Source organism: Arthrobacter sp. NPDC058130, from assembly GCF_042884475.1.
Classification (GTDB): Bacteria; Actinomycetota; Actinomycetes; order Actinomycetales; family Micrococcaceae; genus Arthrobacter.
In genome coordinates, this window is the sequence record NZ_JBHVTV010000001.1 from 295,271 (window position 1) to 350,244 (window position 54,974).

Annotated in this window: 54 protein-coding genes and 1 pseudogene (1 of these 55 cut by a window edge); 23 read left to right on the top strand and 32 right to left on the bottom strand. The window is 67.5% G+C overall.

The genetic code is table 11. The features are described 5' to 3' along the window. Positions 1 to 211: 211 nt before the first annotated feature. Positions 212 to 712: a MarR family winged helix-turn-helix transcriptional regulator gene (locus ACFVTM_RS01370; RefSeq protein ID WP_390201532.1), complete on the bottom strand. Its 501-nt coding sequence runs from the start codon at positions 710 to 712 to the stop codon at positions 212 to 214. 81 nt (positions 713 to 793) lie between these two features. Here ACFVTM_RS01370 and ACFVTM_RS01375 point away from each other — a divergent pair, with 81 nt between their 5' ends. Then, positions 794 to 1,516 carry a hypothetical protein gene (locus ACFVTM_RS01375; RefSeq protein WP_390201533.1) on the top strand — a complete coding sequence of 241 codons (723 nt, stop codon included), beginning with the start codon at positions 794 to 796 and terminating at the stop codon, positions 1,514 to 1,516. A gap of 70 nt (positions 1,517 to 1,586) precedes the next feature. Here the strand turns inward: ACFVTM_RS01375 and ACFVTM_RS01380 are convergent, their stop codons facing one another. The 3 genes from ACFVTM_RS01380 to ACFVTM_RS01390 all read right to left on the bottom strand — a co-directional run bounded on the left by ACFVTM_RS01380 (position 1,587) and on the right by ACFVTM_RS01390 (position 2,732). Then, positions 1,587 to 1,841 carry a PhzF family phenazine biosynthesis protein gene (locus tag ACFVTM_RS01380; protein ID WP_390201534.1) on the bottom strand — a complete coding sequence of 85 codons (255 nt, stop codon included), beginning with the start codon at positions 1,839 to 1,841 and terminating at the stop codon, positions 1,587 to 1,589. Positions 1,842 to 1,951: 110 nt separating this feature from the next. Beyond that, complete coding sequence (locus ACFVTM_RS01385; protein WP_390201535.1) at positions 1,952 to 2,113, bottom strand: hypothetical protein; 162 nt, start codon at positions 2,111 to 2,113, stop codon at positions 1,952 to 1,954. Positions 2,114 to 2,246: 133 nt separating this feature from the next. Then, positions 2,247 to 2,732 (bottom strand): hypothetical protein, encoded by a 486-nt coding sequence (locus ACFVTM_RS01390; protein WP_390201536.1) that lies wholly within the window; start codon positions 2,730 to 2,732, stop codon positions 2,247 to 2,249. Positions 2,733 to 2,999: 267 nt separating this feature from the next. Here ACFVTM_RS01390 and ACFVTM_RS01395 point away from each other — a divergent pair, with 267 nt between their 5' ends. Beyond that, entirely contained in the window at positions 3,000 to 4,199 is a 1,200-nt protein-coding gene (locus ACFVTM_RS01395; RefSeq protein ID WP_390201537.1) for a S1C family serine protease, read from the top strand. A 9-nt stretch (positions 4,200 to 4,208) separates the two neighbouring features. On the opposite strand, the gene ACFVTM_RS01400 is transcribed toward ACFVTM_RS01395, so the two are convergent. Next, positions 4,209 to 4,847 (bottom strand): MerR family transcriptional regulator, encoded by a 639-nt coding sequence (locus ACFVTM_RS01400; RefSeq protein ID WP_390201538.1) that lies wholly within the window; start codon positions 4,845 to 4,847, stop codon positions 4,209 to 4,211. Between the two features lie 71 nt (positions 4,848 to 4,918). On the opposite strand from ACFVTM_RS01400, the gene ACFVTM_RS01405 reads away from it, so the two are divergent. After that, the gene (locus tag ACFVTM_RS01405) at positions 4,919 to 5,395 is read left to right on the top strand and encodes a DUF4188 domain-containing protein (protein ID WP_390201539.1); all 477 of its coding nucleotides are present in this window, start codon (positions 4,919 to 4,921) and stop codon (positions 5,393 to 5,395) included. Between the two features lie 20 nt (positions 5,396 to 5,415). Here the strand turns inward: ACFVTM_RS01405 and ACFVTM_RS01410 are convergent, their stop codons facing one another. The 7 genes from ACFVTM_RS01410 to ACFVTM_RS01440 form a co-directional block, all read right to left on the bottom strand. After that, on the bottom strand, positions 5,416 to 6,294 hold the full coding sequence (locus ACFVTM_RS01410) for a PhzF family phenazine biosynthesis protein (RefSeq protein WP_390201540.1): 879 nt from the start codon (positions 6,292 to 6,294) through the stop codon (positions 5,416 to 5,418). A gap of 73 nt (positions 6,295 to 6,367) precedes the next feature. Continuing rightward, a complete protein-coding gene (locus ACFVTM_RS01415; RefSeq protein WP_390201541.1) occupies positions 6,368 to 7,681 on the bottom strand; it encodes an ABC transporter permease in 1,314 nt (437 codons plus the stop codon). Between the two features lie 5 nt (positions 7,682 to 7,686). Then, positions 7,687 to 8,619: an ABC transporter ATP-binding protein gene (locus ACFVTM_RS01420; RefSeq protein WP_390201542.1), complete on the bottom strand. Its 933-nt coding sequence runs from the start codon at positions 8,617 to 8,619 to the stop codon at positions 7,687 to 7,689. 65 nt (positions 8,620 to 8,684) lie between these two features. Continuing rightward, on the bottom strand, positions 8,685 to 10,094 hold the full coding sequence (locus ACFVTM_RS01425) for an ABC transporter ATP-binding protein (RefSeq protein WP_390201543.1): 1,410 nt from the start codon (positions 10,092 to 10,094) through the stop codon (positions 8,685 to 8,687). Beyond that, positions 10,091 to 10,897: an ABC transporter permease gene (locus ACFVTM_RS01430; RefSeq protein WP_390201544.1), complete on the bottom strand. Its 807-nt coding sequence runs from the start codon at positions 10,895 to 10,897 to the stop codon at positions 10,091 to 10,093. The genes ACFVTM_RS01425 and ACFVTM_RS01430 overlap by 4 nt, the downstream gene beginning before the upstream one ends. After that, on the bottom strand, positions 10,894 to 11,883 hold the full coding sequence (locus ACFVTM_RS01435) for an ABC transporter permease (protein WP_390201545.1): 990 nt from the start codon (positions 11,881 to 11,883) through the stop codon (positions 10,894 to 10,896). The genes ACFVTM_RS01430 and ACFVTM_RS01435 overlap by 4 nt, the downstream gene beginning before the upstream one ends. A 15-nt stretch (positions 11,884 to 11,898) precedes the next feature. Beyond that, entirely contained in the window at positions 11,899 to 13,452 is a 1,554-nt protein-coding gene (locus tag ACFVTM_RS01440; RefSeq protein WP_390201546.1) for an ABC transporter substrate-binding protein, read from the bottom strand. Between the two features lie 137 nt (positions 13,453 to 13,589). On the opposite strand from ACFVTM_RS01440, the gene ACFVTM_RS01445 reads away from it, so the two are divergent. The 5 genes from ACFVTM_RS01445 to ACFVTM_RS01465 all read left to right on the top strand — a co-directional run bounded on the left by ACFVTM_RS01445 (position 13,590) and on the right by ACFVTM_RS01465 (position 17,266). Next, positions 13,590 to 14,717, top strand: a complete 1,128-nt coding sequence (locus ACFVTM_RS01445) for a GTP-binding protein (protein WP_390201547.1) — start codon at positions 13,590 to 13,592, stop codon at positions 14,715 to 14,717. Then, positions 14,714 to 14,836, top strand: a complete 123-nt coding sequence (gene ykgO, locus ACFVTM_RS01450) for a type B 50S ribosomal protein L36 (protein ID WP_078029447.1) — start codon at positions 14,714 to 14,716, stop codon at positions 14,834 to 14,836. Before ACFVTM_RS01445 ends, ykgO begins: the two co-directional genes overlap by 4 nt. A gap of 232 nt (positions 14,837 to 15,068) precedes the next feature. After that, positions 15,069 to 15,665, top strand: a complete 597-nt coding sequence (locus tag ACFVTM_RS01455) for a copper resistance protein CopC (RefSeq protein ID WP_390201548.1) — start codon at positions 15,069 to 15,071, stop codon at positions 15,663 to 15,665. 92 nt (positions 15,666 to 15,757) lie between these two features. Beyond that, positions 15,758 to 16,372 carry a hypothetical protein gene (locus tag ACFVTM_RS01460; RefSeq protein ID WP_390201549.1) on the top strand — a complete coding sequence of 205 codons (615 nt, stop codon included), beginning with the start codon at positions 15,758 to 15,760 and terminating at the stop codon, positions 16,370 to 16,372. 117 nt (positions 16,373 to 16,489) lie between these two features. Continuing rightward, positions 16,490 to 17,266 carry a YcnI family protein gene (locus ACFVTM_RS01465; protein ID WP_390201550.1) on the top strand — a complete coding sequence of 259 codons (777 nt, stop codon included), beginning with the start codon at positions 16,490 to 16,492 and terminating at the stop codon, positions 17,264 to 17,266. A 237-nt stretch (positions 17,267 to 17,503) separates the two neighbouring features. On the opposite strand, the gene ACFVTM_RS01470 is transcribed toward ACFVTM_RS01465, so the two are convergent. Then, the gene (locus ACFVTM_RS01470; RefSeq protein WP_390201551.1) at positions 17,504 to 18,013 is read right to left on the bottom strand and encodes a hypothetical protein; all 510 of its coding nucleotides are present in this window, start codon (positions 18,011 to 18,013) and stop codon (positions 17,504 to 17,506) included. Positions 18,014 to 18,490: 477 nt separating this feature from the next. Here ACFVTM_RS01470 and ACFVTM_RS01475 point away from each other — a divergent pair, with 477 nt between their 5' ends. Further along, on the top strand, positions 18,491 to 18,694 hold the full coding sequence (locus ACFVTM_RS01475) for a YegP family protein (RefSeq protein WP_390201552.1): 204 nt from the start codon (positions 18,491 to 18,493) through the stop codon (positions 18,692 to 18,694). 122 nt (positions 18,695 to 18,816) lie between these two features. Continuing rightward, positions 18,817 to 19,644 carry a VOC family protein gene (locus ACFVTM_RS01480; RefSeq protein ID WP_390201553.1) on the top strand — a complete coding sequence of 276 codons (828 nt, stop codon included), beginning with the start codon at positions 18,817 to 18,819 and terminating at the stop codon, positions 19,642 to 19,644. A gap of 61 nt (positions 19,645 to 19,705) precedes the next feature. Here ACFVTM_RS01480 and ACFVTM_RS01485 read toward each other — a convergent pair whose 3' ends face one another. Next, on the bottom strand, positions 19,706 to 20,491 hold the full coding sequence (locus tag ACFVTM_RS01485; protein WP_390201554.1) for an alpha/beta fold hydrolase: 786 nt from the start codon (positions 20,489 to 20,491) through the stop codon (positions 19,706 to 19,708). Positions 20,492 to 20,575: 84 nt separating this feature from the next. On the opposite strand from ACFVTM_RS01485, the gene ACFVTM_RS01490 reads away from it, so the two are divergent. Then, the gene (locus ACFVTM_RS01490; protein WP_390201555.1) at positions 20,576 to 21,268 is read left to right on the top strand and encodes a DUF998 domain-containing protein; all 693 of its coding nucleotides are present in this window, start codon (positions 20,576 to 20,578) and stop codon (positions 21,266 to 21,268) included. 351 nt (positions 21,269 to 21,619) lie between these two features. Here ACFVTM_RS01490 and ACFVTM_RS01495 read toward each other — a convergent pair whose 3' ends face one another. After that, positions 21,620 to 21,997: a MarR family winged helix-turn-helix transcriptional regulator gene (locus ACFVTM_RS01495; protein WP_390201556.1), complete on the bottom strand. Its 378-nt coding sequence runs from the start codon at positions 21,995 to 21,997 to the stop codon at positions 21,620 to 21,622. A gap of 84 nt (positions 21,998 to 22,081) precedes the next feature. On the opposite strand from ACFVTM_RS01495, the gene ACFVTM_RS01500 reads away from it, so the two are divergent. After that, on the top strand, positions 22,082 to 23,569 hold the full coding sequence (locus tag ACFVTM_RS01500) for an MFS transporter (RefSeq protein WP_390201557.1): 1,488 nt from the start codon (positions 22,082 to 22,084) through the stop codon (positions 23,567 to 23,569). A 260-nt stretch (positions 23,570 to 23,829) separates the two neighbouring features. On the opposite strand, the gene bioB is transcribed toward ACFVTM_RS01500, so the two are convergent. The 4 genes and pseudogenes from bioB to ACFVTM_RS01520 form a co-directional block, all read right to left on the bottom strand. Then, positions 23,830 to 24,855: a biotin synthase BioB gene (gene bioB / locus ACFVTM_RS01505; RefSeq protein ID WP_390201558.1), complete on the bottom strand. Its 1,026-nt coding sequence runs from the start codon at positions 24,853 to 24,855 to the stop codon at positions 23,830 to 23,832. A gap of 184 nt (positions 24,856 to 25,039) precedes the next feature. Beyond that, a complete protein-coding gene (locus tag ACFVTM_RS01510) occupies positions 25,040 to 25,270 on the bottom strand; it encodes a hypothetical protein (RefSeq protein WP_390202120.1) in 231 nt (76 codons plus the stop codon). Positions 25,271 to 25,300: 30 nt separating this feature from the next. Beyond that, positions 25,301 to 25,605 (bottom strand): annotated as a pseudogene (locus ACFVTM_RS01515) (diguanylate cyclase domain-containing protein); the annotation flags it as partial. Between the two features lie 56 nt (positions 25,606 to 25,661). Continuing rightward, positions 25,662 to 26,132, bottom strand: a complete 471-nt coding sequence (locus ACFVTM_RS01520; protein WP_390201559.1) for a DUF4383 domain-containing protein — start codon at positions 26,130 to 26,132, stop codon at positions 25,662 to 25,664. Positions 26,133 to 26,366: 234 nt separating this feature from the next. Between ACFVTM_RS01520 and ACFVTM_RS01525 the strand changes: the two genes are divergently transcribed. From ACFVTM_RS01525 to ACFVTM_RS01540, 4 genes are all read left to right on the top strand, one after another. Then, positions 26,367 to 27,350 (top strand): helix-turn-helix transcriptional regulator, encoded by a 984-nt coding sequence (locus tag ACFVTM_RS01525; protein ID WP_390201560.1) that lies wholly within the window; start codon positions 26,367 to 26,369, stop codon positions 27,348 to 27,350. Further along, positions 27,343 to 28,221, top strand: a complete 879-nt coding sequence (locus tag ACFVTM_RS01530; protein WP_390201561.1) for an SDR family oxidoreductase — start codon at positions 27,343 to 27,345, stop codon at positions 28,219 to 28,221. Before ACFVTM_RS01525 ends, ACFVTM_RS01530 begins: the two co-directional genes overlap by 8 nt. Positions 28,222 to 28,346: 125 nt before the next feature. Beyond that, the gene (locus ACFVTM_RS01535) at positions 28,347 to 29,111 is read left to right on the top strand and encodes an SDR family NAD(P)-dependent oxidoreductase (RefSeq protein WP_390201562.1); all 765 of its coding nucleotides are present in this window, start codon (positions 28,347 to 28,349) and stop codon (positions 29,109 to 29,111) included. An 80-nt stretch (positions 29,112 to 29,191) separates the two neighbouring features. Then, on the top strand, positions 29,192 to 30,472 hold the full coding sequence (locus ACFVTM_RS01540; protein ID WP_390201563.1) for an MFS transporter: 1,281 nt from the start codon (positions 29,192 to 29,194) through the stop codon (positions 30,470 to 30,472). Positions 30,473 to 30,516: 44 nt separating this feature from the next. On the opposite strand, the gene ACFVTM_RS01545 is transcribed toward ACFVTM_RS01540, so the two are convergent. Then, positions 30,517 to 30,978: a hypothetical protein gene (locus ACFVTM_RS01545; protein WP_390201564.1), complete on the bottom strand. Its 462-nt coding sequence runs from the start codon at positions 30,976 to 30,978 to the stop codon at positions 30,517 to 30,519. A gap of 459 nt (positions 30,979 to 31,437) precedes the next feature. Between ACFVTM_RS01545 and ACFVTM_RS01550 the strand changes: the two genes are divergently transcribed. Then, positions 31,438 to 32,340 (top strand): GAF domain-containing protein, encoded by a 903-nt coding sequence (locus ACFVTM_RS01550; RefSeq protein WP_390201565.1) that lies wholly within the window; start codon positions 31,438 to 31,440, stop codon positions 32,338 to 32,340. Here ACFVTM_RS01550 and ACFVTM_RS01555 read toward each other — a convergent pair. Continuing rightward, positions 32,337 to 32,930, bottom strand: a complete 594-nt coding sequence (locus ACFVTM_RS01555) for an NADPH-dependent FMN reductase (RefSeq protein ID WP_390201566.1) — start codon at positions 32,928 to 32,930, stop codon at positions 32,337 to 32,339. The genes ACFVTM_RS01550 and ACFVTM_RS01555 overlap by 4 nt on opposite strands. 119 nt (positions 32,931 to 33,049) lie before the next feature. Then, a complete protein-coding gene (locus tag ACFVTM_RS01560) occupies positions 33,050 to 34,075 on the bottom strand; it encodes an acetylxylan esterase (RefSeq protein ID WP_390201567.1) in 1,026 nt (341 codons plus the stop codon). Positions 34,076 to 34,329: 254 nt separating this feature from the next. Between ACFVTM_RS01560 and ACFVTM_RS01565 the strand changes: the two genes are divergently transcribed. From ACFVTM_RS01565 to ACFVTM_RS01575, 3 genes are all read left to right on the top strand, one after another. Further along, positions 34,330 to 37,218, top strand: a complete 2,889-nt coding sequence (locus ACFVTM_RS01565) for an exo-alpha-sialidase (RefSeq protein ID WP_390201568.1) — start codon at positions 34,330 to 34,332, stop codon at positions 37,216 to 37,218. Between the two features lie 208 nt (positions 37,219 to 37,426). Continuing rightward, positions 37,427 to 38,158, top strand: a complete 732-nt coding sequence (locus tag ACFVTM_RS01570) for a FadR/GntR family transcriptional regulator (RefSeq protein ID WP_390201569.1) — start codon at positions 37,427 to 37,429, stop codon at positions 38,156 to 38,158. A 59-nt stretch (positions 38,159 to 38,217) separates the two neighbouring features. Further along, positions 38,218 to 39,000 carry a glucosamine-6-phosphate deaminase gene (locus ACFVTM_RS01575; RefSeq protein WP_390201570.1) on the top strand — a complete coding sequence of 261 codons (783 nt, stop codon included), beginning with the start codon at positions 38,218 to 38,220 and terminating at the stop codon, positions 38,998 to 39,000. 105 nt (positions 39,001 to 39,105) lie between these two features. Here ACFVTM_RS01575 and ACFVTM_RS01580 read toward each other — a convergent pair whose 3' ends face one another. The 8 genes from ACFVTM_RS01580 to ACFVTM_RS01615 all read right to left on the bottom strand — a co-directional run bounded on the left by ACFVTM_RS01580 (position 39,106) and on the right by ACFVTM_RS01615 (position 48,729). Further along, on the bottom strand, positions 39,106 to 40,347 hold the full coding sequence (locus tag ACFVTM_RS01580; RefSeq protein ID WP_390201571.1) for an N-acetylglucosamine-6-phosphate deacetylase: 1,242 nt from the start codon (positions 40,345 to 40,347) through the stop codon (positions 39,106 to 39,108). Positions 40,348 to 40,358: 11 nt separating this feature from the next. Then, positions 40,359 to 41,045: an N-acetylmannosamine-6-phosphate 2-epimerase gene (locus tag ACFVTM_RS01585; RefSeq protein WP_390201572.1), complete on the bottom strand. Its 687-nt coding sequence runs from the start codon at positions 41,043 to 41,045 to the stop codon at positions 40,359 to 40,361. Between the two features lie 49 nt (positions 41,046 to 41,094). After that, on the bottom strand, positions 41,095 to 42,042 hold the full coding sequence (locus ACFVTM_RS01590; RefSeq protein WP_390201573.1) for an ROK family protein: 948 nt from the start codon (positions 42,040 to 42,042) through the stop codon (positions 41,095 to 41,097). Between the two features lie 42 nt (positions 42,043 to 42,084). Beyond that, positions 42,085 to 43,014 carry a dihydrodipicolinate synthase family protein gene (locus tag ACFVTM_RS01595; protein ID WP_390201574.1) on the bottom strand — a complete coding sequence of 310 codons (930 nt, stop codon included), beginning with the start codon at positions 43,012 to 43,014 and terminating at the stop codon, positions 42,085 to 42,087. Between the two features lie 46 nt (positions 43,015 to 43,060). Then, positions 43,061 to 43,867 (bottom strand): ATP-binding cassette domain-containing protein, encoded by an 807-nt coding sequence (locus ACFVTM_RS01600; RefSeq protein ID WP_390201575.1) that lies wholly within the window; start codon positions 43,865 to 43,867, stop codon positions 43,061 to 43,063. Beyond that, complete coding sequence (locus tag ACFVTM_RS01605) at positions 43,864 to 46,011, bottom strand: dipeptide/oligopeptide/nickel ABC transporter permease/ATP-binding protein (RefSeq protein ID WP_390201576.1); 2,148 nt, start codon at positions 46,009 to 46,011, stop codon at positions 43,864 to 43,866. Before ACFVTM_RS01605 ends, ACFVTM_RS01600 begins: the two co-directional genes overlap by 4 nt. A 3-nt stretch (positions 46,012 to 46,014) precedes the next feature. Next, entirely contained in the window at positions 46,015 to 46,971 is a 957-nt protein-coding gene (locus ACFVTM_RS01610) for an ABC transporter permease (protein WP_390201577.1), read from the bottom strand. Positions 46,972 to 47,082: 111 nt separating this feature from the next. Next, positions 47,083 to 48,729 (bottom strand): ABC transporter substrate-binding protein, encoded by a 1,647-nt coding sequence (locus ACFVTM_RS01615; RefSeq protein WP_390201578.1) that lies wholly within the window; start codon positions 48,727 to 48,729, stop codon positions 47,083 to 47,085. Positions 48,730 to 49,183: 454 nt separating this feature from the next. On the opposite strand from ACFVTM_RS01615, the gene ACFVTM_RS01620 reads away from it, so the two are divergent. From ACFVTM_RS01620 to ACFVTM_RS01630, 3 genes are all read left to right on the top strand, one after another. Beyond that, the gene (locus tag ACFVTM_RS01620; RefSeq protein WP_390201579.1) at positions 49,184 to 49,603 is read left to right on the top strand and encodes an FCD domain-containing protein; all 420 of its coding nucleotides are present in this window, start codon (positions 49,184 to 49,186) and stop codon (positions 49,601 to 49,603) included. A 448-nt stretch (positions 49,604 to 50,051) separates the two neighbouring features. Next, positions 50,052 to 50,621 (top strand): GNAT family N-acetyltransferase, encoded by a 570-nt coding sequence (locus ACFVTM_RS01625; protein WP_390201580.1) that lies wholly within the window; start codon positions 50,052 to 50,054, stop codon positions 50,619 to 50,621. Between the two features lie 155 nt (positions 50,622 to 50,776). Beyond that, positions 50,777 to 51,586 carry an IclR family transcriptional regulator gene (locus ACFVTM_RS01630; protein WP_390201582.1) on the top strand — a complete coding sequence of 270 codons (810 nt, stop codon included), beginning with the start codon at positions 50,777 to 50,779 and terminating at the stop codon, positions 51,584 to 51,586. A 7-nt stretch (positions 51,587 to 51,593) separates the two neighbouring features. Here ACFVTM_RS01630 and ACFVTM_RS01635 read toward each other — a convergent pair whose 3' ends face one another. Further along, entirely contained in the window at positions 51,594 to 52,751 is a 1,158-nt protein-coding gene (locus ACFVTM_RS01635) for a hypothetical protein (protein WP_390201583.1), read from the bottom strand. Between the two features lie 228 nt (positions 52,752 to 52,979). After that, positions 52,980 to 54,974, bottom strand: the 3' portion of a protein-coding gene (locus ACFVTM_RS01640; RefSeq protein WP_390201584.1) for an FdhF/YdeP family oxidoreductase. It continues 360 nt past the right edge of the window; the window shows 1,995 of its 2,355 coding nt (coding positions 361-2,355); its start codon lies off the right edge, out of view — the gene reads right to left on this strand; its stop codon occupies positions 52,980 to 52,982.

Genomic DNA, 54,974 nt, shown 5'->3' on the forward strand with positions numbered 1-54,974 from the left:
GGCACCGGGGGGGCTTGGCCCTGATTGGCTAACACCACCACTGGTTGTTCGACGTCGGGGCGGTCGGGGGGTTGGTTGCGCCCCCGCTCCAAAAATGTCGGGGGGCCGCCCCCGGGGGTGCGCGGCCGCCGTCGTCCGTCCTTCCCGAACCGCTCGCGGATGGGAGTTAATTCATTCATCGGTGCCGCGAAGTAGACCAGAGACGTTTCTCCTACTGCCGGCCAGGGCGCCCCGGTCTGGATTCGGTCCGGCTGGTCTCGCGGTGGAGGTCATTGTCGAGGCCGTGGGCGGCTGCCAGCTTGGTGAGCAGCGTCGCAAGCTGCGCTGACTGGTCGCCGGTGAGCGGGGCCAGGAGTTCGGCCTCGTGCTGCTCGGCAACCTCGCGCAATGATCCCAGCACCTCCGTGCCCTCGGCCGTCAGCCAGAGCTCGTAATTCCGCCGGTCGGTGTTGCTGCGCACCCGCACCACCAGCCCCCGCCGTTCCAGCGAGTCGATGAGTGCGACGACGCGGCTTGGTACGGCCCCCAGCCGGTCGGCCAGGGAACGCTGGCTCAGCCCCGGCGCGCGCCCCAGCAGGCGCAGCACGCCGGCATCGCCCGGTGTCAGGTCGAGCTCCCGGGTGCGCTCGGCAAAGCGTGAGGATGCCAGCGCCCCCAGCTGGGACAGCAGGAATGCGGCGCGCCGTGACCGCGGAGTATCTTGTGGATCCATACCGCAATATTACTCTCTTGACAGAATGATTCCACAAGTGAATGATTCGTGTTGTGACGTGATTATCGGAAAGGCGCGATCATGACTGAGCTATCTCCTCACCGCACATTCTCGACGGCCAGGTCTGGTGGGCCGCATCCGGGCATCCTGGCCGCCGTGAGTCTGGGACTCACCGCCGCGGGCCTGGTGTGCAGCGCAGTCCTCACGGGGGGACAGACCTTCGTCTCGCCGTTTGCTCCCGCCGGGCAGGTCGCGGAATTTTTTCACGGAAACCCTGATGCCGTGCGGCTCGCCAGCCTGTTCCAGTTCGGCTCAGCGGTTCCGCTGGGCATCTTCGCTGCCACCGTCTACGCTCGGCAGCTCCGGCTTGGCGTGCGCGTCCCCGGTCCGGCAATCGGCTTCTTTGGCGGCATAGCGGCCGCGGTTTTCCTCATGCTCTCGGCCTGCGTAGCGTGGGTCCTGAGCCGGCCGGAAATCACCATCGACCCCACGCTGACCCACGCGCTGTCGTTTCTCGCCTTCATCACCGGCGGCGTGGCCTATGTTGTCGGCCTGGGGCTTCTCGTCGCCGGAATCGCCGTCCCTGCCCTCATCCTGCGCTTCGTGCCGCGCTGGCTGGCCTGGGCCGGCCTCGTCATCGCCGCCCTGTCCGAGCTCAGCTTCCTCTCCATGGTGATCGAGCCACTGCAGATCCTGTTGCCGGTGGGGCGTTTCGGCGGCCTGCTCTGGCTCGTCGCGGTCGGATTCCTGTTGCCCCGAAACCGGGCTGCCGCGAATCGCCAAGATGCCCGGGCGGACGGCTGAGGACAATGGGGTCCGGGCCGGTGGCCTGCCAGTTGCCCGCCGAGCCCGTAGGCTCCGGGCTCCGGATGATTCATAGCCTGACCTGCCCGCTGATGACTGTGCGGCTGGTTCCGCCGACCCAGACCGCATCTGCTTCGCAGGTGATCGTGAGTCGTCCGCCGCGGCCGAGGACCGTTCCCTGCTGGACGGTGTAGTCCCCATGGACTGCCCCCTCGCTGCGCAGCCACTGGGCCAATCCGGCGTTGACGCTGCCGGTCACGGGATCCTCGTTCACTCCGTGGCCCGGCGCGAACGCCCGCCCCGCACTCCTGTAAGAGCCATCCAAGCGTCAGCTCAGGCCGGGCGAGTGAAAAGGAATCCAGAATGTCACTGATTTTGGCCAGTACCAAGGAGAGGGGCGGGCCCCTGGTTCGTGGGAGTAACCATGGGCCAATCCTATGGTCGGCCTACAGCGCGGCGGCTCTCCGACTCTCCTGATGATTCGTTCGGGACCTGCCACGTGGTGCCCAGCACGGCGGTCAAGGCCATCGCGGCCAGCGCGGAGATAAGTCCAGTGCGGCCGGTGGTCAGCGGGACGTTGGGGCGGTAGATGATCATCAGGGTCCTCCTTGAACGGGTGTTCCTGTAACCAATCTCCTGCACTGGAATTGTTGGGAACTTAGGGGGACCTTTGCCGTGGCTGTGCAGTCTGGTGCCTGCTTGGTGGCACCCGTGCAGCGGCGGACGCCCATCAGGGACTTGCGGTCCACTTCCAGTCCACGGCCGAGTCGGTCAGATTGACGCGGCAGAATTTCGTGGAGGTTTTGGCGTCGTCGTGTCCCACCTTGTAGGAGAATTTGATGCCGAGCTCGTAGCCGGAGGCTTTGTCCGGGAGCGGGATCTGCTTCATTTCGCCAAGATATTTGATGCTGACCAGCGTGACTTTCGGGGCGGCGCGCAGTTGTCCGGGCGCAGGGGTTGCATGGGAGGCCTGGGCCTGCAGGTCATTCGTGCACAGGTTCTTGACTCGCTGTTGTATGCCATCATCGACAGTTCCAGCGGAGGACGCAGGGGCAGTCGGGTTGCCCGCCGCGGTCGCATCCGCGGACGCGACCGCACCCGGCAAGACTGCCGCCGTCTCCGCTGGAGCGGGCCGCGTCTCCGGGGAGCCGCACGCTCCCAGGGCCAGGCTGGCAAACAGTGCCGCGCAGACCATGGCCTTGCCGGATCGATGCATTATGCCCTCCATTGATCGTCGCCGGATTCCGTCCAGCACCTCGTATTCTCCGGAAGGGCCCTTGAAGAAATCTGGACAGTTGAAAACTGGACAGAAGAAATTGGACTGAACCGTCGCAACCGGCATCACCCGGAATGACCGGCCGCCTGCATTGCTGCTTGAAATGCTCACAGTCCGTTCACAGCGGCCCGACAGACCGTCGACAGACCCGGGTTTGAGGATGGGGAGAGGTCAACACAGGCAACAACGACGAGATCAGGATGACCCATGAACGAGCATGAATTTCCCACCCGCAGCGAAAACACTGGAACCCGCGCACGCCTGAAGACCCGGAAACGCGTCGGCGCCGGGCTCTATGTTGCCTGCCTGGTGGCTGCTGGCGGCCTCGGCGGAGGCGTGGCGGCCTCGATGTGGAACACAGCAGCGCAGGCATCCGGCACCGCACAAACGACCGAATACACGCCGGTGATCGTCAACAACCCCGACAGTGTCAGTGCGGTGACAGCCGCCGCGCAGAAAGCCTCACCCAGCGTGGTTACCATCAGCGCCAGCTCCGGCACCTCAGGCGGTACCGGATCAGGCATCATTCTGGATACCTCCGGACACGTTCTGACCAACACGCATGTGGTCACCCTGGATGGGCAGGCCGCGAACGCTGTCATCGAGGTTCGGACCAGTGACGGCAGCGTCTACCCCGGGACGATCGTCGGAACGGATCCGCTCTCGGACCTCGCCATCGTCCAAATCACTGCCCCCGGGCTGGTGGCCGCGACCCTGGGCGACTCCGGCAAGGTCAACGTCGGAGACGCCGCCATTGCCATCGGGGCGCCCCTGGGTTTGAGCGGAACGGTCACTGACGGCATCGTTTCGGCAGCGAACCGCACCATCGACACCGCGTCCTCGGCCACGTCCGCCTTGCAGAACGGGGCATCCACCGCCGCGCAGGACACCATCAGCATCAATGTCATCCAAACGGATGCGGCCATTAACCCCGGAAACTCCGGCGGACCTCTAGTGAACGCGAACGGAGAGGTCATCGGAGTCAACGTGGCCATCGCCTCGGCCGGATCCACGTCCTCCTCCTCAACCCAGTCGGGGAACATCGGCGTCGGCTTCTCCATCCCGATCAACGACGCGAAACGCGTCGCCCAGGAGATCATCAGCACGGGCACGGCAACGCACGGCCAACTGGGCGTCTCGGTCCGGGACAAGGCCTCGGGAACGTCCTCGGAGTTCTCGGCTGGAGCGGAGGCAGCCGCGGTCACCCCGGGCTCCGCGGCGGACAAAGCCGGCCTGAAGGCCGGCGACGTGATCACCGGGCTGGGCGGCCGCAGCGTGAGCGATGCCTCCGAGCTGACGGCGGCGACGCGGGAACAGGCAGCCGGGGCCACCGTCAAGGTCACTTATGTCCGCGACGGCCAGGAGCAAAGCACGGACGTCACGCTCGGCGCAGCCACTGCCGGCTAACCGCCATTCCTATTCGGCGCCGGGCTTCCCGGCGGATCCTGGCCCAGCAAAGCGCTGGAAGGATGCGCTTTGCTGGGCCAGCCGGCGCATGGCCAGGAGCACCGGTTCCAGCAGGAGGGTCCCGAGCACCACATGCCGCATCGCGGCCTCGGCCGAATCCGTCGGAACACTTTCGACGTCGGCCTCCGCGATGTCCCGCATCGCCGCGGCGTACCTGTCCAAGAGCGGCGCCGGCGCGTCAAAGCCCGCATCTGAGAGCCCTTGGAGGGCCCGGACCAGGGCGGCCCGGGTATCACGGTCGCAGGCTTCTGCGCCCCAGCCCCAACGGTCCAGGAGCTGCTGCGCGGCGGAGAGGTCGACGTCGTCCGGAGCGGTCCGGGTGACCGCATGGTGCGCGATTCCGAGCAGATCGTGGCCGGACCCGGGCGGGTTCTCCAGGCCCAGCAGCACCTCGCGGGTGGCGCTGACGCTGAGCCCGGCCGTGCCGATGAGGGCCCGGATGAGCTTCAGCCGCCGTACATGCGAGTCGTCGTAGCGTGCCTGGGTTGCGGAAGTCAGCACGCCGTCGTGAAGCAGTTTCTCCCGAAGGTAGTACTTGATGGTGGCCACCGGAACGTCCGTGGCCGCGGCCAGCTGTGAGATGCGCAAAGATTCTCCTTGACTTAGATAGTGGCACTCGCCAATATTGGGGAGTAGCGGTATCTAGTGAGGAGAAAAGTATGGCACGCATCAATGCTGGACGTTTCACGCACCGCCATTCCGGTGATCTGGTGGTCTTCCTGATCGGCATGCGCATCAACCGTCCCTGGCGGCCGGATCTGTGGCTGCCGGCCTTCCTGGCAATGCCCCGGATGCTGACCGAACTCTTCAAAGAGCCGGGTTCAGGTCTCCTTGGTTGTCGATTCGCCCTGGGCGCCGGTGGGCCGGTGATCGTGCAGTACTGGGAGTCGGTGGAGAAGCTGTATGCCTACGCGAGTGCGCCTGAGTCCGAGCACAGGCCGGCCTGGACGGCCTTCAACCGCCGGGCAAGAAAGGCTCCCAATGCGGTCGGCATCTGGCACGAGACATTTCAGGTGAGCCGTGCCGAGAGCATGTACGTCTCGATGCCCACCGAAGGTCTCGCCCAGGCCACCGAACTTGTGGCGGTCGGCCCCGGAAGCCATCACGCGAAGGACCGGCTGGCCAGCCCGCGCTGACGCCGCGGCCCCGGATCCGATCAGCCGTGGTCCGTCGCGGCGGGGATCTGGACGGCTCTGCCGCTGACCACTATTCCGCCGCCGGCGGCGGGAATGTCCACGGTGAGCAGGCCCGGCCGGCCGACGTGCCGTCCCTGGTGGATCAGGATTCGCGACGGTGGTTCCACGAGGCCCAGGATGCGCAGGTAGGCGCCGACCGCCGCGGCGGCGGCCCCCGTTGCGGGGTCCTCCGTGATGGCGCCGACGGGAAACAGGTTCCGGGCTTCGAACTCCCCGTCTGCAATCGGGTACAGGACGGCCACTGTTGCCGCCCAGCCCTGGGCGTCCATGAGCCGGCGCATGGCGTCCGGATCGAAGCCGAAGGAGTCGAACAGGGTGCGGTCGGCGAGGACCAGCACCGGATGCCAGTTCCCCGAATATGCGATCCGCGGCGGGTAGGCCGGATTGAGGTCGGGCTGCCCCACGCCGAGCAATCCGAGGAGTTCCGCCAGGACGCCGTCGTCGAATGTGGCCAGCTGCGGCTCGACGGCGGTGAACGCTGCGGTGATGTCGGCGCCGTCGCCTGCCGTTTCGATGACGACGGGACCGACGGGGGTCTCGAAGGTGAAGGATCCCGCCCCGTCGCGTGCGCTCAGCGCAATGGCCAGCGCAATCGTGGCGTGGCCGCAGAAGGGCACCTCGGCGATCGGCGAGAAGTACCGGACCCGGCTCCGGCGCGGGTCCCCGTCGACGCCGTGCTCCGTCACGAAGGCCGTTTCGGCGTAGCCGACGGCGGCCGCCACCGCCAGCATCCCGGCATCATCGAGCTGGCGGGCATCCAAGACCAGGCCGGCAGGGTTGCCGCCGTCCGGCGTCGTGGAAAAGGCCGCGTAACGGAGGACCTCGGGGGTGGTTTCCATACCCCGATCCTCCCACGCCTGATCGGGTGGTCCCGCGGCGTCGGGGCACAGCTGCGGGACCCGCCAGCCGGAGTTACTTTCCGGCCTGGGCGTCCTTCTTGCGGAAGGTTCCGGCGATGGAGAGCTTGCTCGAGTACTGGATGGACCCGTACCGGAACAGGTGGACAGCCAGCCGGAGGATGAGGAACCCGGTGATGAAGAGTTCGGCGATGATGATGAAGGACTCGGCCGGGGTGAGCGTGCCGAATCCGTTGCGGAGCAGGGCGGTCACCGGGGCCGAGAGCGGGAAGTACGTAAAGACCTGGACAATGGGCGCGCGCGGGTCCGAAATGATCAGGCTGATCGCGTAGAACGGGACGAAGATCAGCCCCATCAGGGGCCCGAAGATCGTGCCGGCGTCTTTCGCGGTGGGCATGATCGCGCCGATCGCCACCAGGACGCCGGTGAAGACGATGAAGCCGCCCAGCAGCAGCAGCGCACCGACGAGCATCGTTCCGGGTTCGAAGCTCAGATTCGAGAGGTCCAGGTCGGGTATGGCCAGTTTGTCCCGGAAGAAGGCGTAGCCGGCGGCGATGGGGGTGAGGAAGACCAGGATCTGGACGAGGCCGACCATGAACAAGGCGATGACTTTGCCGATGATCAGCGTGGTCGGATTCAGGGTGGTGAGGATCATTTCGGTGACCCGGTTTTCCTTCTCCTCCAGGGTGCTGTTGAGCATCTGGTTGGAGAGCAGAATGATGGAAACGTAGAAGACCAGCAGGAACATCAGCGGCGGCACGGCGGAACCGACGCCCCCGCTCGGTGCACCGTCCTTGAACGTCTGGGACTCTGTCTTGACGTCGCCGCTGGCCGCGGCGGTCAGCTGCGGGGAGCCGATCTCGGCCTGGGCTGAGGCGGTGAGGAGGTGCTTGGCGACGGCGTCGTACTTCCCGTTTTCGAAGATCCCCTGGTCTGTGCCGTAGACCTTCACCGGCTGCGTGGCCGGCTCGGCCGGGTACGCGAAGTACGCCTCCGTCGTGCCGGTTTTGACGTCCTGCAGGGCCTGATCCGGGTCCGCGGCTTTCCGTCCGCCCATGGCCGTGGCGATGCCATCCGCGATCAGCCCGGAGTCGTCGGTGTAGGTGAAGGACATGGCCGCGGTCTTCTGGGCGTCTTCGCTCGCCGCGGTGGAGGTGTTGCTGAGGTAGACGAGCGCGAACACGATCGCCATCAGCACCGGAATCGCCAGGGTTGCGATCCAGAAGCGGCGTTTCTTGACGGTGCGGGTGAACTCGAAGCCGACCACTGTGCCCAGGTTGTGCCGGGCGAACGGGCGGCTCGGCGGTACCGGCGGCGTGGGCGGTGCCGGCGCGGGAGCGGCGGGCTGTGTTGACGTGTGCTGGGTCATCGGGTTCAGGCCTCCGCCATGTCGTGGGACTCGCCGTAGACCTTGATGAAGACCTCGTCCAGGGACGTCCTCGCGGTGGTGAAAGACCGGACGGCCACACCGCGGCCGACGAGCTCGCGCAGGACGGCCGCTTCATCCGTGCCAGGGCGGGGGGAGAGCTCGGCGTCGCCCCCGGCGTCGGTGACGATCTCGTACAGCTCCGAGTACGGCAGGACCCCGGCATAGGAGAGCCGGTAGACGGTTCCACCGAACTGTTCCTGGACCTCAGAGACGGTGCCGTAGGCGCGGGAGGTTCCGTCTTTGAGCAGGATCACGCGGTCGCAGAGCCGTTCGACTTCTTCCATCTGGTGGGTGACCATGATGACGGTTGCGCCGGCGAGTTTCTGCTCCTCGATGATATCCATCAGCAGGCGCCGGTTGACCGGGTCGAAGCCCTTGGTGGGCTCGTCCAGGATCAGCAGTTCGGGGTCGTTCATGATGGTCACGCCGAGCTGGATTTTCTGCTGCTGCCCGCCGGAGAGCTTGTCCAGGCGCATCGACGCCTTGTCAGCCAGGTCCACCCGGTCCAGATAGTCCCGGGACCACGCCTTCGCGCGGGCCTTGTCGAGGCCTTTGAGCCGGCCGAAGTAGACCATGACGTCCAGGACGGATTCCTTCTTGTACAGGCCGCGTTCCTCCGGCAGGTAACCCAGCCGGGCGCCGTCGCGCGGATCGAAGGCCTTGCCGCCGATGTGCAGTGTCCCGGCTGTGGGCTGGTAGATCCCCAGCAGCGCCCGGAGCGTGGTGGTCTTCCCGGATCCGTTGCTGCCCAGGAAACCAAACGTTTCCCCCGCCCGGACATCGAAGGACAGGTCCTTGATGACCGTGGTGTCCCCGAAGTCCATCCGGAAATCCTTGATATGTACCAGCGGCTCCGCGGCCGCGTCCCCCAACGTCATGGCACCACTGTAACCGGCTCATCGCCGCGGCGGCGGCAACCAGCTGATAGTGCAACGGGGGCGTTTTATGCCGCTCCGATACGTATCCGGCGGTGGGTAACAGCTCGGGCCAGGGCGTCGTCGTGGGTCACCAGAACCAGTGCACAGCCGTGGCGGTCCGCCTGGCCCATGAGGGAGTTCATGGTTTCCTGCTGGGTGATGAGGTCCAGGCGTGAGGTGGGTTCGTCGGCGAAGAGCAGGGCGGGTTCGAGCAGCATGGAGCGGATGATCGCGAGGCGCTGCAGTTCGCCGCCGGAGACCTGCCCGGGTTTGCGGTGGAGCAGTGCCGGGGCGAGACGGAGTGAGGCCATGAGTTCCTCGAGGCGCTCTGGCTTGAGCCGGTGACGGCGGAGGACGTCCCCGAAGGAGTCCCGGAGCAGGACGCGCGGCGGGAATGCCGCGGCGGGATCCTGGTAGAGCTTCTGCAGGCGGCCCGCGCGCAGCGTGCCGGCATGGTGTACGTGTCCGGTGTCCGGTGGCAGCAGGCGCAGCAGCACGTTGCCGAGGGTGGTTTTGCCGCTGCCGCTGGGGCCGCTGAACGCGATCCGTTCCCCTGCGCGGATGGTGACGGAGAGGTCCGAGAAGAGTTCCTGGCCGCCGAAGGCCTTGGCGAGCCCTTCTCCGGAGATGAGCGGGCCGCCCGTTGGGGCCCCGGCGCGGACTCCCGCGCAGCCCCAGGAGTTGGTCCAGTTTGCTGGTTCGGCTGCCAGCAGCCGGCGGGTGTACGCGTGCACGGGCTCGGTGAGCACGTCCCGGGCCGGGCCGTGTTCGAGGATGTGGGCGTCTCTCATCACCAGGACCTCGCCGCCGAGCCCGCGGGCCAGGTCCAGGTCGTGGGTGATGGTGAGGAGGATGCCGCCGCCGTCGAGGTGCCGTTTGAGCAGTTCTTCCAGGGCGGTCCGGGCCTGCTGGTCCAGGCCCTTGGACGGTTCGTCCGCTATGAGGACGGGGGCGTTTCCGATCGTGGCGGCGGCGAACGCGACCCGCTGGGCCATGCCGCCGGAGAGGGTGTGCGGGAACGCGGCGGAGGCCTGCCCCAGCCCGAGGGAAGCCAGCAGGGTTCCTGCCGTCCGCCGCGCGGCCCGTTTGTCCGTCGGAAAGGTCCGGGCCCCTTCGGCGACCTGCTCCCGTGCGCGCATGGTGGGGTCAAGGGCGAGTGCGGGTTCCTGGGGGAGCAGGGCCATCTGCCGCCCCCACAGCCGGCGCCGGTTCGCCCGGTCGGCCAGATCGTAGCTTTGGCCGTCCAGGGTGAGGCTCCCCCGGGCTGTGAGGTTCGCCGGGAGGGTGCCCATGATCGCGTGGGCGAGCAAGGACTTGCCGGAGCCGCTTTCGCCGACGATCGTCACCGGACATCCGGGCTCGAAGTCCAGGGCGGACACCTCTGCCAGGGTGGTGCCGGCATGGCTGACTGTCAGGTGGTTCAGGCGCATGCTCATGGGCGGTCTTCCTTGGTTCGCAGGCTCAGCAGCCCGATCAGGAGGGTGGTGAGGACCAGGACGGGGGCGAGGGACATCCAGGGTGCCTCGTGGTAGTAGGGGAACGCCTCGGTGATCAGCAGGCCCAGTTCCGGGGTGGGGGGACGGATGCCGACGCCGACGAATCCGAGGGTGGACAGGGCAAGGATGGAGGAACCGAGGCCGAAGGTTGCCATCGTGGCCAGCAGCGGGCCCAGCTCCGGCCAGAGGTGGCGGCGGAGGACGTGGGCGGGCCCCAGTTTCAGCATCCCGGCGGCCTCGACGGCCGGCCCGGCGAGCACCAGGCCGCTGCGGGCCCGGACCATGCGGAAGTACTCCACCCACTGCGCCATGGCCAGCCCCGCGTAGAGCGTCCACAGATCACCGCTGGCGAGGGCGGAGAACATCAGGACCACCAGCAGGGCCGGCAGGGCGATGAACGCCTCGGACAGGCCATGGAGGACGGTATCGAGCCAGCCCCCGCGCCAGGCCGCGGCGATCCCTGCCAGGGTTCCTGCCAGCAGTGCCGTGGCCACGCACAGCACAGCCATCAGTAGGGACAGCCGGGTGGCGTGGGCAAGCCGGGCGACGACGCTGCGGCCCAGGTGGTCACGGCCCAGCGGCTCGGCAAGGCTGGGCGCTTCGAGGAATCGTGACAGGTTCTGCACTGCGTGCTCCGGCCAGACCAGCGGGCCGGCGACTGCGAAGAGCACCAGCACGGCAAGCAGGACCGCCGCGGCCCGTTGGGCAGCCGCTCGGGAATGGCACAGACGTGCGGCGTTCACAGGACCGCCTCCCGGCGGCGCGGGCGCGGGTCCAGGGCGAGCGAGCCCAGGTCGACCACCGTGTTCAGCGCAACGACCATCAGCGCCAAGGCCAGCGCTGTCGCCTGGATCATGGGGATGTCCCGCCAGAAAATCGCGTGCACGAGGGCGTGGCCCAGGCCGGGCCAGGCGAAAAGGCTTTCGACGACGACGACGCCCTCGATGAGGATCAGCAGTTGCACCCCGACGTAGGCAATCAGTGTCACTCCGGTGTTCCTGAGCACGTGGCGCAGGACCACCAAACGTTCGCCCAGGCCTTTCGTGGCGGCGAAGCGGACATAGTCGGACCGCCGGATCTCGACGACGGTGTCCCGGGTTACCCGGGCGAACAGCCCGGACAGTCCGACGGCGAGAGTCGCCGCCGGGAGCACAATATTGCCGGCATCTCCGTGGCCTGCCGCGGGGAGCACCCCAAGATGGACAGAGAAGGCCAGGATCAGGGCAAGGCCGAGCAGGAAGGGCGGCAGCGCCCGGGCGGCGGAGACCCACAGCGTCAGGACCCTGTCCGGGAATCCGCCCGGTCTGGCCGCCGCGAGGATCCCTGCCGTTGCGCCGACGGCAAGGGCAAGGGCCAGGGCCGTCGCGGCGAGCTGCAGGCTGCTGGAAAAATGGAGGGCCAATTCGCCGGCGACGCTGCTTCCGGTCACCAGCGACGTGCCCAGGTCCAGGGCCGCCAGGTCACCGAGCCAGTCCAGGAGCTGCGCCCACGCCGGACGGTCAAGTCCCAGTTCGGAGCGGACAGAGTCCGCCGACCCAGAAGTCACCTGGTCATAGCCGTAGCGACCCGCAGCGATGCGGAAGGCGATGTCTCCGGGCAGGCTGTGCACGATGGCGAAGCACGCCGTGGAGACCAGCAGCACCACAGCGGCGGCCTGGCCGGTGCGCTGGCGGACTATCCGGAGAGCGGGACCGGCCAAAGCCGGGGACGTGGTAGTTGAGGAATCCATCAGAGAGTCCCTGCCCTACTTGGCCCAGGCCAGGTCCGTGAGCAGCCACGAGCGTTCCAGCGGGTCCAGGACGAACCCGTCCACGCGCTTGCTCACCACTGCGCTTTGCCGGTACCAGGCCACCGGGATAACGGGCAGTTCGCCCTGCAGGATCTCTGCCACGTGCCGCCGTCCACCCCTCAGGCCGTCCGGATCGGTGCCGCCGGCCATGGTGTCCAGCGCCGAGGTCAGGGCCGGGCTGTTCCAGCCCATGGCCCCGTAATCTGCCCCGTCGGGTCCGAAGTCATCGGCAAGCGTGACCAGGGCGTCTGGAACGAGGGCGTAGTTGCGGGCATAGAGGCCTAGTTCGAGGGAACCATCCTGGTGCCCGGCCGGAATATCGCTGGAGTTGCCGACCTTCACGTCCACTGCGATCCCCAGCTCCCGCAGCTTGGCTTGAATTGCTGTGGCCAGGACCGGAAGCTCCGGGCGGTCCGGGAAGGTGCGAAGCGTGAGGGAGAACTTGCGGCCCCCCTTGTCCAGCATGCCGTCGCTGCCGGGGCGCCAGCCGGCATCGGCGAGCAGCGCCCTGGCTCCCGAAGGGTCGTGTGACAGCGGCGTGACCGAGTCCTGATGCCATTCCGGAAGGGAAGGCGGGAACAGCTGCGTGGCGGCCATCTCGGGGTCCCGGAGCAACGCCGTCGCCATCGCCTCGCGGTCCAGGGCCATGCTCAGTGCCCGGCGGACCCGGACATCGCCCAGGATGTCGTGGCCCGCATTGACCTTCAGCAGGATCGTTCGGGGCAGGGTCACGGCGGCGATGCTCAGCCGGCCGGTCTGCTTCAGGCGCTGGAGGCTGGTCGGGTCCATGCCAAAGGTGACATCGGCGTGGCCGCTTTCGGCCATCAGGGCCCGGCTCTCGGCGCGCCCGATGGCCTGGTAGCTCACCTCGGTGATGGCGGGTTTCTTCCCCTGCCACTGTTCGAAGGCCGTCAGCTCGATGTTGGCCGGCTTTTCCAGCCGCCGGACCCGGTACGGGCCCGAACCCACCACCTCGGTGACAACCCGGTCGGGGCCGTAGGAGCTGGGGGCGAGAATTTGGGTGCTGGTGTGGGCCAGTACTGCGGCCAGCGGAGCGAACGGTTGGGTCAGGTCCACCCGCACCGCCCCGCCGTCGGCACTGATGGCTTTCACGGGAGCCGCAGCCAGCGGCATGCCGGCCTTGGCGCGGGCTGTATCCAGTGCCGCGGCGACAGCTTCTGCACTCACCGGCGTTCCGTCATGGAACAGTGCGCCGGGACGGAGCCGGAACAGCCAGGTCAGCCCCTCGGAGGAGACATCCCAGCCGGCTGCAAGCCCCGGTTGCAGCGAACCCTGCGTATCGGCGTCGACGAGCGTCTCGGCAACCTGCAGCCGGGTAAAGAACCCTCCGCTGGTGGACGGGTCCAGGCTGTGGAGCTCAAACTGTCCCACGACCTTCAGCGGCCGCTGCGTTGGCTGGCTGCTTTGCATCCCTTCCCCGGTGCACGCCGCCATCACGGCGGCGGCGGCGATCGACGCGCCAAACACTCTTATCCTGCGCAAAACCATGGGCTGTTCCTTGCCAATCGTTAGATATCTGTCGTCTGCCGGTCAGCCTAAATGCAAATGATTATCAATAACAATCATGAAGGCCGCGCCTCCGGCTGCCTTGTAATTGAGAATGATTCTCATGTAATGTGGCGGCCATGCACGTCACCGTTGTCACTTCGCTCGATGTTTTTTGCCGCCAGCAGGCCTGCGCAGCCCTGGCGGCGCAGTCGCCCGGCACGATTGTGGTCTTTCACGACCTCCTCGAAGCGGGAGTGGTGGTCCGGCGCATCTTCAAAGACGGCGGCCTCCTGGAGCGCAGCGAGTCAGCTCTTGAGCACGGCTGCCTCAGCTGCACGGTGCGCCTCGACGTCGTCCCCACGGTGAACCGCCTGGTGGAGGCAGGGCGCCGCGTCGTTATTGGCCTGCCCCCTGCCGTGGCAGCGTCGGCGGCCGTGCATGCCCTGCGCGCGGGCCTCGGGAGTGCCGCCACCGTCGAGTCGGCCATCCTCGCCTGCGCCCCGGAGGCAGTCGAGGACCACATCTGGGATCACCACACACTGTTCGAATCCGGCTTCACCCCTGTCCCGGAAGACGACCGCACCCCGGGGGAATTTCTAGTCGGCGAGCTCTCCTTTAGCGATACCGTCCTGCTCGCCGACCCGGCGCTGGTGCCTGTGGACCCGCTGCTGCGGGAACGGGGGGTGCAATTGATCAAGGAACTTGCCCCGCATGCCGTGGTCACGGAAGCCGAAGACCACATCCGGCCGGGGCGTCACAACCTGGCGGAAGCAACGGCCCGGACCCTGCCCGGCTCGGTCCACATCCCGGCGGGGTCCTCATCCCCGTTCGCCACGGTCCTCCAGCGGATCGAACGGCCGCTGCACCCGGAACGCTTCCGCCATGCCCTGGCCGCCCTCGCCGAGGGAAGCTGCTGGCTTCGCGGCCGGCTGTGGGTAGCATCTGCGCCGGAGTGCAGGATCGCCCTTCAAGGCATCGGTCCGCGGGTCTGGCTGGAGAACACCGGCCCCTGGCAAGCGGACAGGAAGCCCCTGCCCGCGGCTTCCGCAGTGAATGACCCGGATCCCGTCCTGGACTGGCACGCAACATTTGGCGACCGCGGAACAGTGCTGGCCATCACCGGGCCGGATGTCGACGCCGCCGAAGTCGCCGGCCTGCTCACAGCCTGCCAGTTGACCGACGAGGAAATGGCCTCACACACCGTGTTTCCCGACCCCTTCCGCCTGTTCGAGCCCCACGAAACACCACTAAGGAGCAACCCATGAAAGTAAGAAACTCGCTGCGAGCACTCAAGAAGATCCCGGGAGCCCAGATCGTCCGCCGCCGTGGACGCACCTTCGTCATCAACAAGAAAAACGCGCGGATGAAGGCCCGCCAAGGCTGATCCGCGGCACGGTATCACCGCAGTAGGCGAGATGCCGCCCCGAAATCTGGACGTCGCCGGCCCGCCGGCGGCGTCCAGATTTTCTTCGCAGCGGTCCAAGGTTTACTGCGGGTGCATGCGGATACTCTGTGGTCGGCGGCCGGGTGCCGGGTTTAACGTCCGGAACGTGTCACCGGGCGTACTTGGTTCCACTTTGGGGCCGGGACGTCGTTGACGACAGGGGGCGGTTGGCATGGGCGCTGGCTTCGCGGGTGCATTCATGCGGTCCGCTGCGGCCGCGGCACTCGTCGCGGCACTCGTCGCGGCCCTCGCGACAGGTCTTGCGTCGGCTTCTCCGGCTGCGGCCCACGATGTGCTCGAGGCTACCGAACCGGCCGCCGGATCCACTGTCGTGTCCGTTCCGCCAACCATCCGACTGACATTCATGCACACCCCGCTCGCCTTGGGTTCGCGGGTCCTGATCCGGGACGAGACGGGCGCGAGCCAGTCTGACGGGCCGGTCGCCGTCGTCGACAATCACGTCACGCAGACCGTGCGGGCCGGCGCCCCGGCCGGCCGCTACACCGTGGAGTGGCGGATAGTGTCCGCGGATTCTCATCCGATCGAAGGGACTTTCTCCTTTACCGCCGGTGCCGGCGGCGGAGCGGGACAGCCGGCTGCCTTGTCTGTCCAGGCGAAGCCGGCTCCCGCTCAGAACCCCGGGGGAACAGTGGCGCCGCTGTGGGGCCTGGCCGCCGGCGGCGCCGTGCTGGCCGCTGGACTGGCCGGGACAGCGCTCCACGTCCGCCGCCGGCTGGCCGTGAACGACGCCGACGGTCCAGAGTCGTGAACGTCCTGCGCCGTCGCCCCGACGTCGACCGGTCCCGAGAGTTTGTGGCGCATCCCAGCCCTGCCCCTGGATCCCGGAAAGGACTGCCCGCGATGACGCGCGCTCCCTTCCGGCTGTTCCGTACCGGGCTGATCGGATCCGTCATTGTGGCGCTGGCCGCCGGGGGTCACCTGGCCGGCGGCGGCGGCCGCCTGCCGGAGCCGGTGATCGTGGCGGCGCTGTGTGCCGTGGCGATGGTCCCGGTGGCGGTCCTGACCCGGTTCCGGCTGTCCTTTGCTGTCTTGGCCGGGCTGCTCGGCGCGGGGCAGTTGTGGCTGCACTGGTCCTTCGATGCGCTGTCCTCGGCTGCGCCCGTGAGGATTCCGGACCCGGGGGTGTATGGACACGCCGGCCATGCGGCCCAGGGCCTCGCCCCCGAGCTGGCCGGCCAAGCCATGCAGGCAACCTCTGTTGATATGGACGGGGCGATGGTGGCCGCCCACGCGGTGGCGACCCTGGTCACCGCGCTGCTGCTGGCCCGCGGCGAGCGGGCCCTGTCCACGCTGGCCGCCTGGCTGCGCCCCCTCGTGCAGCCGCACGAGCCTGTCGCCGTCGCAACGATCAGCGTCCTCGGGCCCCGCATAGCCAACCTGACGCTCCCCATGGACGGGGTTGGCCGGCGCCTGCCGACCCGTCGTGGACCTCCGCGGCTGGCACCCGCCGCCTGAGCGCAGCCCCTTTCGCACCGGATGGGGACAGCAGGCGGCCACCTGCTGCTTTGCCCGGACGGACACCGTTCCGGCCGGTCCCTGACCCGTTTTTCTTTGCGAAAGGCACGAATTGCCATGAAGACCTCGATCAGCCGTACCCTCAAGACCGCCGCGGCCGCCACGATGACCGCCGGCCTGCTCGCCGCCGGCGCCGCGGCCGCCTCCGCTCACGTCAGCGTCAATCCGGACGACCCGGCTGCGGGTGGCTACACGCACTTGACGTTCAACGTTCCGAACGAATCCGAGACGGCCAAGACCAGCGAGCTCGAAGTCACTCTCCCCACGGACACCCCGCTGACCTCCGTGTCGGTGAAGCCCATCGAGGGCTGGACCGCCGTGGTGACCACGAGTGACCTGCCGAAGCCGGTCACGGTCGCCGGCGCCACCGTCACCAAGGCCCCCAGTTCCGTGGTGTGGACCGCCGATGCCGCCCACCAGCTTGGACAGAACGAATACCAGGCCTTCTCCCTCTCCGTGGGTGTCCTGCCGGACGCGGGCACGACAGTGGTCCTGCCCGCGGCCCAGACCTACACCGACGGGACCGTGGTGAAGTGGGACGAGAAGACCGTCGAGGGACAGGCCGAGCCCGAGCACCCGGCACCCTCGTTCGTGACCACCGCCAAGGATGCCGAGACCGCCGCATCCGCCCCCACAGTCGCCCCTGCCGCAGTGGTGGAACCGGCAGTGTCCCAGGCGCCGGCCGGCGCCCCGGCAGCGACTGCGAGCACGCCCACTGATGCCGGCTCCACCGCCGGATGGTTCGGCCTGGCCGCTGGCCTGATCGGACTCGCCGCCGGCGTCACCGCCCTGGCCCGCACCCGCGCTGCCAACGGCAAAACAACAGGCAACTAGCCAAGGGCAAGTAAAACGGTCAGAACCTTTGCAGGACACCCGAAGACCCCGCCGCCGGCCCGCCAGCGACGGGGTCTTTCGGCCAATGCGCCCACCACTGTCTCAGAGGACAGCAGTGGGCTTCGCGCGTTCCAGCTGCGGATCACTTTTTCGCCGGCATCATCGCCTGGTGCGGGACACCCTCAGAGCTGAATTAACTCGGCAGACGCGCACCGAACCAGCCGGGCGCACCCGAGGCTAGTGTCTGTTCCGGGGAGCCGCCGGTGGAACCCCGGAGCCCGCGCGGTGAAGCAGGGCCAACGCCCTAGAAACCGACGTGTCCGTTTTGGCAACGAGCAGCGCAGTCAGCAGGGCAGCGGCGACGTGAGTATCCAGCATCAATTCCTGCCCGTGCCCATGCCCGGGCACACCCGAAAGCACCGCAGTCAACTGCCCGGGCTGCCAACCTGCCGTTGCGTGATGACCGGGCGGTAGAGGACCGGAAAACGACCCGGCGAACCGGTCGAACGCCAGGTGCAACACCTGCTGGGCCAGGCCGCAGAGGACCAGCAGCAACCAGCCAGGAATCCTTACACGGGCGGCCAGTGAAGCGCACATGCTCAGCAGGGCCATCAGCGCTACCAGAACCGGGACTGGAGGGGCGCCGCCACCCGAGAGGAGGTGGGCCGCCAGACCCAGCCCGACCGACACCGGACCCACTTCCCAGGCTGCGAAGCCGGGTCCGCGGACGAAGCTCAGCTCCTTCATGCCGGCACCTGGTTACGGCCCTGGATGGATTCCTCCATGTCACCCACAAGAATCGCCAACCCCTCAGGAGCGGAAAGGGAAAACGTGCGCCTGACCCACCTTCCCTCCATCGTGCCGCGCTTTCGCGCGCAAAGAAACACCTGCAACCTGCCGTACCCCCGTCCCCGGAAGGCGGGGGCCCTCCACAGGGGGCAAGCGCCGTGTATTCGCCAAGTCGACTGGAGCCCACCAGGGCGGGCCGGACGGCAAGATTCGCCGGTTCGGTTCATGGGCCGCCCGTGCAGCGCAGAAGTTAACATGATTTGGTGCGGATCCAAAGATGACAGATGATTCAACTGGATGACAAAAATAGTTGATTCAGATTCACCATTTTTGTCATTCGAATCAACTGGGCGACGCCCGTCGCACGACGACCCCGAGGTCCGAAAAAGCAGGCAGCGGGGAACGCCGTCGTCCTTGACTTGGGGGAGGCCAGGAATGGCTGGACTATTCGAACTCTTTCTTGACGCGCACTCACGGTACAGGTTCCAGTTGAAGGCTCCTGACGGGACGGTTATGGCGGTTTCGAAAGCCTTTGAGGACAAGCCGTCGGCGGTGTCAGGGATCGGACAGGTGCGTGACTACGCGGGGACGGGACTGGTCCGGGACTTATCGGCGGGCGAGCCGCCGACGTCGGGGTAAGTTCTCGGACGGTCCGGCCTGCCGACTCAGCCGGTCCGCGTCCTAATCCGTTCGCGGACGATGGGTGGGGTACCCGGCCGGATCGTGGCTGGCTAGGCTGTCTCCATGGACGGGAGCGAGACATGACCCAACGGACCTACCCGCAGGGCGTCCCGTGTTGGATCGACACCGAGCAGCCTAACCTCGAGGCGGCCGCCGAGTTCTACGCCGGAATCTTCGGCTGGACGTTCGAGGATGCGATGCCGGCGGGAGCTCCGGGCCGCTATTTGATTGCAAAGCTCGGCGGGCAGGACGTCGCTGGGATGGCCGGCACCCGGGAGGGCGCGGCGGCGTGGAGCACCTACGTAGCCGTCGAGGACGCGGATGCCGCCGTGCAGCGGCTCGTCGCTGCCGGCGCTACCGTGCGATCGGCGCCTGCCGATGCGGGAGAAGGCGGCCGCAGTGCGGTGCTGACCGATCCGGGAGGGGCCGAATTCCGCATCTGGCAGGCCAGGCGACGTTTGGGGGCACAAGTGGCCAATCAGCCGGGCGCCTGGAACTTCAGCGACCTCCACACGCCCAATCCCACTGCGGCCATTGCGTTCTACGAGGACGCCTTCGGCTGGCAGGTCGACGACCTCGGCTTCGCGATGATGATCCGCAGGCCCGGTTATGGTGATCACCTTGAGGCGACAGTCGATCCCGGCATCAGGGCGAGGCAGTCAGAGCTGGCCGCCCCACCTGGCTTCGAGGATGCGATCGCCTGGATCGCGACCACCGCCCCCGGCAAAATGCCGCGCTGGCACGTCTCGTTCACCGTTGTCGACCGGGACCAGACGGTGGCTGATGCTAAGCGACTCGGCGCCCAAGTCCTTAGCCAGAGCGACACTGAGTGGACGCGCACGGCACTGATCCGGGACCCCCAGGGAGCCGAGTTTACGGCGAGCCAGTTCACGCCGCCGTCGGGATAGCCGATCCTTCAACGGAGGCAGCAACGGACGGCAGCCACGGGCTGCTTCACGGCTGGCTGCTTCACGTCGTCGAGTGCTCGCGCACGCGCGCGAGCCATTCGACCACCAGGGCATGAGTAAGCGTGGATTGCTCGTGTAATAGGGCGTGGCCTGCGCGATCGAGGACAGCAAAGGTGGCGCGGGGGTAGTGCTCGATCAGCTCCCACGGGCCCGTGTATCCGGCGGTGGCGTCCTGTCGACCTGCCAGAATCAACACGGGATGAGGATAGATTTTCGCAGCTTCCGGGCGATCCCGCAGCTCCCACTGCGAAAAGATCCGCATCAGGCCTGGCTCGTCAACGAGTGGTGCTGCGGGTGCCACAGACTCCTGGAACCGGCCAAGGGTAACGGGTGTCTGCACGACGAAGTAGCTGCGGTAGGAAGCCTCGAGCTCCGGACCCAGTTCGCCGGTCAGATCGGCCGACGAAACAAGAACCCGGTGCTCTGGCACGGTGCTGGTATGCGCGCCAACCGGGCAGACTAACGCCAGTCCGACAACCTGCTCAGGTCTCCGATTGGCAACCGCACGGGCCAAGTACCCGCCGTACGACTGGCCCATGACGAGCAACGGTTCATCACCAATGGTGGCGTCGATGAGGCCGAGCAGAAGGTCCAGGACGTCATCGTTGCTCGTGATCGTCTCGGGCGCCGGTGTGCGGCCCATCCCTGGCAGGTCCGGATAGAGGCGCCGAAAGCCAGGAACGCTGGAGAGGATCGGTTCAAGAGCGCCGGCGATCTCGCGATGATCCACCCCAGCGCCGTGCAGAGCGAGAACCGGCGTGCCGCTGCCGTACTCGGCGTAATGCACGGGCACTCCGCTGACCGTAGCCTCCATCCAGACAGTGTAGATCGCGGCGGGGCAATGAGGCCTCGACGCACTAGGCTTCGGTTTGTGACTTCGAGTTCTGTCCCCGGCCGCGTGGCGGCCGGACGTCGACGCGTGGAACTGGCCGCTGTGTCGGGCATGGTGGGCGCAGTCCTCTTTGTCGCCGTTTTCACCGTCTTCGGGTGGCTGTGCCCGGGTTACTCCCCGACGAGCATGTTCGTCAGCGAATTGTCCCTTGGCCCCTACGGCTGGGTCCAGATGCTCAACTTCGTTCTGACCGGGGCCTTGATGGTGGTCTTCGGTCGCGGCCTCGCGGCCCACTTCAGCGCCGGGGCGGCTTCCCGGTCCGGGCCGGTGCTTGTGCAGTGCATGGGGGCCAGCCTGATGGTGTCCGGACTGTTCGCCACCGATCCGTCGGCGATGTTCGACCAGGCCAGTGCCCATGGTGTGGTGCATGGGATCTTCGGGGCGCTCTTCTTCACGCTCGCACCCGTTAGCTGTTTCGTTTTCTACCGGCGCTTCCGCAGCGACCTGCCCTGGCGCCCCATGGCGGGATGGACGCTGGCCGCCGGCATCGTCCTGACTCTCGGGATTGGCCTGCTCAAGTTCAGCCAACAGCCCGGGAGCGTTCTGTTCGACTGGAAGGGACTGCTCCAACGCATCATCCTGGTCACGTTCATGGCCTGGATGTTCGCGGTCGCGTGCGGGCTGCGCCGCCGCTATCGGGGCGAGGCGCCCAGCCCGCAAGTCCAGGCGTAGGAAGGTGCTCTTGCCAGCCGCGCCTTCTGGCCGGACGCGGTCCTTGGGCCATCCGGATTGCACCCAGTAGCGTGATGGGATGGCCGAGGACGAGCAGGAGCTGACGGGTGGAAATGCGTCCGAAAGTGATGTGCGCATTGGCGGGACCGTCAGAAAACCCTGGCTGGAAAACTCTTCCGCAGTACAGAGCTATCTAGGTGTCTTGCGGTCGTCCGGGGTGGATGTTCCTCGGCCCCTGGGCCGTGCAGTCGTTCGGCCTGCTGTTCGACGGGCGGCCGGTGGAAGACGCTGCCATGAGATTGCGTGCCGTTGACGTCCGATTCAGCGGCACGGAACACGACGGCGGAACGGTCAGGCCAGGTTTTCCTTGAGCAGGGCGCGGTGTTCGATGGCGGCTTCCCGGTGGAGTGCGCGGCCGGCGTCGGTGAGTTCGAGAAAAAGTGAGCGGCGATCATCTGCGCAGGAGTGGCGGGAGATGAGTCCGGCCTTGTCGAGCCGATCCACAACCTTGGACATGGCGCTTTGGGTCATGGGCGTCCGTTCGCCCAGTTGTTTCATCCGGCACGCGGCATCCGCGCTTTCGGCCACAAGATCCAGGATTTCGAACTCTGTCAGGCCGATGCTGAACCGCGCTTCCAGGGCACGGTCGATCGCGCCGGCGGTGCGGAAATAGGTGCTCTGGATGTTGCGCCATTGCTCAACCAGCTGTCGGTCCTGCGGTGTTGCCATGCTGCGATTCTAGTTGATGACGAATTAAAAGTCCACGTCATAATATTCCTTGTCATTCAATGACGCGTCATATAAGTTGGTGCCATGACTTCAACTTCCACCCTCGAAAGATCCGCAGGCGAACGGCTTGACCCCGTCCGCTGGACCCGTGCGCAGTGGATGCTGCTCATGGTCCTGTGCACCGTTCTGGCGCTTGACGCGCTGGACGTTTCCATGGTCGGCGTGGCACTGCCCTCGATCGGCACCGAACTCCACCTGGGAACCGAATCCCTCCAGTGGATCGTCTCCGCCTATGTGCTCGGTTACGGAAGTCTGCTCCTGCTGGGCGGCCGGATGGCGGACCTCCTGGGCCGGCGGCGCATCTTCCTGATTGCACTGAGCGTCTTCGCCGCCGCGTCCCTGCTCGGCGGCCTCGTGGATGACCCGGCCCTGCTGATCGCCACCCGGTTCGTCAAGGGACTGGCCGCGGCATTCACCGCCCCCGCCGGTTTCTCCATCATCACTACCAACTTCGCGGAAGGGCGCGAACGCAACCGAGCCGTATCCATCTTCACCACCTTCGGCGCAAGCGGCTTTTCACTCGGCCTGGTCGTCGGAGGGCTCATGACTGCCATGAGCTGGCGCTGGACCTTCCTGGTCTCCGTGCCGGTGGCAGTCGCCGTCGTGATCCTTGGCCTCAAGTACATCCCCCGGGACGGCGCCGAAGGCAAGGCCGCAGGCAGGGAATCTGACAGCGGCCATGACATCTGGGGCGCGGTGACACTCGCGGCCGGCATGCTGGGGCTCGTGTACACGCTTGTTTCGGCACCCGGAAACGGCTGGGGATCTGTGGCAACTATCGCCGGATTCGTGGCCTCCGCAGCGGTGCTGGCGGCCTTCGCGGTGATCGAGAACCGCGTCCGGCACCCGCTGATCAGGTTCAGCATCCTCAGGGAAGGCTGGGTGGCGCGGGCGAACCTCAGCGCCGTCGGGCTGTTCGGCTCATACCTGAGCTTCCAGTTCATCCTCACGCTCTACCTGCAGTCCGTTCTGGGATGGAGCCCCCTCGGCATGGCCCTGGCGTTGCTTCCCACGGGCCTGCTGGTGGCCTCGAGCGCTCCTTTCGCGGACCGGCTTATCGACAGGTTCGGCGCCCCGCGGCTGATCCTGACCGGCTTGGCCTCGCTGGCGCTCGGCTACCTGCTGTTCCTGCGCGTGGGCACCTCGCCCAACTACGTGACGGACATTCTGCCGTCCGTTCTGCTGCTGGGCGTCGGCTTCGCACTGGCTTTCCCGTCCATCAACGTCCAGGCCACCGCGGGCATCCGGAACGCTGAACAGGGTCTGGCGGCCGGCCTGATCCAGACCAGCACCCAGGTGGGGGCCGCCCTGGTTCTCGCCGTCACCACAGCCATGGTCAGCGGCCACAGCGGCGCGTCCGCCGGCGGCGCCGGCCCGAATGCGGCGGCAATGCTGGAACAGTACCGGCCGGGCCTGATCCTGAGCGCAGCCGTGGCGGTCGCAGCCCTGGCCATCGCCGCGATGCCCTCGCGCGGCAGGAAGCGGGCCGAAGCAGAGCTCCAAGCCGCCTGAGACGGTTCACGGGTGACCACAGACCCCGTGGCGGGAGCATTCGGCGCTCCAGCCCGTCGGGGTGACCTGGACCTTCATCCGCCTGCGGCACTGGGCGCAGTAGCGCGGCGGTTCCAGCACCAGCTGTTCCCGGCAGGGAAGGTGAGAGTCCGACGACGGCGCGGCGCCGCCGTCGTCGGGCTTCCCGCAGTGCCCGCAAAAAGTACCAGGGGCCGGATCCGCCGGCATGCCGGGGACGCGCGGTTTCTCCGTTGACGATGTCACAGCGACTTCTGGAACTCCTTGATGGGCATGTTCAGCTCGACCAGCAGGCTCAGGTCCGCGTCGGCGGGGCGGCCCAGCGTGGTGAGGTAATTGCCGACGATGACGGCGTTGATACCGCCGAGGAGGCCCTCCCTGGTGCCGAGGTCGCCGAGGGTCAGCTCCCGGCCGCCGGCGTAGCGCAGCACGGTCGTGGGCATGGCCAGGCGGAACGCGGCAATCGCGCGCAGGGCGTCTTTGCCGTCCATGATCCCCTGGTTTTCGAGCGGAGTCCCGGGCCGGGGGTTGAGGAAGTTCAGCGGGACCTCATGGGGTTCGAGGGCTGCGAGCTGGGCGGCGAGTTCGGCCCGCTGCTCGAGGGATTCGCCCATTCCGATCAGGGCTCCGCAGCAGAGTTCCATGCCGGCAGCCTTGACCATGGTGCAGGTCTCGAGGCGTTCCTCGTAGCTGTGGGTGGTGACCACCTCGGGGAAGTAGCTGCGGGCAGTTTCCAGGTTGTGGTTGTAGCGGTGCACGCCCCAGGCCGCGAGCTGGTCCACCTGGCGCCGGGTGAGCATGCCCAGCGAGCACGCGATGTTGATGTCCACCTCCTCGTTGATGCGGTCGATCGCGAACTTGATCTGGTTCATCAGTTTGATGTCGGGTCCGCGGACGGCCGCCACGATGCAGAACTCCGTGGCCCCTGTGGCCGCGGTTTCCTTGGCGGCCCTGACCAGTTGCGGGATGTCCAGCCACACGCCGCGGACGGGGGAGTCGAAGAGTCCTGACTGGCTGCAGAAGTGGCAGTCCTCCGGGCAGCCGCCGGTCTTGATGGAGATGATGCCCTCCACCTCGACGTCCTCGCCGCAGTGCCTGAGCCGCACCTCATGGGCCAGCTGCAGGGCCGCGGGAAGTGCCTCATCGGGAAGGCGCAGGACCTCAACCAGCTGCTCCTGCGTCAGACCCCGGCCTTCTTCCAAGACCTGGTGGCGGGCGGTTTCGAGAATCTCGTACCGGGTGGTTGCCGGATCTGTCTGCGTCGTCATTGATCATCCTTTGCGCTGGCTATGGTTCTCTCTCAACGCTGACGCTAGTTTCCGGGGGAGGGCAGGATTTTGTCGGGTAGCTACAAGCGGGCGGCTTGCGGATTGGTCGGCACCCCTGCAGGGAGCCCTGCTGGGAGCCGTGCCGGCGCCCGGGGAGCCCGCCTAGGGAGCGCGCGGGGCCCGCCTAGATGGCTGTCGAGCCGGGGTAGAGAATGGAAAACAGGCCCGTCTGGGGCGGGTGCTGGCGGCGGACAGCGAGCCAGGCGTCCAGTTCCGCAGCGGGGACCGGCCTGGACATGAAGAAGCCCTGCGCCGCGTCGTAGCCGTAGTCGCTGAGGGCGCGGAAGGCACCAGGACGTCCTCGGTGATCTCCAGGACGAGGACCGAGGGTGACAACGAATTCGTCGCCGCCCATTCGGGCCAGCAGGTCCGCGGGCCGCAGCTGATCGGACAGGCGCGCGGCGACCTGGATCAGGGGGCGTCGCCCACGTCGTGGCCGAGGCTGTCGTCAATCTCCTTGAACTTGTTGAGGTCCAGCAGCAGGACTGCACTGCGCCGCCGACCGTTTGAGGCAAGCCGCCTCGGCACATCTGTGTAGAGGGCCCGCCGGTTCGGTAGCCCGGTCAGCTCATCAGTCCGGGCCTGGCGCTGCGCGTCGGCAAGCCGGATCCGCTGCCGGAAGACGAGCGGCAGAGCCGCCAGCGCCAGGGTCACACTGGCCAGGACGACGGCGAGCACGGCCACGCGCACCTATGGGCGGCGCCGCCGGCACAGCCGACGGCGCCCGCTCCACGAACCCGGGGACACTATGTGGTGCTTGCCCCCGACTCAGCCTTGACGTCCCGGCCGAGCCAGACGCCCAAGCCAATCATGGCCACACCGAGCAACAGATGGAGCCAGTTGTCGGCTGTGTTAAACGGGACAAAGTTGGCGCTGGTGCTCGCGCCGATCACCAGGCCGTAGATCCACAGCACGAGGTACACAATGCCGCCGCCGAGCAGGAAAAGCCGGGCCAACCGGTCTTTGCGGGCCATCAGAATGCCTGCCACGCCGAACAGCATGTGGACGATGTTGTGGAGCACGGACACCTGGAATACGCCGAGCAGCAGGGCCCCTGACTCGGGTCCCGCGAAGCCCATTGCCACGTAATTGGTGGTGATGCCGGGAATGAACCCGAGGATTCCAACCAGAAGGAAAATCCCGCCAATTGCCAGGGTGGTGTTGTGAAGCGTCAGCCCCATCGCATGGTGCTGGGCTGGGTGTGAAGCGGTAGTCATGGCCTTCCCTTTCACGCAGAATACCGGCTCTTCGGGTGGAAAACCGGCCACTCGGCAGGGAGTCGCAGGAACCCTGCCGACGCCCACATTTTACTCCTGAAGCTGGCACGTGAGCACGGGAAGCATGGGAACCAACTGCGCTGTCCGAGGCAGCCGGCGGGCGGCGATTCATGCGGTTTGGGGGTGTCTGAGAGACACTGCCACCGGCCGCTTTGCCTGCGTAGCGTGATGGATGTGGACAGAAAAGACGAAATCCGAGAGTTCCTGATCTCGCGACGGGCGAAGATCAGCCCGGAGCAGGCCGGCATCCCCAGCTACGGGGAACTGCGCCGTGTGCCGGGCCTGCGCCGGGAGGAGGTGGCGCAACTCGCCGGGGTGAGCGCGGACTACTACACGCGGCTGGAACGCGGCAGCCTGCGCGGCGTCTCGGACGCCGTGCTCGAGGCTGTTGCCGCTGCACTTCAGCTTGACGACGCCGAGCGGGCACACCTGATGGACCTGGCACGGACGGCCAACACGCTGACGCGTCGGGCGCCCCGCCAGCCGCCGCAGCTGAGGGTTCGTCCCGGTGTGCTGCGTCTGCTGGACGGCATGAGCGGAGTGGTTGCCCTGGTACAGAACGGCCGTTCGGACGTGCTGGCAGCCAACCAGCTGGGCCACGCTCTGTACGGGCCCGTGTTCAACTCCGCCACACGCTCTGGGCCGGACACGCCGAGGCGGCTGCCGAACCAGGCGCGCTACCTCTTCCTCGATCCGGGCGCGGCGGACCTCTACCCGGATTGGCGGGCGATCGCGACCACCACAGTGGCGATGCTGCGCTCGGAAGCCGGAAGGAATCCGCACGACCGGGTGCTGAACGAGCTGGTCGGGGAGCTGACCACGCGCAGCAGCCTGTTCGCCGCACTATGGGCCGGGCACGACGTACGCATTCACACCACCGGGACCAAACGCTTCCACCACCCCGTCGCCGGAGACCTGTCCCTGCAGTACGAGACGCTCGACCTACCCGGCGACGAGGGACAGACCCTGTTCACCTTCACTGCGGAGCCCGGCTCCGCATCCGAAAACGCGCTGGCGTTCCTCGCCAGCTGGGTGGCATCGCCGCCCGACGCAACCATCGCCGGCGGTCCTGCCGGTGGATCCACCGTCCCTCAGACGCGCTCCCACGCGCAGCCGGGAACACCTAACCCAAGAAAGACGGAACCAACACATGACTGAACACTATGAATCCCTTCAGCACGAATCCGTGCAAGGGAAGAAGGTCTGGTTCATCACCGGCGCCGGCCGTGGAATGGGAACCGACATCGCGAAGGCGGCCCTGGCCGCCGGCCACGCCGTGGTTGCCACGGGCCGCAGCCCGGAAAAGGTCGTCCAAGCCGTGGGCCCGAGCGAGAACCTGCTGCCTGTGAAGCTCGACGTCACCGACCCCGCCGCGGCGGAAGCGGCCGTGCGGGCCGCCGTCGACCGGTTTGGCCGGATCGACGTCCTTGTGAACAACGCCGGCAATTTCTATGCCGGGTTCTTCGAGGAAATCACTCCGGAGGACTTCCGGGCACAGATCGAAACCACCATGTTCGGGCCCATGAACATCACCCGCGCGGCCCTGCCGGTGCTGCGTGCCCAGCGCTCGGGACTGGTGGTCACGATCTCCTCGACCGCCGGCATCGCGGGAGGGGAGTTCCTGTCTGCCTATGCCGCGGCGAAGTTCGGTGTTGAGGGCTGGGCGGAGTCCCTGGCCGCCGAGGTCGCCCCGTTCGGCATCCGCAGCATGATCGTGGAACCGGGGTTCTTCCGCACCGAGCTGCTCACGCCGGAATCCACACGCTACGCGGAAGCCACCATCGAGGACTACGCCGAGCGCACGCGCCAGACCGTCGCCGCCTGGCAAAGCATGAACGGACAGCAGGGTGGGGACCCGGCCAAGCTCGCCGACGCCCTCATCCAGCTGGCCGAACTGGACGAACCGCCGCTGCGCTTTGGCGCCGGCGCCGACGCCGTCGGAGTTTTCGAGACCCGGGCCAAGGCGCTCTATGAGCAGGCCGACGCGCACCGCGAACTCTCCAGCAACCTCGCCCTCGACAACGCCTGACAAAACGCAAACGGGCGACGGCGGGAGGTCCCGCCGTCGTCCACCACGCCCCACCACCGGTCAGCCGGCCACCGGGAGCTGCCCGCGGCCCAAAACCGGCCCATCGTTTTGAGGAGAACACACGCATGACATCAACACTGAACGGAACCGTCGCCCTCGTCACCGGGGCGAGCAGCGGCATCGGCGCGGCCACCGCCCGCCAACTCGCCGGCCTCGGCGCCTCCGTCGCGCTCGTGGCCCGCCGCCGGGACCGTCTGGAAGCCCTCGCCAGCGAGATCGAGAAGGCTGGCGGCACCGCGAGGGCCATCGAAGCCGACATCACCGACCGTGCCCAGGCGCAGGCCGCCGTGGACGAGACCGTAGAACGCTTCGGACAACTGGACATCCTGGTCAACAACGCCGGGCTGATGCTGCTGGGCCCGGTTGTTGGCGGCGACCCCGAAGAGTGGAACCGCATGATCGCCATCAACGTCCAGGGCTTGCTCCACGCCACCCACGCCGCCCTGCCGCACCTGCTCAAGGCCGCCGAGGACAGCCCGCGCCGGGTCGCCGACATCGTAAACATCAGCTCGATCGCCGGACGCGTCGCTTGGAGCGGCTACGGTGTTTACAACCTCACCAAGTTCGGCGTCAACGGATTCACCGAATCCCTCCGTCAGGAAGTCACCCAGCGGCACGTGCGCGTCGGCGTCCTGGAGCCCGGCGGCGTCGACACCGAACTCGGTTCCCACAACAAACCCGAGGTCCGGAGCCAAATGATCGACCCCTTCTATGAACGGACCGAAGTGCTCGCACCCGAGGACATCGCCGACGGCGTCGCCTACATGGTCACCCGCCCCGGACGCGCCTCCGTCGCCCAACTGTGTATCATGCCCTCCGACCAGGCCTGACGGCCGCGAACCGACCCCTGTCCTAAGCCAGCCGCCGCACCGCCCCCACCCACCTGGACACCAATGATGAAGACGCACCCTTGACGCCAGACCCTTCCATCGCCGCGACACCGGCGCCCGCCGCATCAGCACAGTCCGCATCCACGCCGTCGTCATCCACGCCGTCGAAGTTCCCGCGGGGAGGCCTCCTGATCCTTGCCGCAGCGGGTTTCACCGCCGTCACCACCGAACTCCTGCCGTCGGGGCTGCTGCCGCAGATCAGCCGCGACCTCGGCGTGGAGGAATCAGCCGTGGGCTCCCTGACAGCCGCTTACGCCGCCGTCATCGTGTTTACCGCACTTCCCCTGTCCAGGCTGCTCGGCGGCCGGGTACCCCGCAAGACCCTGCTGATCGCTACCGTGCTCGCGTTCGCGGTCAGCAACGTGCTTCTGGCCTGCAGCCCGGTCCTGGGCCTGGCCATTGCCGCGCGGCTACTCGGCGGCGTTGCCCACGGGATGCTGTGGTCAAGCATGGCCCCCTACGTGGCACGGATCGTTCCGGCGCACTCGGTTGGAAAGGCCATGGCCATTGTCTTCAGCGGCAACAGCATCGCCCTGGCCGTCGGCGCCCCGATGGGCACGGCGATGGGCACAGTGCTGACCTGGCGTGACTCTTTCCTTGTCCTCGCAGGAGTCGGGGCTATCCTCGCGTTGCTGGCCGTGTGGTTGCTTCCGGCCGCTCCGGACGGCGGCGGACACGTCACGCCGTCGCTGCGCGGAGCACTCAAATTGCCGGGAGTAATAGCCGTGGCCACCGCCTGGCCGCTCCTGCTCCTGGGCCACTTCACGCTCTTCACGTACATCGCCCCGTTCCTCCAATCCGCCGGACTGCCGGATGCCTTCACGGGCATTTCCCTGTCAGTGGTGGGGGTCGCCAGCCTCGTGGGGATATGGATTGCGGGGCTGACGGCGGATTCCCATCCGCGGCGCTCCCTGCTGTGTGCGGTTGCCCTGCTTGTGCTCGCCTTCGGACTGCTCCCCGTGCTGGGCGGCACGTGGGCTGGGGAGCTCGCGCTGGTGACGCTGTGGGGAGCCGCATTTGGGGCTGTGGGAATCTACAACCAGGCAGCGATCCTCCGGGCCGGTGGGGAACACAAAGACGCGGCCAACGGCCTGACCGTCGTGACGATTCAGCTGGGCATCGCCGTCGGCGCCGGGTACGGTGCCCTGGCCCTGACCACCGCCGGTGCCCAGCTGGTTCCCCTGGCGGCAGCGGTCCCGACGGCGCTCTCCCTCGTGATCATCCTGGCCAGCCGCCGCGCCGGCTACCCCGCCGGTCCCCGCGAGATACGGGCCGCGGCACGGCCGTCAAAAACCCCGTGAACCGGTGCCGGTCCGCGGCACGGCCGTCAGCCGGCACTTGAGGTCTAGCACTTGACCTCAGTCCGGAGGTCACGGATCGCGGCCTCGACGTTGGCGGCTTCGTCCCTTAGGGAATCGGTTGCCTGAGTCAATGTGGCGTTGTCAGGTACCGCGGCGACGGCGGCATTGAACTTGGCTTCGGCGGCCTTGACGGCGTCCGCCCGTTGCTGGGCGAGGTTCGCGGTTTCCTTTTCGAGATCCTCATAGGTCTTAGCGACTTGCTCTTGGGCCGCGCGGACCTGCTCGACGGTGGCGTCAGGCTTCAGTGTGTTCTTGAAATTTGCCAAGGCAGCGGCATGGGCATCCGCAGCCGCGCAGAGCTGCGACACACTCGCGGGCGGGCTCGACACGGCCACGGTGGGGCTGGACGTGCCCACCGGCGGGTTTGCGGGGCTGCATCCGGAGAGCAGCGCGACGGCGGCGCCAAGCGCGATTGTTCCTACGAGGACTGCATGCGGTCTGGACATTGGAAGTTCCTCTCCCAGCTGGGCTGGCCCCCGAGCATCCGAGCACCGGAGAGCATTTCCATCCTGTGCCCGGGCGCGGTCGCGGGGCCTCATCCGCCGGGGGTGAAATGAAGGGTGAAACCGGTGGACACCGAACGCCGGGCCGGCACGGGCCAAAGGGCTCTTTTGGGACCGGGCAAACGCGGGTATTAATGGTTGTGCCACGGCGGAAAGGTCCTCCGCGACTGGTGTTGGAGCCGGGGCGGGCGGTCCAGGGCGGGACATTGGAACTTCCCTGGACCGCTGCGGAGCTGATGGGTTGATGCAACCCTTGCGGGCGCCGTGGCGTTCCGGGGTCCCTGTGTCATTCGGCGGGACCTTGGGCTCTGAAAGATGAGTGGTGCCGCGGTTTCCGCCCGGACGTATGCTGTTTTCATCGGTTCAGCAGTGAGCTGCGTGCTTTGATCTCGAGCGTGGAACATGACCCTAGGAACTGCAAGAGACGGCCGGCCGGATCGCAGTGCCTCCTTCTGGGAGCTGCACTTCAACGACCCGGATATCGGTGCCTTCCTCAGCGATGCCGTGGGTGAGTTCGTCAGCGACATCGGCGGTCCCGGCCGGGGGATCAGCTGGGCGATCACGCTGCTCGGGTCCGGGGAGGCCCTCACCCTCACAGCAGGCAGCGCGCCGGCGCGGGCCGCGGACGAGGCGCAGCGATCCTTCGACGACGGCCCGGCCCGCACGGCTGTCCGCAGCGGCGAGTTTGTCTCGGTGGGCGACACTTCCCTCGATCGGCGCTGGCCCGGGTATGCCAGCGCCGCAGCAGCCTTCGGAGTCCGCTCGCTCCTGTCCGTGCCGCTGGTCCCCGAAGCGCTGTTCCAGGCATCGGTGAACCTGTATGCGCCGTGGCCGCATCTCTTCACCAGCGCAGATATCACGGCAGCGGCGCGGCTGGCCCGGCACGTGTCACGAGCACTGCGTTTGGTCCAGCAGCTGGCCCTGAGGTCCGGGAGCGGTGCCGACCTCTCCTCAGCGCAGCTATCCCGGGCCCTGGCAGGCCTGGCGTTGCGGACGCTGGTGCGGGAGTACGGATTCACTGAAGAGGGAGCCCTTGACTATCTTCGCAGCGTCGCGGGCGGCGCCACGCGGGAGGCGGCCGGCGGTTCCCGGGGGACAGTTGGCGCCACACGGGAGGCGGCCGGCGGTTCCCGGGCGACAGCTGGCGGCCTGCGGGAAGCAGCCAGCGGCACGGTCCATGTGCTTGTGCCCGATTCCGTCCAGGGCCCGAAAGAGCCCCAGCCCGGACCCTATGCCCCGGCACCACACGCCGCGGACGCGCCTCCCGCTCGTCGACGGCGGCGGAGGACGGAGACCCCGGCCTAGGCTGCGCTGGCGTCGTCTTTCCGGTGGGCGTGGTCCGGACGGAGGGTCTTCAAGGCCCCGGCCCACGCGACCACCTGGTCAAAGAGGATCTGCAGGTTCTGCTCCGCGGCCTCCGTCGGGACGAAGGCGCGGTAGTGAACGAATTCCGTGGCCAGGGGCAGGGCGACCTGCGCCCGGACGTCTGCCATCTGAAGCTCTGCGGCAACTCCGCGGAAGTGTTCGACGGCGCGGATCCCGCCGCTGCTTCCGTAGCTGACGAACCCCGCGGCCTTGTTGTTCCACTCCTTGTAGAGGTAGTCCACGGCGTTTTTCAACGCCCCGGGAATCGAGTGGTTGTACTCGCCGGTGACGAAGATGTAGCCATCGAATCCGTCGACTGCCTCGGACCAGGCCTTGGTGTGCGCGAGGCTGTACCGGCCCAGGGACGGCGGCAGTGGCTCGTCGAGAAGCGGTAAATCGAAATCGGCGACGTCGAGGACTTCAAAGGCGGCATCGCCGCGTTCTGATGCCCGGGACTGCACCCAGTCAGCGACGGGCTTTCCGAGGCGCCCGGGCCGGGTGCTCCCAAGCACGATAGCGATGCGGATCATGGCAGACTCCTTTCCGGATGTTATGTCTGCCCACAATCAGAACAACAATCCGGACGGCTCGAAACTTCCGCAACCGCCGCCAGCGCCCTGAATCTGAGGGCCGTCGCCCGGGCCTGCCTTCAGCGGCCCAGTTGGTCGGCCACGTAGCGAAGCTGCCTCACCCAGTGGTGTTCCTGTCCGCCCTCATGGTTGTTGAAGCGGTAGACCTCGATGGCTTTCGCCGGGACAGCGTGCGGGGCTGGCGTGCCGGGTCCCGTGCCATACGCGTTGAAGGCGGCGAAGACTGTGGACGGCGGGCAGACATCGTCCATTTGCGCCACCGAGAACAGCGCCGGCGTCGCGGCACGCCTGCCCAGGTGCACGCCGTCGAAGTAGTTCAGTACGGCAAGGGCGTGCTCGTAGCGGTCGCGGTGGCGGGCCAGGAAGCCGGCGATTTCCGGGTAAGGGCCGCGCTGGGCGATGTCGATGGCACGGCGGAAGTCCTGCAGGAACGGCACGTCCGTCAGGGTGCACAGGATGCCGTCCAGACGCCCGGCGGCCAACCCCGCGGCCGCGATGGCCAGGCCGCCGCCCTGGCTCACGCCCGACAGGATCACCTTCGTGGCATCCACCTCGGGATGGCCCTGCGCGGCCTCGATGGCCCGGAAGGCGTCAACGAAGACGCGGCGGTAGTAGTAGTCCTCCCGGGCGGAAATCCCGCGCGTCATCAGCCCGGCGTAGGCCACGTCGCCGGCCGACGGGTGCGGATCCGCGGTCTCGCCGAGGCTGCCACCGTAGCCCTGGCCGCGGGTGTCCATGATGAAATGCGCGTACCCCGCCTGCGCCCACCTGGTGTCCTGCTGGACCAGGCCGCGCCCGCCGGAATAGCCGACGAACTGCACCACCACGGGCAACGCGCGGCCGGTGACCCGGTTTGCCGGCAGGTGCAGCCAGCCCTTGATCCGGGTTCCGCCGAACCCCGCGAAGGAGACATCGAAACTGTCAATAACGCTGAGCTGGTTCTCCACCGGTGCGTAGACAGCGTCCAGCGGGAATTCCCAGGCTTCGGCAAGGGTCCGGTCCCAGAACTCGTCGAAGTCCTCGGGTTCGACGGCGGCCGAGATGTGGGTGCGCAGCTGATCCAGCGGCAGGTCAAAGAGGGGCATGGGGTCTCCGGGAAGTGAGGCGGCAGTCTGAAGGTGATCCTACGTCCGATCTTCGAAATTTCGCCACACGATGGATATGTGAGCCACTCCACCCTATGGTTGTAGGACGTTCTATATCGAATGTGGGATGCGCAGTGTCCCGGGTTCGGCGAACGTCGACAAATCTCCCTACGAATGAGAGGCCAGATGTGAAGTCACGCACGAAAGCCCGCCTTCCACGCCCAGGAGCGTGTGCCGTTGCCGGCATTCTTGGATTGGGCCTGGTCGCCGGAACCGGCCTGCCGGCAAGCGCCGCCCCCATCCCGCCCACCACGCCGACCGCCGCCCCGGGTGCGTTTGCCGAGTCGAATATCGCCGCGGACCGCACATCCAACAATTACTTCTATCGAATCCCGGCCCTGACGTACCTCGGCGGTGGAGTAGTCCTGGCCGCCTGGGACGGCCGGCCGGGCAGCTCGGCCGATGCGCCCAACCCCAACTCGATCGTGCAGCGGCGCAGCACCGACGGGGGCCAGACCTGGGGCCCGCTTCAGGTGATCGCCTCGGGGCATGTCGCCGATGCGACCGGCCCGAAGTTCGGCTACAGCGATCCTTCATACATCTACGACGCCGAGGCCGGCAAAGTGTTCGCTTTCTTCGTCTACTCCAAGGACCAGGGCTTCGGCGGCAGCGTCTTCGGCAACGACGACGCCGACCGCTCGGTGATCTCCTCGGCGGTTGTGGAGTCGACTGATGGCGGGCAGACCTGGAGCTCTCCGCGGCTCATCACCAACGTGACCAAGCCCGGAACGAGCCGCACCAGCCCTCAGCCAGGCGACGTCCGGACCAACTTCGCAGCCTCGGGGGAGGGGATCCAGCTCAAGTACGGGATTCACAAGGGCCGCCTCATCCAGCAGTATTCCGGACAGGTCCAGCAAGCCAACGGCACGCAGGCCTTCCAGGCCTACAGTGTCTTCTCGGACGACCACGGCACCACCTGGCAGAAGGGAACCCCAGTAGGCGCCGCGATGGACGAGAACAAGACCGTTGAGCTTTCCGACGGCCGGGTCATGCTCAACTCCCGCGACAGCGCCAACGGCGGGTACCGAAAAGTCGCCATCTCCAACGACGGCGGTGCCACCTATGGTCAGGTCAGCCAGGACGCCGAACTTCCGGACCCGGCTAACAACGGCTCGATCGCCCGGATGTTCCCCGATGCCGCCGCGGGAACCGCGGACGCCAGGAAGCTGATCTTCACAAACGCCAACTCCAAATCCGGCCGCGAAAACCTATCCGCCAGGGTCTCGTGCGACGACGGGGCGACGTGGCCCGGCCTGCGCACCATCCGTTCGGGCTTCTCCGCCTACTCCACCGTCACACGCTTGGAGGGCGGACAATTCGGCGTGCTGTACGAGGCCAACTACACGGACAACATCCCGTTCGCGAAGTTCAACGATGAGTGGCTCAACTACGTCTGCGCGCCGCTCAGCGTCGACGCCCAAGCCGTGACTCCCGGAGCCAGCAAGGCCGTCGCCGTGACGGTGACGAACCAGGAAAGCACGGTACTCTCCGGCGGATCCGCAACCATCTTCACGCCTGCGGGGTGGTCCGCGACGACCGTCCCGGTGCCCGACGTCGCCCCAGGGGCCTCGGCGACAGTCAATGTGAACCTGACCGCACCCGCCGGCGCGGCCGGCGCGCAGAATCTAAACGCGGCGTTCACCACCGCCGGGGGTAAAGTTGCCCAGTCCACGTTCGTCGCGACGGCGCCCCAGGCCCAGCAGCTTGGCCTGAGCATCACAGGGGCAGCCCCGGACCGCGATGTCATCGGATCGCCCTACAAGGCCGGTGACGTGCTGGCGTATTCGTTCACGATCAGGAACAGCGGCAGCGTGACCTCAAACGCCGTCCCCACAGGAGGCAGCTTCGAGGCCGGATACCTGCCGCCCACAGCGCCGAACTGCCGCTACAACAACCTCCCGGCCGGCTCCACGTACAGCTGCACCACGGCCCGGCACACCATGACGGCAGAGGACATCTCGCGCGGATACTTCGCGCCCCAGGCGACGTTCACGGTGACAGCATCCGCCACGCCGTCCCTGACCCAAACCGTGGTGTTCAACGGCGCCAACGTCGCGCTGCGCGACGGGCTGCCCGCGGCCGGGATCGCCGGGCAACGCGCCGACGCCGGCAGGGATCTTGCGGTGCAGCCGTACGCCGCTGGAGAGCAGGTGCCCTACACCTTCACGGTTGCGAACAGCGGACCGCTCACCACCACGATCACTCCGACCGCCGGGAACTTCTCACCGCTGGTCCCGGAAGGCGCGGGCAACTGCCGGTGGCGAAACCTGGCGCCGGCCGGCACCTACAACTGCACGACGCCGCGGCACACCGTGACCCAGGGCGAAGTGGACCAGGGGTTCTTCGTCCCGCAGACCTCATGGACGCTGACGGCACCCGGGCAGAGTCCGAAAGCGGTTGAGGTGGAGGGCGGGGAAGTGGATCTGGTGGCCAGAAGGGCGCGGCTCCAAGGAACCGCCACCGCCGCATGGAACGATTCCAACGACGACGGCTACGCCACCCCGGGAGAGAACGTCACCTTCACCTACACCCTTGGCAACGCCGGCAACGTCGAGCTGACCGGGCTGCAGGCACCGGATATGGGCATGGCTGAACCGGTGTTTGCCGCAGGCGCTACCGTCACCAAGAGCCAGGACTACACCCTGACAGCCGCCGACGTCGCAGCCGGCGAAGTTGCCGCCGCCACCTTCGCCGCGACCGCCAGGAACGGGGCAAAGAGCGTTGACCTCACGGTCACGCGCGAGGCGCTCGCCCTGCGGGCACAGCCGGCCCGGCCCGAGGCCACGCCGACGCCCCGGACCCAGAACCTCGACGGCCTGACGGCCCCGATAGACCTCGGCACCGAGGCGAAGTACCGGACCGGGCAGCAAGTCGCACTCCGAAACCTTGAACCTGGCCAGTGGTACTTCGCCTACCTCAACAAGAGCCTTCACGGGCTCGGCTGGATGTTCCCGGGAAAGGACAACACCGTTCAGTTCATACTGCCGGCCGGCCTGAAGAATGGCCGCGATGACGTGGTCGTCCTCGATTCACTCGGGCGGCAGGTCACTTTTGACCGCCTCCAGATCACGCCGAAGGGCTAGCAGCCCTGCCGGCCAGGAGGGCCGAGGGAACGCAGGGGTGGCAGGCTCCGTACGCGGGCCCGCCACCCCGGCACCCCGGACCGCCGCCGGGCTCCAGCAGGAAAAATTCTGGCCGACGCACGATGAGAAACCAGACATTGGACATCCCATCTCCTGTACGCTTGAATCAGGAGTGGCCATGTCCGGCTGCGGCCAGAAGGAGAGAGTCATGAGCATAGAATCCCGCGTTGTGTCGCCGGCCCGTTTCAGCGCTCAAATCAGGTCCCACGTGCTGCAAACGCGCATCATGGACCTCATCCTGGAACAGGGACTGGACGTCGGTGACGCCATGCCCACCGAGACGGAACTTTCGGCCGTGCTCGGCGTCGGGCGCAACACCGTGCGGGAGTCCCTGAAGGTCCTTCAGGCGCTCGGAGTGATCGAGATCCGCCACGGCTTTGGCATGTTTGTCGCCCCCAACAACTTCAGCGCGCTGACCGACGGCCTGGCCTTCCGGGGACGGCTGTCGCTCCGGCACCGGGGTGAGGAAGCGATGGAGCTCATTGACGTGCGGCAGGCGCTCGAATCCGGGCTGATTGGCTCCGCCATCGATCTCATGACCGAGGAGCACCTCAGTGACCTCCGCAGCACCTTGGAACAGATGGAAGCAGCCGGGGACGCCGGGCAAGCCTTTGCCGAACTGGACGCGGAATTCCACCGCGGACTCTACGCACCCCTGAATAACGAGCTGCTGATCGACCTCATGGACGTCTTCTGGAAGGTCTACCGCCAGATCCACCAGGCCCTTGGATCGGGCCCGGTCGATCTGCCCGAACTGGCCCGCGTCCACCGGGAGATCTACGAGGCCGTTGCCGGCAAGGACAAGACGCTGGCCTCCGAGCGCCTGCAGCGCCACTTTGACGGCATCCGCCAAAAACTCAAGGACGTCGCGGCCCGGTAACCGCCCGCGCGGGCGAGCCGCCACGCACCAAGCCTGACCCACAGAAAGCGCCTCCCGTGATGGAAATTTTCGTAGTACCCAACGCCGAAGGAACCGGGGCCGTCGCCGCCGGCATCCTGGCCGCCGTCGTCCGCAGCAGGCCCGACGCCGTCCTCGGCCTGGCCACGGGCGGCTCACCGCTGCCGGTGTACGAGGCCCTCGCCGGCCACCGGCTGGACATGTCCGGTATCCGCGGATTCGCCCTGGATGAGTACGTCGGGCTGCCGGCAGGCCACCCGCAGAGCTACGCGGAGGTAGTGCGCCGGGAAGTGACAGAACGGCTGCACCTTGACCCGGCCAACGTCTTCATTCCCGACGGCGGCGCGGAGAATCCCGCAGCGGCGGCGCGGGACTACGACCAGGCGATTGCCCGGGCCGGCGGGATCGACGTGCAAATCCTCGGGATCGGACACAACGGGCACCTGGCCTTCAACGAACCCGGCTCACCGCTGGATTCCCGCACCCGGGTTGAGGAGCTGACCGAGCGCACCCGGCAGGCGAATTCGCGCTATTTCGACAGCCCCGACGACGTCCCCGAGCGCTGCATCACCCAGGGTCTGGGAACCATCCTTGAAGCGCGGCAACTGCTGCTGGTGGTCAACGGGGCGGACAAGGCGGAAATCCTCCGCGAGGCGCTGGCCGGTCCCGTGTCGCCCGAATGCCCGGCCTCGGTGCTGCAGCTGCACCCGCACGTGACGGTGGTCGCGGACGAGGCCGCGGCCGCCCGGCTCGCGGACCTCCCGGCAGGATCCGTCCACGGGACCGGAGCCGTCAAAGTGCGTGCAGGAGCAACCGCCGGCTGAACCGGGTGCCGCTGGGGCCGCCCTGGCGGGCGGCGCCGGTGCCCAGCCCCGGGTTCCTGTTCCCGGCCGGCGCCGTTGTGACTGGGTCCGCCGCTCGTGCGGGGCTCAGGCGGCTGCCAGGACCTGCCCGCCGCGCAGGACGGTCACCAGTTCGAAGCCCGGGCCAACCGCGATGATGTCGGCGCGCATTCCGGCCCGGAGGCCGCCGATCTCGGTTTCCAGGCCCAGGACCCGGGCAGGGACCAGGGTCGCGGCCAGGACGGCATCGGCAGGACTCACCCCGGCCGCGATCGTGGTGCGGACAACGTCCAGCAGGGTTGCCGTGCCCCCGGCGAGGGTGCCGTTGCTCTTCAGCGTGGCCACGCCGTCGTGCACCACCACCTCCGAGGGGCCGAGTTCGTAGTCGCCGTCGGGCAGCCCGGTGGCCGCCATGGAGTCCGTCACCAGCGCGATGCCCTCGGATCCCACCAGTTCAAAGGCCATCCGGACCGTCTCCGGGTCCAGGTGGACGCCGTCGCCGATCAGCTCGACCACCACGGTGCCGGCGGCTGCCAGCCGCAGGCAAGCGGCGACCGGTCCGGGACTGCGGTGGTGCAGGGGCGGCATCCCGTTGAACAGATGGGTCACCGTGGGCCGGGCATGCGGCCCGAAGCCCCCGCCGGCTCCGGCGGTGCCGATGAGGTCCGCGGCCTCCGCCAGCGAGTCAGCCGTCAGCCGGGCGTCGGCATCGGTATGGCCCAGCGAGGGGGTGACGCCGTGGTCGGTGAGGATCCGGAGCAATTCACTGGCGCCCGGCAGTTCGGGGGCGTAGGTCATGGTTCGCAGTGCGCCGCCTGCTGCGGCCAGCAGTTGCCCGAGCAGCTCAGGATCGGGGTCCCGGAGCCACAGGGGATTCTGGGCGCCGCACCGGGCGTGGGAGAGGAACGGCCCCTCGGAATGGATGCCGGCGATCAGCCCCTCGGCCGCCAGGGTCTTGAGGACGCCGAGCGACCGCAGAAGCTCCGCGCCGGAGGCCGTGACCAGGCTGGCGAGCAGGCTGGTGGTCCCGTTGCGGTGCAGGAAGTCCACAGCCTCCCGGCAGGCCCGGTCATCGCCCGTCGGGAACCCGCCGCCCGCGGCGCCATGACAGTGCAGGTCAACAAGTCCAGGAAGCACCGAGCTCCCGTCCGGCAGGGGGAGCTCCTCCGCGCCCGGGAATTGCGCGGCGTCAAAGCCGCTGTAGGGTCCCGCGTAGGCGATCCGGCCGCCCTTCACCGCCACCACGGAGTCGGCAGTGGAGGCTCCGTCCGTGACGAGCGTGCCGCGCAGGACGTAGGCGGGGGCGGCGGTTTCGCGGGATTCCGGCATGGGGACAGTCCTCAGGGGTGCAGCGCGGCGGCGAACCAGCCGCTGATGGTGGCCGGGTGGGTGATGGCGGTGCCGACGACGACGGCGAACGCGCCGGCGTCGAGCGCCTGGCGGGCCTGGTCCGGGGTGTGGATGCGGCCCTCGGCGATGAGCGGCTTGCCGAGGCCGGCGGCGGCGATCTGTTCCAGGAGGGCCAGGTCGGGGCCGCGGGTCTTGGCGCGTTCACCGGTGTAGCCGGCCAGCGTGGTGCCGATCAGGTCCGCCCCGGCCTCGACCGCGGCCGCGGCGTCCTCAATGGATCCGCAGTCGGCCATCACCAGGGCATGGGAGCCGGCGCGGATGCCGGCCACCGTCGCGGCCAGGCTCAGGCCGTCCGGGCGCTGGCGCCGGGTGCCGTCAACGGCCACCACGTGCGCCCCGGCGTTGGCCACGGCGAGGGCGTGGCGCAGCGTCGGGGTGATGAAGACGCCGTCGTGGCCGTCCTTCCAGAGCCCGATGACCGGGACCTCGACGGCGGCGCGGGTGTGCTGGATATCCGCCAGCCCCTGGACCCGGACAGCCGCGGAGCCCCCGATGACGGCCGAAGCCGCGACCTGTGAGGTGGTGCGGGGATCCCGCATCGGCTCGCCCGGGTAGGCCTGGCAGGAAACGATGAGCTGGGAGCGGAGGGATTCGAGGCCCTCGGGGGTCAGGAGCATGGTGCCTGTTTCTGTTTCTCTGTGGTCCGGTGTTCGCGGACAGAAGCGGTCAGTTGAAGACTAGCCTTCCGGCCCCGACGATGGCTGCGGAGTTCGCCAGGGAGGCCCGCAGGACCGGCACGCGGACCAACGGGTCCAGCAGCTCCCGGCGCAGGGCGGCCTTCATGGGTTTCCACCAGAGCTCGCCGGCGTCGGCCAGGCCCCCGGACACCACAAGGACCTCGGGGTCCAGGACGTTGACCAGGCCCCCGGCCGCCTGCCCGGCGGCCTCGGCGGCGGTGTGGACGGCGCGGTTGGCCGCGGGATCACCGTCGCGGGCCAGAGTGAATACCGCGCGGGTGTCCGGGACGGCACGGGATCCGCCCAGGCGGAGGAACGCCGCATGGATGGCCGGGCCGGAGGCCGCGGCTTCTACATGGCCCGAGCCCCCGCAGGAACAGGGCAGCGCCTTGCCGTCCTTGCCGTCCGCGTAGGCGTAGGGGGAGGCGGTGTGGCCGACGTGGCCGCCCACGTACCGGTGGCCCAGGACGGGCCGGCCGGCCAGCACGAAGCTTCCGCCCACACCGGTGCCGAAGGCGATCAGCAACGAGCTCGCCGTCCCGGCCGCTGCCCCGCGCCAGGACTCGCCTAGCGCATGGGCGTGAACGTCGTTAACGGCGCTGACCGCTTCTGGCGGAAGGCCCAGGCGTCCGGCGAGGCCGTCGGTCAGCGCGGTCCCGGCCCAGCCGTGGATGGCGTCCGTCGCGGACACCACGACGCCCCGGCCGGCGTCGATCACTCCGGCCGAGCCCACGCCGACGCCTGCGATGGAGAGGCCCTCCGCCTGCGCCCGGACCCGGAGGCCGGCAACCAGGGCCGCGGTGGCGTCCAGGACGGCCTCACCGCCGGCACGGCTGGGCGTCGGAGCGGTCTGCGAGAACAGCAGTTCGCCATCCTCTGAGACCACTCCGGCCGCCGTCTTGGTGCCGCCAAGGTCGACCCCAATCGCGTGCGCCATGTTCCTCCTCAATCGGGTATCTGCGGGTGTGGTGGCCGGAGCCTAGATCAGGCCGTTGCGTTCGAGGATGACCTTGATGGCGGTGGTCTCGTCCTCGTTCAGGGCCGGCATGGGTGCACTCATGGTGTTGGATTCGATGATGCCCATGAGCTGAAGGGCGGTCTTGAAAGCGCCGAGGCCGGCCGCGCCGCCGGAGACCCGGCCGTTGGGCGTGTAAACGATCTCGAAGAGGTCGGCGATGCGGTCCTGTTCGGCGGCGGCCTTGGCCCAGTCGCCGGCGGCTGCGGCGTCCATGAGGTTCCGGTAGCCGCGGGGATCAACGTTGCCCAGGCCCGGGACGACGCCCTGCGCCCCGCCGAGCAGGGCGCCGTCGACCACGACCTCGTGGCCGGTGAAGATGTCGAAGTTCGGGATGTCGCGGGCCGCCAGCAGCAGCTGGCGGAAGCCGACGTCGTCGCCTGAGGAGTCCTTGACGCCGGCGATCACGCCGTCCCGGCCGAGCCGGACCAGCAGGTCCGTGGGCAGCTTGAAGTGGGTGCGGACCGGGACATCGTAGGCGAAGATCGGCGCGCTGACGGCGTCGTGGATGGCGCGGAAGTGGGTTTCCGTTTCCTCTGCGTTGCCGATTGCGTAGTACATCGAGGTCACCACGATCGCGTCGGCGCCGAGGTCGATCACCTTCCGGGCTTCTTCGATGACACGGTTGGTGGTCTGCTCGTTCGCCCCGACAATCAGCGGCACGCCCGCTGCGCCGGCAGCGGCATTCTCGGCGGCGATGGTGCTGACGACGAGTTCGCGCTCTGCGTTGCTCAGGTACGGTACCTCGCCGGAGGATCCCAGGACGAAGAGCCCGGACACGCCGCCGTCGAGGAGGTGCCGCGTGAGGTTCTTCAGCGAATCGGTGTCGACGCTGCCGTCGGCGTGGCGGGGGGTGACGACCGGGGGAATGACGCCCTGGAATTGGGTAGGCACAGGTAACTCCAATGATGGTTTGGTGAATGGGGAAAAGTGCGGGAAATCAGGGGTGCAGCAGGCTGGGGGCGGCGCCGAGCAGTTTCTTCGTGTAGTCGTTGGCCGGGTGGTCGAAGACCTGCCCGGCGGGTCCCTCTTCGACGATTTCGCCGAAGTACATGACGCAGATCCGGTCCGAGACATAGCGGACGGTCTGGATATCGTGCGAGATGAAGACCATGCCGAGGTTCAGCTGGGTCTTCAGGTCCGAGAGCAGGTTCAGTACCTGCGCCCGCACCGAGACGTCCAGCGCCGAGGTCGGCTCGTCCGCCACGATGATGTCCGGGTCCAGGGCCAGTGCCCGGGCGATGGCAACCCGCTGGCGCTGGCCGCCGGAAACCTGCGAGGGCGTGACCTCGGCGGCGGAGTACGGCAGCCCGACGAGGGCCAGGAGGTCCTTGACTTTCGCTGCACGGGTGGCCGCGGTGCCGATCCCGTGGATCTGGAGCGGATCGGTGAGGATGTCCTGGATGGTCATGCGGGGGTTCAGCGCGGTGGACGGGTCCTGGAAGACCACCGAGACGGTGCGGCCGAATTCTTTGCGCAGGGCGGCGTTGCGCCTGCCGGCGGGCTTGCCGTGGAACAGGACCTCCCCCGAGGTGGGGGCCTGCAGGCCCACCAGCACGGAGGCCAGGGTGGACTTGCCGCAGCCGGATTCGCCCACGATTCCCACGGTCTCGCCGCGGCTGATGGTGAAGTCCACCCCGTTGACGGCCTTGACGAAGGTGGGGCGGAACAGGCCGCCGGTGCGGGCCCGGTGGTGGACCTTGACGTTCTTCAGTTCAATCACGGGCTTGCCGGTTGAAGTGCTCATTTGGCGTCCTCCTTGAGGTGGCTAGCCCAGTAGTGGTCGCTGTCTCCGGCACCGGCGGATTTCACGGTGGTCAGGACGAGCCGCTGCTCCGGGTCGGCGTCGGGCCGCAGCGAACGGGCCGCGAACCTGTCGCCGGCGGCGAAATCCCGGGGCGAGGGCACAGTGCCGGGGATCTGGTGCAGCCGGTCGGCGTCGGCCTCGATGGAGAGGACGGCGCCGAGCAGGCCGCGGGTGTATTCGTGCTGCCGGTTCTGCAGCAGAGCGGACGCCTGCGCGGATTCGACCACCTGCCCGGCGTACATCACGGTGATGCGGTGCGCGAGCGAGGCCACCAAGGCCAGGTCGTGGCTGACGAAGACCATGGCGAAGCCCAGCTGTTCGCGCAGTTCGTTGAGCAGTTCCACCACCTGGTGCTGGACGGTCACATCCAGCGCGGTGGTGGGCTCGTCCGCGACGACGATCCGGGGCGAACGGGAGAGCGCCATGGCGATCAGGACGCGCTGGCGCTGGCCGCCGGAGAGCTCATGCGGGTAGCTGGCCAGCGTGCGGACGGGATCCAGCTTGACCAGTTCCAGGAGCTCGGCAGGGGTCTTGCGGCCGCCGCGGCGGGTCAGCTGCTGCAGCTGGTCCTTGATCTTCATGGACGGGTTGAGGGAGCTCAGCGCGTCCTGGTACACCATGGCGATCTGCTGGCCCCGCAGCCCCTCGTAGGCCTTGGCGCTGCTGTTGCCGGTGGAGGCGTCCAGCAGTTCCTTGCCGTCGAAGGTGATGGAGCCGGAGATGACGGCGGTCTTGGGCAGCAGGCCCATGATGGCCAGCGACGTGATGGACTTGCCGCAGCCGGATTCGCCCACCAGGCCCATGGTTTCGCCTTCGCGGACGCTGAAGGAGACGTTGTCCACGATTGCGGTGTCGCCGAAGCGGCCGGGGAAGCGGATGGACAGGTTCTTGACCTCGAGGACCGTGCGGGCGGTGTCCGGGACCTGGGGGAGGCGGTCCGTGCGGCCGACCTCGACGGCGGTCAGCAGCTTCAGCTGCTCGTTCAGATGGCCGTCCAGCAGGGCGTGGGGGCCGGCGGTGCCGGCGACCCCGTCCTGACGGTGGCCCGCCTGGGGGAGACCGGCCTGGGGGAATCCGGCTTCCGGAACAGCGTCGCCCGCGGCGGCGCGGACGCCGTCGAGTTCGTGCTGCTCCAGCACTGAACCCTGCGCCACGGACGTGCCGATTTCGGCGTCGATGGCGACGGAGGTGCCGGCGGAGGTGCCGTCGTCGTCCTTCACTACCGGGGCCTTGCGGAGTTTCGGGTTGACCATGGCATCGGTGAGTCCCTCGGCCAGGATGTTCAGCGCGAGCACCGTGAGCAGGATGGTCAGGCCGGCGAAGGTGGTGGCCCACCAGCCGCCGGAGAGGACGAGGTTGCGGCCGTAGGAGATCACGTTGCCCCACGACGGTGCGGGGTCCTGGACGCCGGCGCCGAGGAAGGAGAGCGAGGCCTCCAGGATGATCGCGTCTGCGACCATCACCGTGCCGAACACCAGGACCGGGGCCGCGGTGTTGCGGACAATGTGCTTGAGCAGGATGTAGGAGCGGCCGGCGCCGATCACCCGGGCGGCCCGGACATAGTCTTCGCCGTACTGGGACAGGACGTTGGCGCGCACCACCCGCGCCAGCTGGGGCGTGTAAATGACCGCGATGGCCACGATGATGGTGGGCACGGTGTTGCCGAAGACTGCCAGCAGCACAGCGGCCAGCGCGATGCCAGGAAAGGCCATGAGGATGTCCATAAGGCGCATGATGACCTCGTTGACACCCTTGCCGGAGGTCGCGGCGAGGGAACCGAGCAGGGCGCCGGCAATGACGGCCAGCGCCACCGCGCCCAGGCCGATCATCAGGGAGGACTGGGCGCCGTAGAGCAGGCGCGAGAAGATGTCGCGGCCCAGCCGGTCGGTGCCGAAGGGGTTCTCGCCGCCGGGAGGTGTCGCCGGAATGAAGGACTCCAGCGGGTCATGCGGGGCGATTGCGGGCGCGAAGACGGCGGCGAGGGTGATGGCCGCCAGGAAGAGGAGGGCGAGCCGGGAGCTCCAGGGGAGGGCCTTGAACCGGACTCCCGGGGCGCTGAGGCGTTCAGCGAGTTTGCTGCGCATGGGTCAGACCGTCCTGATTCGGGGGTTGATGAGCAGGTACAGAAGGTCGACGGCGATGTTCACGAGCACGAAGGTGACGGAGATGGTCAGGACCACGCCCTGCACGAGGTTGACGTCGAGGTTGGTGATGCCGTTGAGGATCAGCTGGCCCATGCCGGGCAGGGCGAAGATCATTTCGATCACGACGGCGCCGCCCAGCAGGTAGCCGATCCGCAGTCCCAGCACGGTCACCGGGGTGACCAGGGCGTTGCGGAGCACGTTGCGGGACACGACCTCCCGGTAGGGGACGCCATTGCCGATCGCGGTGCGGACGTAGTCCCGGTCCAGTTCCTCGACCATCGAGGTGCGGACCACCCGGATCAGCGAGGCCGAGACCGGGATGCCAAGGGCCAGGGCCGGGAGCGCCATCGAGTTCAGCCAGCCGCCGAAGCCCGATTCCGGCGTCGCGATGCCGCCGGATGGGAAGAGCGGGTCCGCGCCGAGCGCGAACCACTGGATGAGCAGGATGCCAAGCCAGAACGACGGCGTCGCCACCGCGGCGATCGAGAAGACCCGGACCAGCTGGTCCGGCCACTTGTCCCGGTACAGGGCGCCGGCGATGCCGAAGGGGAGCGAGACCGCGACGGCGATCAGCACGCCCAGGAACGTGAGCTGAAGGGTCAGCGGGAAGGCCGCGGCGATCATGTCGGCCACGGACTTCGCGGGCGGCGTGGTGACCCCAAGGTCAAACTGGAGCAGCTTGCCGAGGAACCGGAAATATTGCAGGACCAGCGGATCGTTGAGCCCGTTGCTCTGGCGGTATTGTTCCTTGGCTTCCTCGCTGGCTCCGTCGCCGAGGGCGCTGCTCGCCTGGTCACCGGGGGCGGCCTGCAGGACGAGGAACACCAGCAGGGTAATGCCCAGGATCATCAGGGGCAGCGCCGCCAGCCTGCGGCCCAGCAGGCGCAATATTGTGACCAAAGTTGTCTCCGGAATTCGTGGAAGGGTGTCCCGGCCTCAGCCGGCACGGGTGGCAGTGCAGGCCGGTCCGGGCGGGAAGGGGGCCCGCCCGGGTCGGCGGTTGACAATGAATCAGGCAGTGCGGCCGACGCCGACGAAGCCGACGCCCGTCGTGGGCAGGGGCTTGAAGCCGCTGAGCTTCTTGGCGTCCCAGGCGCTGGGCAGCTGGCGGTGGAAAATCGGGTACAGCGGGAGCTCTTCGGACACCAGATCCACAATGTCGCCGGTGAGGTTCTTCGCCTCTGCCGGGGCGGACTGGCCGGCCTTCGCCATGAGGTCCACCAGCGTGGCCCGTTCCGGCGTGGACGCCCAGTAGGCGCGGCCCTTCATCCAGGTGTCGCCGGCGTAGAACCAGCTCAGCAGGAGGTCGGCGTCGTTGCCGAAGACGGAGGGATCGCCCGGGGCGGCGACGACGGAGAAGTCGGCCTTGCCCACCCGGTCCGTGTACAGCGCGCCGGACTGCAGGTTCTTCAGGGTGACCTTGACGCCGGGGATCTTGTTCCAGGATTCCAGCATCAGCGGGGCCACATCCTTGACCCACGCGGTGTCCGTGGTCAGGAGTTCGAATTCCAGGTTGGTGACGCCGGCCTGCTTCAGCAGGGCCTGGGCCTTGGCGGGGTCGTAGCCGTAGACGTTCTTGGCCTTGACGTAGTCCGGGTGCCCCTCCTGGAAGTAGGAGCTGGAGGCCTTGGCGTTGCCGAACAGCGCCTTCTTGATGATGGAGTCCTTGTCCAGGCCATAGTGCAGGGCCTGGCGGACCAGCTTGTTGTCGAACGGGGCCTTGGCGCAGTTGAACATCAGGAACAGCATCCCGAAGGACTGGACGGACTCCACGGTGGCCTTCGACTTCAGGCCCTCGATGTCCAGGTAGGGGACGTCCTCGATGGCCTGCACGCGGCCGGACTGCATCGCGGTGACGCGGGCGGCGGCGTCGGAGAGCAGCAGCCAGGTCATGCCCTTGGCGAGGGCGGGCATCGGTCCGTTGTAGTCGGCGTTGGCCTCGAACACGATCTTGTCGTCCTTGACGGCGGAGACCAGTTTGTAGGGGCCGGTGCCGACGGGCTTGGCGTCGAAGGCCTTGAGCTGGTCGGAGCCGAGCGGGAAGTTGGCCAGGGCCTTGGGCACGATCTTGACCACGGAGATGCGCGAGGGGAAGGCGGGGAAGGCGTATTTCAGCGAGAACTCGACGGTCTTGGCATCGACGGCCTTGATGTCCTTGATGAACGGGATGAACTGCGAGAACAGCGACTTGTTGGCCGGGTCCAGGACGCGGGTGAAGGAGAAAACGACGTCCTCGGGGGTGACCGGGGAGCCGTTGTGGAACTTGGCGGCGTCCCGGAGCGTCACCTGGTAGGTGGTGGCGTCGACCATCTTGGGGTCGGCCGCGGCGAGGGCGTTGTACGGCTCGCGGGTGGCGGGGTGCAGTTCCACGAGGCCCTCGTAGACGTGCAGGTTGGCTGCCAGCGGAGTCGCCCCGGAGCTGGAGAGCGGGTCGAAGCCGGTGGACAGGGCGTAGGAAATGCCCGCTTCGATGATTAGGTCCTTGTTGATCGGCGCGGTGTTGGCGGCAGCCGCTCCCGTGGTGGTGCTCGCGGGCCCGCCGCACGCGGCAAGGGACGTGGTGAAAGCCGCGGCCACGCCCAGCGCGCCTGACAGCTTGAGGAAGCTCCGGCGGCTGGCGTCATTCACCAGCGGCAAGTTCTTTAGTGTCCTGCTCATGATTTGCCTCACCATTCGAGTCTATTTATCGGATGTAGGACGTCCGATGCTTAGAAGAACTGTAAGGGCCATCACACGGGCTCGTCAAGCGGGCGGAGGCCGCGGCCGGATTTTCCCACCTTTGCCGGGTTCCGGCGGCGAGTCCGCCCAGAACGGCGGTGCGTCCCGGCGAAGTGGCGGCAAACGTGGGGAAACTCCGCGCGGTCACTGGACGCGGCGATTAAGGGTCAATAGCGGGAAGCCAAATGGAACCGGGCTTCCGGTTGAAACCCAGAAACGTTGGAATCCAGATAAGGAGCCGAGCCGTGAATGCACTGACCGTCCTGCCGTCCGCAGAGGACGAAATACTCTCCCAGGCCGAGGCCGCATACGTGGACGCTGGCCGAGCGCGAACCGCACAAGGGCGCCGTCGTCAAAAAGCCTCTCTCTGGAGGAACTGATCCATGTCTACGACGTGCGCCGGCTGCTGGAGACGGAGGCCGCGCGGCTGGGGAGCCAGCAGGTCACGGCTGAGGACTGCGACAAGATGCAGGCTGGGTATGAGCTGATGCGCGCTGCCATTGCCGAACGCCGCGTCATTGCGCTGCTGGACCATGATGAGGCCATGCTGGCGATCCTCCACGAGGCTGCGGCAAACCCGGTTCTGGTTCAAATGATTCGCACACTTTGGCAGCACTGCCGGACGTACAAGATCGTCGGTGCCCGGGCATGGCTGGATGATGCCGGGGATGACTCACTGTGGCGGTATCAGCAGGACCTGATCACGGCTGCCCGGGGCAATGACGCCGACGCAGCCGCTTCACTCAATACGGCATCACTTCTGGACGCCTCTGAGCGGATCAAGGCACGGCTGGCCGCACAGGCCGCGGGCTAACCTGACGCGCTTCGTGCCCGGCGATGCGCAAAATACCCCTCGATGCCCGAATCAGGCCGCGCCAGGTATTTGCCGCGTCGCTGAACGGAATGCGCGTCGGGGCTAGCCGTTCTTCTTCCAGCGCTTCGGCCACTTGACGTTCATCAGGAGCATGCCGAGCAGCAGCGCGTCGGCAGTCATGACTCCGGCCATGAGGTAGGCCCACCCGGCCATCATGGCGTGCCCGCCGCCCGCCGGCCCGAAGTGCGCGTGTGTACCAGAATGCCCATGACGATCTCCTGACCTGGCCCCCCAGTCGCTCGATAGTTCCCCCAAGTGTGCCAGCGCGTCGCAGCCGAGGGAACCGCAGGTCTCCGCGGCTCAAGCTTTTCACAAGCTCACCCGCGCGTCGGCCCGGGATTAGAATCGGGCCAAGAACGGAATCGGCAAAAAGCCGAGAGGACTCCAGATGGCGATCGAAATTCGTCCGGCGACGCAGTTCGACGACGTGCGAACGATGGTTGGCCCCAAACGTCCGGATGCCACCGTGTGCTGGTGCCTGAGCTACCGCATCCCTTCGAAACAGAACGTGGCACTGCGTGGGCCCGAACGCGGCAACCTCATGAGGGAGCTTCTCGGGCAGGATCCGCCACCCGGGGTGCTGGCGTACGACGGCGATGAAGTGGTCGGCTGGGCGGCTGTCCACCCGCGCGCCGACACGACCTTTGCCCGCAACCGCAAGATCCCGCACGTAGACGACGTCGATGTCTGGTCGGTGTGGTGCATCCGGGTGAAGCCCGGTCATCGCGGCAAGGGAATCTCCCACAGCCTGCTGGCCGGCGCGGTCGAGTTCGCCCGCAGCCATGGCGCCACTGCCATCGAGGGCTACCCCGTGGACAACCAGGGCAAGAAGGTGGACCTCACCATGGCCTATGTCGGCACAAAAAAGCTCTTCGAAGATTCCGGCTTCGCTAAGGCTGCCAACACCGATTCCGTGATCAACGGCTTTCCCCGCGTGCTGATGCGCCTGGACCTTTGATATCGGGACCCGCTGCGCATCATACCGCTTCACGCAATCTCGGCCGGGCCGCGCATCCCGTCATAGGATCGGGAGTGTGGAACTAACCGAGAGGACGCTCTAAGCGGCCTTGTGGCGGGTAAGCAGGCCGCAGAAACTACTTGAGAGTATGGATCATGGCTTCGAAGAATGACCCCGAATCCGACGTCGAAGCGGAGGGCGGCCAGCACGGCGGAGTGCAGTCTGTGGACCGGGCCCTTGCTGTTTTGGAGATCCTGGCCCGGGACGGCCATGCCGGCGTGAGCGAAATCGCCGAGGAAATGGGGATCCACAAATCCACCGTCTCCCGGCTCCTGGGATCGCTGGTGAGCAGGGAAATGGTCCACCAGAACAGCGAACGCGGCAAGTACCAACTGGGGTTCGGCATCCTGCGGCTGGCCAGCTCGATTCCCGGTCGGCTCAGCCTGGTCCAGGAGGCCCGTTCCGTGCTGGAAAGCCTGGCGGAGGAATTCAAGGAAACGGTGAACCTTGCTGTCCTGCGCTCCAATTACGCCGTCAATGTGGACCAGGCCATGGGCCCGTCCACGCTGGCAATGTACGACTGGGTGGGCAGCCTGACTCCGCTGCACGCGACGTCCAGCGGGAAGGTCCTGCTTGCGGCGCTGGAAGCCGACGAGCGCGACCGTATCCTCAAACACACGGGGCTGCCCGCGCGGACACCGCGGACCATTACCAGCCGGGACGCACTGGAAAACCAATTGCTGGAGGTCGCCCGGGATGGTTACGCCCAGGCAAAGGAGGAGTTCGAAATCGGTCTGAACTCAATCGCTGTGCCGGTTTACAACCATGTGGGCTCGGTGATCGGTGCTGTCAGCGTTTCCGGGCCCGCCTTCCGCTTCAAACCGGAGGAAATCGAGGGCCTCATCGAGTCGCTGGGCCAGGCCGGACTGCAAATCAGCGCGAAGATGGGCTATACCGGGCGCTAGCAATGGCCTAGCGGGCAGCTTCCGGACACGGTGACGGATAGCCGGCCATTAGCGCGGCCGAGACCACCCAGATCAGGCCTATTCCCGCCACAGCCAGTCCTCCGCCGAGCCCGGTCACGGACGCGGCCAGCGCCGCGCCCGCCGCGGACGCGCTTGCCCGGAAGCCCGCGCCCACGGTGAAGATCTGCGATCTGAGATGGGGCGGGCTCAGGTGGTTGCGGAGGAAGAGCATTGCCGCCGAGGTGGAAGCGGTGAACACCCCGGACAGCCCGATGGCCACTACCGTCCAGCCGGTGCCGAAGTCGAACGCGGCCACGATGGTCAGCAGCCCGGTGGCGAGGAACCCGAGCATCATGACGGCATGCGGGCGGGCGCGTGTGGGCCGGATCGTCTCGCACAAGGCGCCGAGCAGGCTGCCCACCGCGAACGCCGTCACCAGGAGCGCTCCTTGGCTGGGCGAACCGATCCGCTCGATCGAGAGTGCAACTGCCGCCACCGCCAGGCCGCCCTGGCCAAGCTGGGTCAGGGTCGATGCGCCGGTCACCACCGCCAGGGGGCGGTGGCTGAGGAGCCGGTGCAGTCCGGACTTGACCGTTCGCCACACCGAGGAGCTTATGGCTCCGCGGGCTTTGAGTCCCATCGCCGCTGCCCCCAGGGCGCCGAGGAGTGCGGCGGCGGACAGCACCCAAAGAGCGGTCCCGGCCGGTAGGAACGTCACCATGACCGCGACGAGCGCGGGTCCCGCGACGGCGGAGATGTTGTAGGACAGCGCGTCGTAGGCGAAGGCCCGCCACTGGTCCGGGATCTCGCCCGCCACAAAGCTGGAGAGCCCGCCCATGTAGAACGGTGAGACGGCCCCGGCCGCGGCCAGGACGGCGAAGATCACCGGCAGCGGGATCTGGCCGAGGAAGGAGGCGGCGGCGAAGGCGACGGCGGTCAAAAGGCCGGAGCCCGCGATCAGGGCTCCCGGGCGGCGGGACCGGTCCAGGGCCGCACCTGCGATGGGCGCCGCGATCACGCTCGGTCCGAGGGAGACAGCCACCAGGGCGCCCCCGATGCCGATGTCGTCCAATTCCTGGACGGCCAGGATCGGGATGGCGACGGCAGAGCCGGCCATGGCCAGTCTTGGCGGCACCGAAGCGGCCAGATATCCAAACGTGCTCATGCTCTGGCGCAGCCCCCTTTCGTTCTGATTTCGACGCGCGATGATTCGACCCTAGCCCAGCCGCCCGCCTTAAAAGGATTGAGCCCGCCGGCTTGGGCGGGCTCAATCAGCGGTGCTCAACGGAAACTGACCTCAGCCGGGCTGCGGTCCTTCGCGCTAAGCGACGGCGAAGGGCCGTTGCGGTAGACGATCACATGGTCCGGGACCGGGTTCACGAACACGGTTTGCCTAGCCCAGCGTTGCCGGCTCGAGCGCTGCTTCGCCCGCCGTCCCGGCCGCCTCGGCGCGGTGGGGGACGAAGCGGACGAACATGGCCTTGAACCCGGGGGTGTTGGATTCGCGGGCCACGTTTTCCTTGTGGACCAGGGCGTTGGCCTCGGGGAAGTAGGCTGCGGCGCAGCCCTTGGCTGTCGGGTAGGCGACCAGCCGGAACTTCTCTGCCTGCCGGTCATGGCCCCTGAACGTGCTCACCACGTCCACCAGGTCCCGGTCATCGAAGCCGAGCTCGGCCAGGTCCTCGGGATGGATCAGGATCACGCGCCGGCCGTCCGAGATGCCCCGGTACCGGTCATCCACTCCGTAGAACGTGGTGTTGTACTGGTCATGGCTCCGGATCGTCTGGAGGACCAGATGGCCCTCCGGCGGCGCCAGGTATTCCAGCGGGCTGACCGTGAAGCGGCCCCGGCCGATGTCCGTTTTGAAGGACCGGGTGTCCCTGGGCGGGTTGGGGAGCACGAAGCCGTTCTTGGTGCGGACCCGGGTATTGAAGTCCTGGAACCCCGGAAGAACGCGCGAGATGTGGTCCCGGATCACGTCGTAGTCCTCGGCCATGGCCTTCCAGTCCACCGCGTGGCCTTCGCCGAAGGTGGCCTCGGCCATCCGGGCCACGATGACCGGTTCGGCGAGCAGGTGCTCGGACACCGGCTGCAGCCGGCCCTGGGTGGAGTGGACCACGGACATGGAGTCCTCCACGGACAGGAACTGGGCACCCGTGGGGTGCTTGTCGTCCTTGTCCGTCCGTCCCAGCGTGGGCAGGATCAGCGAGGTGCGTCCGTGCACCACGTGGGAGCGGTTGGGCTTGGTGGAGATGTGCACGGTCAGGCCGATCCGCTGCATCCCGGCTTCCAGGGTCTCCGTGTCGGAGCAGGCGAGGGAGAAGTTGCCGCCCATGGAGACGAACACGTCCACCTCGTCGCGTTCGAACGCCTCCATGGTTTCCACCGCATCATGGCCGTGCCCGCGCGGTGAGGCGATCCCGAACTCCTTGTCCAGGGCCTCCAGGAGCCATTCCTTGGGCTTCTCCCAGATGCCCATGGTCCTGTCGCCCTGGACGTTCGAGTGGCCGCGCACCGGGCAGGCCCCGGCGCCGGGCTTGCCGAAGTTCCCTTGAAGGAGCAGGACGTTGACCATCTCCTTGATGGTGTCCACGGAATGCGGCTGCTGCGTGACGCCGAGCGCCCAGCAGAAGATCGTGGCCTTGGACCGGATGAGCATCCCGGCCACGTCCTCGATCTGTGTCCGGGACAGGCCGGTGGCCTTCGCGGTTTCATCCCAGTCCAGTTCGCGCCGGGCTTCCCGGTACGCATCAAAGCCGTCCGTCTGCGCCTCGATAAAGGAACGGTCGACGACGGTGCCCGGGTTCCTTTCTTCCTCTGCCAGCAGCAGGTGGCCCAGTGCCTGGAACAGGGCCAGATCCCCGCCCACCTTGATCTGCAAGTACTCGTCGGCCAGCGGGGTGCCGCCGCCCACCACGCCAGAGACCGTCTGCGGGTCCCTGAAGTTGAACAGGCCGGCCTCGGGCAGCGGGTTCACCGCCACCACCTTTCCGCCGTTGTCCTTGCATTCCTTCAGCGCCGAGAGCATCCGGGGGTGGTTGGTCCCGGGGTTCTGTCCCACCACGAAGATCAGTTCCGCGTCGTGGATGTCGTCCAGGGACACGGTGCCTTTGCCGATGCCGATGGTCGGGTTCAAGGCCGATCCGGAGGATTCGTGGCACATGTTCGAGCAGTCCGGAAGGTTGTTCGTGCCCAGGGACCTCGCGAACAGCTGGTACATGAAGGCGGTTTCGTTTGCCGTGCGCCCGGAGGTGTAGAAGACGCAGCGGTCAGGGGTCGAAGCCCGGATGTGCTGGCCGATCAGCTCGAAGGCCTCGGCCCAGGAGATCGGCGAATAATGCGTCTCGCCTTCCCGGATCACCACGGGCTCGCTGATCCGGCCCTGGTT

Excerpts from the sequence above, each read along its gene's own strand:
- ACFVTM_RS01410 (WP_390201540.1), bottom strand. The coding sequence starts at position 6,294 with ATGGAAACCACCCCCGAGGTCCTCCGTTACGCGGCCTTTTCCACGACG.
- ACFVTM_RS01455 (WP_390201548.1), top strand. The coding sequence starts at position 15,069 with ATGGGCGCTGGCTTCGCGGGTGCATTCATGCGGTCCGCTGCGGCCGCG.
- ACFVTM_RS01415 (WP_390201541.1), bottom strand. The coding sequence starts at position 7,681 with ATGACCCAGCACACGTCAACACAGCCCGCCGCTCCCGCGCCGGCACCG.
- ykgO (WP_078029447.1), top strand. The coding sequence starts at position 14,714 with ATGAAAGTAAGAAACTCGCTGCGAGCACTCAAGAAGATCCCGGGAGCC.
- ACFVTM_RS01520 (WP_390201559.1), bottom strand. The coding sequence starts at position 26,132 with ATGACTACCGCTTCACACCCAGCCCAGCACCATGCGATGGGGCTGACG.
- ACFVTM_RS01545 (WP_390201564.1), bottom strand. The coding sequence starts at position 30,978 with ATGTCCAGACCGCATGCAGTCCTCGTAGGAACAATCGCGCTTGGCGCC.
- ACFVTM_RS01585 (WP_390201572.1), bottom strand. The coding sequence starts at position 41,045 with ATGCTCCTGACCCCCGAGGGCCTCGAATCCCTCCGCTCCCAGCTCATC.
- ACFVTM_RS01605 (WP_390201576.1), bottom strand. The coding sequence starts at position 46,011 with ATGCGCAGCAAACTCGCTGAACGCCTCAGCGCCCCGGGAGTCCGGTTC.
- ACFVTM_RS01600 (WP_390201575.1), bottom strand. The coding sequence starts at position 43,867 with ATGAGCACTTCAACCGGCAAGCCCGTGATTGAACTGAAGAACGTCAAG.
- ACFVTM_RS01630 (WP_390201582.1), top strand. The coding sequence starts at position 50,777 with ATGGCTTCGAAGAATGACCCCGAATCCGACGTCGAAGCGGAGGGCGGC.
- ACFVTM_RS01420 (WP_390201542.1), bottom strand. The coding sequence starts at position 8,619 with ATGACGTTGGGGGACGCGGCCGCGGAGCCGCTGGTACATATCAAGGAT.
- ACFVTM_RS01550 (WP_390201565.1), top strand. The coding sequence starts at position 31,438 with ATGACCCTAGGAACTGCAAGAGACGGCCGGCCGGATCGCAGTGCCTCC.
- ACFVTM_RS01535 (WP_390201562.1), top strand. The coding sequence starts at position 28,347 with ATGACATCAACACTGAACGGAACCGTCGCCCTCGTCACCGGGGCGAGC.
- ACFVTM_RS01575 (WP_390201570.1), top strand. The coding sequence starts at position 38,218 with ATGGAAATTTTCGTAGTACCCAACGCCGAAGGAACCGGGGCCGTCGCC.
- ACFVTM_RS01530 (WP_390201561.1), top strand. The coding sequence starts at position 27,343 with ATGACTGAACACTATGAATCCCTTCAGCACGAATCCGTGCAAGGGAAG.
- ACFVTM_RS01460 (WP_390201549.1), top strand. The coding sequence starts at position 15,758 with ATGACGCGCGCTCCCTTCCGGCTGTTCCGTACCGGGCTGATCGGATCC.
- ACFVTM_RS01635 (WP_390201583.1), bottom strand. The coding sequence starts at position 52,751 with ATGAGCACGTTTGGATATCTGGCCGCTTCGGTGCCGCCAAGACTGGCC.
- ACFVTM_RS01615 (WP_390201578.1), bottom strand. The coding sequence starts at position 48,729 with ATGAGCAGGACACTAAAGAACTTGCCGCTGGTGAATGACGCCAGCCGC.
- ACFVTM_RS01590 (WP_390201573.1), bottom strand. The coding sequence starts at position 42,042 with ATGGCGCACGCGATTGGGGTCGACCTTGGCGGCACCAAGACGGCGGCC.
- ACFVTM_RS01390 (WP_390201536.1), bottom strand. The coding sequence starts at position 2,732 with ATGCATCGATCCGGCAAGGCCATGGTCTGCGCGGCACTGTTTGCCAGC.
- ACFVTM_RS01475 (WP_390201552.1), top strand. The coding sequence starts at position 18,491 with ATGGCTGGACTATTCGAACTCTTTCTTGACGCGCACTCACGGTACAGG.
- ACFVTM_RS01405 (WP_390201539.1), top strand. The coding sequence starts at position 4,919 with ATGGCACGCATCAATGCTGGACGTTTCACGCACCGCCATTCCGGTGAT.
- ACFVTM_RS01445 (WP_390201547.1), top strand. The coding sequence starts at position 13,590 with ATGCACGTCACCGTTGTCACTTCGCTCGATGTTTTTTGCCGCCAGCAG.
- ACFVTM_RS01580 (WP_390201571.1), bottom strand. The coding sequence starts at position 40,347 with ATGCCGGAATCCCGCGAAACCGCCGCCCCCGCCTACGTCCTGCGCGGC.
- ACFVTM_RS01555 (WP_390201566.1), bottom strand. The coding sequence starts at position 32,930 with ATGATCCGCATCGCTATCGTGCTTGGGAGCACCCGGCCCGGGCGCCTC.
- ACFVTM_RS01435 (WP_390201545.1), bottom strand. The coding sequence starts at position 11,883 with ATGGATTCCTCAACTACCACGTCCCCGGCTTTGGCCGGTCCCGCTCTC.
- ACFVTM_RS01570 (WP_390201569.1), top strand. The coding sequence starts at position 37,427 with ATGAGCATAGAATCCCGCGTTGTGTCGCCGGCCCGTTTCAGCGCTCAA.
- ACFVTM_RS01385 (WP_390201535.1), bottom strand. The coding sequence starts at position 2,113 with ATGATCATCTACCGCCCCAACGTCCCGCTGACCACCGGCCGCACTGGA.
- ACFVTM_RS01510 (WP_390202120.1), bottom strand. The coding sequence starts at position 25,270 with ATGGGCGGCGACGAATTCGTTGTCACCCTCGGTCCTCGTCCTGGAGAT.
- ACFVTM_RS01370 (WP_390201532.1), bottom strand. The coding sequence starts at position 712 with ATGGATCCACAAGATACTCCGCGGTCACGGCGCGCCGCATTCCTGCTG.
- ACFVTM_RS01495 (WP_390201556.1), bottom strand. The coding sequence starts at position 21,997 with ATGGCAACACCGCAGGACCGACAGCTGGTTGAGCAATGGCGCAACATC.
- ACFVTM_RS01470 (WP_390201551.1), bottom strand. The coding sequence starts at position 18,013 with ATGAAGGAGCTGAGCTTCGTCCGCGGACCCGGCTTCGCAGCCTGGGAA.
- ACFVTM_RS01465 (WP_390201550.1), top strand. The coding sequence starts at position 16,490 with ATGAAGACCTCGATCAGCCGTACCCTCAAGACCGCCGCGGCCGCCACG.
- ACFVTM_RS01395 (WP_390201537.1), top strand. The coding sequence starts at position 3,000 with ATGAACGAGCATGAATTTCCCACCCGCAGCGAAAACACTGGAACCCGC.
- ACFVTM_RS01560 (WP_390201567.1), bottom strand. The coding sequence starts at position 34,075 with ATGCCCCTCTTTGACCTGCCGCTGGATCAGCTGCGCACCCACATCTCG.
- ACFVTM_RS01440 (WP_390201546.1), bottom strand. The coding sequence starts at position 13,452 with ATGGTTTTGCGCAGGATAAGAGTGTTTGGCGCGTCGATCGCCGCCGCC.
- ACFVTM_RS01480 (WP_390201553.1), top strand. The coding sequence starts at position 18,817 with ATGACCCAACGGACCTACCCGCAGGGCGTCCCGTGTTGGATCGACACC.
- ACFVTM_RS01625 (WP_390201580.1), top strand. The coding sequence starts at position 50,052 with ATGGCGATCGAAATTCGTCCGGCGACGCAGTTCGACGACGTGCGAACG.
- ACFVTM_RS01500 (WP_390201557.1), top strand. The coding sequence starts at position 22,082 with ATGACTTCAACTTCCACCCTCGAAAGATCCGCAGGCGAACGGCTTGAC.
- bioB (WP_390201558.1), bottom strand. The coding sequence starts at position 24,855 with ATGACGACGCAGACAGATCCGGCAACCACCCGGTACGAGATTCTCGAA.
- ACFVTM_RS01425 (WP_390201543.1), bottom strand. The coding sequence starts at position 10,094 with ATGAGCATGCGCCTGAACCACCTGACAGTCAGCCATGCCGGCACCACC.
- ACFVTM_RS01375 (WP_390201533.1), top strand. The coding sequence starts at position 794 with ATGACTGAGCTATCTCCTCACCGCACATTCTCGACGGCCAGGTCTGGT.